Source organism: Burkholderia sp. Bp9031, assembly GCF_003857965.1.
Lineage (GTDB): Bacteria > Pseudomonadota > Gammaproteobacteria > Burkholderiales > Burkholderiaceae > Burkholderia > Burkholderia ambifaria_A.
In genome coordinates, this window is record NZ_QTPW01000046.1 from 1 (window position 1) to 42,632 (window position 42,632).

The window sequence follows — 42,632 nt, forward strand, 5'->3', positions numbered from 1 at the left end:
CCCGTCGATGATCTTGTTGCCGTCCGAGTCCCACAGGTAGACGCCGTCGGCCTTCACGATCACGCGGCTGCCCGCGCGATTGAGCGCCCCCATGTCCGAGAACGGATGGATGTGGTGCGCGGCGTCGAGCGCGCGGTATTCGGCAGTCGGCCGCGCGGCGACGGCTTCGTTGGGTTCGGTCATGTTGCCTCCGCTAGTCGATGCCGCACGCTCACACGTGCAGCAGAAGATGGCGACGTTCCCACGAACTGATCACGCGGAAGAACGCTTCGTATTCGGTTTCCTTCAGCGCCAGGTACGCCTTCACGAACTTGTCGCCGAGAATGCCGGCGAGCGGCGTGCATGCGGCCATCAGCGAGATGCCCTCCTCGAGGTTGCGCGGCAGTCCGTACGGCAGGTCGTAGCCGTCGCTGACGAGCGGCTCGGTCGGCTCGAGACTCTGCGTCATGCCGAGATAACCGGCCGCGAGCGTCGCCGCGAACGCGAGATACGGGTTGCAGTCGACGCCCGGGATGCGGTTCTCGATGCGCCGCGCAACCGGCGTCGACTGCGGGATGCGGAAGCCGACCGTGCGGTTGTCGTAGCCCCACTGCACGTTGATGGGCGCGGCCATGAAGCGCGACAGCCGGCGATACGAGTTGATGTACGGCGCGAAGATCGGCATCAGCGCGGGCGTGTATTTCTGCAGCCCCGCGAGATAGCTGTGGAACATCGGTGACACGACACCTCCTTCCTCGGCAAACAGGTTGTGACCGGTACGCGCATCGGCGAGACTCTGGTGGATGTGCATCGCGGAACCCGGCTCGCCTTCCATCGGCTTGGCCATGAACGTCGCGTACATGTTGTGGCGCAGCGCCGCCTCGCGCACCGTGCGCTTGAACAGGAACACCTGGTCGGCGAGCGACAGCGCGTCGCCGTGCACGAAGTTGATCTCCATCTGCGCGGCGCCGACCTCGTGGATCAGCGTCTCGATGTCGAGGCCCTGCATTTCGCAGTATTCGTAGATATCCTCGAACAGCGGATCGAACTCGTTGACGGCCTCGATCGAATACGACTGCCGGCCCGTCTCCGCACGGCCCGTGCGCCCGACCGGCGGACGCAGCGGCAGGTCGGGATCGGCATTCATGTCGACCAGATAGAACTCGAGCTCGGGTGCGACCACCGGCTTCCAGCCCTTCGCCTTGTAGAGATCGAGCACGCGACGCAGCACGTAGCGCGGCGAGATCTCGACCGGCGAGCCGTCGAAATGCACGCAGTCGTGGATCACCTGCGCGGTCGGATCGACGGCCCACGGAATCAGGCAGATCGTCGACGGGTCGGGCACGCACACCATGTCGGGATCGGTCACGCCGGTCAGCGTGCCGTCCTCCGGATAGTCGCCCGTGACGGTCTGCACCATCACGGCCTGAGGCAGGCGCATCGATTCGCCGGATTCGAATTTGTTGCGCGGAATGATCTTGCCGCGCGCGATGCCGGCCATGTCGGGAATGATCGCCTCGACTTCGGTGATGCGGTGCTGGCGCAGGAATTCGCTCAGTTCGGGTTGCATGATCGGCCTCGTTCAGTCGATGTCGGATGCGGCCGGCGACGGCATGGTGCCGCCGGCCGCATGAATGCGGTGTGTCATGCGCGCGCGGCACGCCGCGCCGAATGCCGCGAAGATGTCGCGCGACAGCGGCTGTTCCGCGAAACGCCATTCGGGATGCCACTGCACGCCGAGCGCGAACGCGCGCGCGCCGCGCACGCTCACGGCCTCGATCAGCCCGTCGGGCGCGCTCGCTTCGACCGCGAGCCCCGCGCCGAGCCGCGCGATGCCCTGGTCGTGCAGCGAATTGACCATCGCGTCGTGCGCGCCGCGCGCGACCCGCTGCAGCAGGCCGCCCGGCGCGAGCTGCACGCGGTGCGCGGGCCCGTACTGCCGCTCGAGCGGATCGCCGTCGCGCTCGCGATGATCGTGGAAGCCGGGGCTCGCGTGCAGCCGCTGATGCAGCGTGCCGCCATACGCGACGTTCAGCTCCTGCATGCCGCGGCAGATCGCGAGCACGGGCACGCCCGCATCGATCGCCGCGCGGATCAGCGGCAGCGCGGTCGCGTCGCGCGCGGGGTCGTGCAGCGTATCGGGCGTACTCGCCGGCCCGCCGTAGTGATGCGGCTCGACGTTCGAATAGCTGCCGGTCAGCAGCAACCCGTCGATCGACGCCACGATCGCGTCGGCCGGTTGCCGCGCGCCCAGCGCGGGCAGCACGAAGGCCAGCGCGCCGGCGCCGTCGACCAGCGCGACGAGATACTTCTCCCCGGCCGTGTGGTTCGGTTGGGCGCCGCGCAGCATGCGGTCAGCGGTGACGGCTACGATCGGGCGCGGTCGCATGAGCGCCTCCGCGATATGCGCGCGACGCGTGCGGACGCGCAGGACGATGGAAGCCCGTGCGGGCACGGTAAGCGTCCATGCGAGATCATGCCGCGCTGACGTTGCGGCAGCAGGCGGGGCAATCCGATGCGAGAGCGGAAAAGGACGCTAGGGCAACAATGAAGCGCTGCCGTCGCACTGCACCGCGCTGAACACGTGCGCGGTCACGAGGTTGAAGCGGCGCAGGCCGCTACGGGACACAGCGAAGAAACGAGGCTCGCGTATGAGGGCGGCGCGCGTGCCGCGATCAGCATGCCGGATTGGCCCGGCCTGAGGCGGCGCGCCCGCCGACGGACTTCGGGTCCGGCGTATCGATGGGCTGGCGGCTTTCACGATCGTACTCGACTGACTGATGAAGACAGGACACGTGTCGCGATGAAGCGAAGGCGGCAATGCCGCGCGGCGACACGTCGGCAAGGTGTCTCGCAACGGGTTCCGGCGCGGTGCGACGCTGATCGACGCCGTCGCGGCCGGCGCGCGCGTGACGACTTCCTGACATTCAGCTTATATCACCTAAAAATTGCGTCAAATTTTCAGGTGTCGATCCCGGCATCGATCAGACGAAAAAAAACGGCATCGACCAGCCGGGTCGATGCCGTTTTTGTGCGCCGCGGCGGCGTGCGCACCGCACGCCGGCAAGCCGTGGCGCGCGCGATCGCCGCGCCGCCGCACGCAGCGGACCGAACGATCAGCGGTGTGCGAGTGCGGTTTCGACGAGCGTCTGCAGCAGCGGCACGATTCGCGCGGCGCGCGCTTCGTCGTACGCGTACGGCCGCGTCTCTTCCATGTAGGTGATCTGCGACAGTTCGAGCTGCACGGCTTCGACGCCGGTGGCAGGCACGCCGTAGTGACGCGTGATGTAGCCGCCCTTGAAACGCCCGTTCGCGACGGCCGTATATCCGCCGTGCGCGGTCACGCATGCGGCGAGCGCCTCGGCGAGGCCGGGCGCCGCGCTCGCACCGCTCGACGTGCCGAAGTTGAAGTCGGGCAGCCGGCCTTCGAAGAAGCGCGGCACGTGCGAACGGATCGAATGCGCTTCCCACACGAGCACGCGGTCGTGCTCGCGCTTCAGGCGCGCGATCTCGCCTTGCAGCGCGTCGTGATACGGGCGCCAGTAACGGTCGCGGCGGCGCATGATCTCGTCGTTGCCGGGCTGCGCGTTCGCCGGATACAGCGGCGCCTTGTCGAACGTGTCGACCGGCACGAGCCCGGTCGTGTCCTGCCCCGGGTACAGGTTCTCGTTGTCGGGCGGACGGTTCAGGTCGACAACGTAGCGCGCGTGCGACGGCACGAGAATCGATGCGCCGAGCGTCGCGGCGAACCCGTACAGCCGTTCGAGGTGCCAGTCGCAATCGTCGACGAAGCGCGCGTCGAGGGTCATCGTCGCGGCGATGTCGTCGGGGATGTGGGTGCCTGCGTGCGGAATCGAGATCAGCAGCGGCAGCGTGCCCTGCTTCAGCGTGAATACAGCCGGTTGTTCAGTCATGTCGCATCACCGTAAGAGTCTTGCAGGCGCACGCGCGCGGCGTGCGCCGGGTGCCGCGCGTCAGCGCAGCAGTTGTGCCAGCGCGGCGCGATAGTCGGCATACGCAAGCGCTTCGTCGCGATGGCGGCGGCCGCTCACGACGCACTCGCCGCCGGTGTAGACGTCGAGCACCGGCGTGTCGCCGTGCTCGGCGAACACCGCGCCCGACAGCCAGGCTGCGCTGCCGTGTTCGGCGATCGCCGGATGATCGGGATCGAGCACGAGCCAGTCGGCGCGGCAGCCTTCGCGCAGCGCACCGATGCGCCGCCCGCTTGCCTGCGCGCCGCCCGCGAGCGATGCGTCGACGAGGCGATCGGCGACATGGGCCTGCGTGTCGCTCGCGAGCACGTTGCGCGCGCGATGCACGAGCCGCTGCCCGTATTCGAGCAGGCGCAGCTCCGAGCGCCAGTCGACCGATGCGTGGCTGTCCGAGCCGACGCCGATCACCCCGCCCTGCGCGAGATAGTCGACGGCCGGGAACACGCCGTCGCCGAGGTTCGCCTCGGTGGTCAGGCAGAGGCCTGCCACCGCGCGACGCTTCGCGAGCGCGGCCGTCTCGGCCGCATCCACGTGCGTCGCGTGCACGAGGCACCAGCGCGCATCGACGTCGAAGCGATCGAGCAGCCATTGCACGGGGCGTGCGCCGTAGGCACGCACGCAATCGTCGACTTCGGCCGTCTGCTCGGCGATGTGGATATGCACCGGCGCGTCGTTGGGCAGGCCTTCGAGCAGCACGCGCAACCCGCTTTCGGACACCGCGCGCAGCGAGTGCGGCGCAACGCCGTAGCGCAGCCCGCCGTGCTCGGGCGCGACGCGCCGCATCGAGTCGAGCAGTTCGAGCAGGCCGTCCGGCGTGTTGATGAAGCGGCGCTGGTCGTCGCGCGGCGGCTTGTTGCCGAAGCCGGCGAACTGGTACGACACGGGCAGCATCGTGATGCCGATGCCGGCCGAGCGCGCCGCGTCGATCACGCGCGTGCCGAGTTCCGCGATCTGCGGATAACGCGAGCCGTCCTGCGTGTGATGCACGTAGTGGAATTCGCACACCGATGTGTAGCCGCATTTCAGCATCTCGACGTACAGCCAGCGCGCGATCGCGGCGAGCGCGTCGGGCGTGATCTTCAGCGCGAAGCGGTACATCAGGTCGCGCCAGCTCCAGAAGCTGTCGGCGGGATTCGCGCGGTATTCGGTGAGCCCCGCCATCGCGCGCTGGAACGCGTGCGAATGCAGGTTCGGCATGCCGGGCAGCACGGGCCCGGCCGCGCGCGCGACGCCTGCCGGCGCGTCGGTGTCGGGCGTCACGTCGGTCAGCGTGCCGGCCGCGTCCCAGCGCAGCAGCACGTTGCGGCGCCAGCCATCGGGCAGATAGGCATGGTCCGCGAACAGCGTCATTTCGGTCATGGTGTGTCTCGTCTGTTGCAAGGCTAGCCGTTCATCCGGCGAAACACCGTCGCCCCGCCGCGCACGACCTGTTCGCACAGCGGCCGGCCGATCCAGTAAGCGAGCTCCGACAGCGAACCGACCGACCAGACCGCGAAGTCGGCTTGGCGCCCGATCTCGAGCGCGCCGTGACGATCTGCACGGCCGAGCGCCGCGGCCGCATGGCGCGTCACGCCCTGCAGCACCTCGGGCACCGTCATCCGGAACAGCGTGCAGCCCATGTTCAGCGTCAGCAGCAGCGATTCGAGCGGCGACGTGCCCGGGTTGTGATCGGTCGCGAGCGCGATCGGCACGCCGTGCTTGCGCAGGAGCTCGATGGGCGGCAACTGCGTTTCGCGAATGAAGTAGTACGCGCCGGGCAGCAGCACGGCGACCGTGCCGGCCGCCTTCATCGCCTCGATGCCGGCTTCGTCGAGAAATTCGAGGTGGTCGGCGGACAACGCGCGATACCGCGCGGCAAGCGCGGTGCCGCCCGCGTTCGACAACTGCTCCGCGTGCAGCTTCACCGGCAGGCCGCGCCGCGTCGCGGCCTCGAACACGCGCTCGGTCTGCGCGAGCGAAAAGCCGATGCGCTCGCAGAACACGTCGACCGCGTCGACGAGGCCTTCGTCGGCCAGCGCCGGCAGCATGCGTTCGCAGACTTCGTCGATGTATTCGTCCGCGCGGCCCGCATATTCCGGCGGCAGCGCGTGCGCGCCGAGGAACGTCGTGTAGACCGTGACCGGGAAGCGCTCGCCGAGTTGGCGCGCGACGCGCAGCATCTTGCGTTCGCTCGCGAGGTCGAGCCCGTAGCCCGACTTGATCTCGATCGCGCTCACGCCTTCGGCGAGCAGCGGCTGCAGGCGTGCGGCGGCCTGCACGAACAGCGTCGTCTCGTCGGCCGCGCGCGTCGCGCGCACCGTCGACACGATCCCGCCGCCCTGCCGCGCGATTTCCTCGTAGCTGACGCCGGCGAGGCGCTGCGCGAACTCGTCGGCGCGCGTGCCGCCGTACACGAGGTGCGTGTGGCAGTCGACGAGGCCCGGCGTCACCCACGCGCCGTGCAGGTCTTCCCGCTGCCAGTGGGCGTAACCGTCCGGTAGCGCGGAAAATGCGCCCAGCCACACGATCGTGCCGGTTTCGTCGACGGCGATCGCCGCGTCGTCGATCGTTTCGTCGGGATGGCCGTGCGGACACAGCCTCAGGTGATGCCAGACAGTCGGTTTCATGCGTTCAGTCTCGTTCGCCGACGGTGAGCGACACGGCGAGCAGCGCGCCGCCTCCGCTCACGACGACGTCAAACGCACGCTGCGGCCCGTCGAGCCGCAGCGTGTCCATTTCCTGCAGCGCGTAGTGCGCGCCGTCGATCTCGATGCCGACCGCGCCGGTCGCGCAGAACAGCAGCACGGTATCGGCGCGCTCGACGCGGTGCGTGCCTTCGGGCCACACGTCGACGGTCCCGCGCGCGGCCGAACGGCGCGTCATCAGGTTGAAGTCGCGCGTCGCGCCGTCATGCAGCGTCGCGTCGATCGCCGTCTCGCCAGCGAAATCCGCACGGGCGAGCGGCACGTCGAGCACGTGCTTCGCCCCGCCCGCTTCCGCGAGCGTCATGCCCGCGCCGGACAGCAGCACGAGCGTGCGGTCGATGCCGTCGAAACGCGAGAACGGCCCGGCCGCGCCGACGTCCGCGACGCTCACGCGCCATGCGAACGTATCGAGCGCGGCGCCCGGCGGGAACGCGCCGATTTCGCGCGTCACGCCGCCGCCGTTCTTCCACGGCGACGCGACGAGATCCGCCGAGCGGATCATCGCGGCGGCCAGCGTCGCGCTCACCGGCGCCTGGTCGAGCGCCGTCATGCTCAGCGGCCGAGCATCGGCAGCTTCAGGCCGGCTTCGCGGGCCGTCTGCTGCGCGAGTTCGTAGCCGGCATCCGCATGGCGCATCACGCCCGTCGCCGGATCGTTCAGCAGCACGCGGCCGAGACGCTCGTGCGCGTCGGCGGTGCCGTCGGCGACGATCACGACGCCCGAGTGCTGCGAGAAGCCCATGCCGACACCGCCGCCGTGGTGCAGCGACACCCACGATGCGCCGCCCGCGGTGTTCAGCAGCGCGTTCAGCAGCGGCCAGTCGCTCACGGCGTCCGAGCCGTCCTTCATCGATTCCGTCTCGCGGTTCGGGCTCGCGACCGAACCCGTGTCGAGGTGGTCGCGGCCGATCACGATCGGGGCCTTCAGTTCACCGTTCTTTACCATCTCGTTGAACGCCTGGCCGAGGCGATAGCGATCCTTCACGCCGACCCAGCAGATCCGTGCCGGCAGGCCCTGGAACGCGATGCGCTCACGTGCCATGTCGAGCCAGTTGTGCAGGTGCGGATCGTCGGGGATCAGCTCCTTCACCTTCTGGTCGGTCTTGTAGATGTCTTCCGGATCGCCCGACAGCGCGACCCAGCGGAACGGACCCTTGCCTTCGCAGAACAGCGGGCGGATGTACGCCGGCACGAAGCCCGGGAAGTCGAACGCGTTCTCGACGCCCATTTCCAGCGCCATCTGGCGGATGTTGTTGCCGTAGTCGAGCGTCGCCGCGCCACGTTCCTGCAGATCCAGCATCGCCTGCACCTGCACGGCCATCGACTGCTTCGCGACCTTCACGATGCTCTGCGGATCGACCTTCTGCGCCTCGCGCCATTGCGCGACGGTCCAGCCTTGCGGCAGGTAGCCGTTGATCGGGTCGTGCGCGCTCGTCTGGTCGGTCACGCAATCCGGCGTGATGCCGCGCTTGACGAGTTCCGGGAACACGTCGGCCGCGTTGCCGAGCAGGCCGATCGACACCGGCTTGCCGGTGCGCTTCGCTTCCTCGATCATGCCGAGCGCTTCGTCGAGCGTCGTCGCCTTCTTGTCGACGTAACGCGTCTTCAGGCGGAAGTCGATGCGCGTCTCGTCGCATTCGACCGCGATCATCGAGAAGCCGGCCATCGTCGCGGCCAGCGGCTGCGCGCCGCCCATGCCGCCCAGACCGCCCGTCAGGATCCAGCGGCCCGACGGATCGCCGTTGAAGTGCTGGTTCGCGACCGAGAAGAACGTTTCATAGGTGCCCTGCACGATGCCCTGGCTGCCGATGTAGATCCAGCTGCCGGCCGTCATCTGGCCGTACATCATCAGGCCCTTGCGGTCGAGCTCGTGGAAGTGGTCCCAGTTCGCCCAGTGCGGCACGAGGTTCGAGTTCGCGAGCAGCACGCGCGGCGCATCCTTGTGCGTGCGGAACACGCCGACCGGCTTGCCCGACTGGATCAGCAGCGTTTCGTTTTCCTCGAGATCCTTCAGCGACGCGAGGATCTGGTCGTAGCATTCCCAGTTGCGCGCCGCACGGCCGATGCCGCCGTACACGACGAGCGCATGCGGATGCTCGGCGACTTCCGGATCCAGGTTGTTCTGGATCATCCGGTAGGCCGCTTCGGCCAGCCAGGTCTTGCAGACCTTCTCGCTGCCGCGCGGTGCGCGGATCGTGCGCGTCGGATCGAGACGGGGATCGATGTGTTTCGGATGGTTCATGACGACAGCTCCCGAGGGAAAGTGAATATCAATAGGAATCAGAAATGCCCGGTGAAGCGATAACGGCTGCCGGGGTGCCACAGATTCGCCACCGAGGCGACGACGCCCTGCGACCAGGTGCGCCGATGTAAAACCAGACACGGCTCGACGTCGTCCATCCGCAGCTGCTCGCGCCGCTCGGGCGCCGGAGCCGCCGCTTCGATCCGGTACTCGACGCGCTGCAGCGGTGCCGCGCGCATCAGGTACAGGTTCGGCGTCGTGTTCGTGAAGTCCTGCTCCGCATAATCCGGCGCGACCGCCGGATTCACCCACCGTTCTTCGAGCTGGACGGGTTCGTCATTCTCGAAGTGCAACACCTGCGAATAAAACAGCTTCGCGCGCACGGCCATCTGCATCTCGTCGGCGAGCGCCTCGTCGGCGCGGATCGTCTCGAGGCCGAGCACGCTGGCGCGATACGCATGCCCGCGGGCGTCGACCTCTTCCGAGATGCTGCGGATCGCGACGAGCGTCGACTCGTACTTCGGCCGCGCGACGTAGGTGCCGGCGCCCTTCATGCGCGTCAGCACCTGCTCGGCCGTCAACTCGCGCAACGCGCGGTTGACGGTCATGCGCGCGACCTTGAACTCGCGGGCCAGTTCGTTCTCGGAGGGCACTTGGTCGCCCTCCGCCCACTCGCCGGCATGAATGCGGCCCAGGATGAAATCCTTGATCTCCTGGTAGACCGGCGCGCTCATGGGCTTACTGTTCCGATGCGAACGAGAACGGCGCGACCTTCGCGAACGCGCGCTCTCCGACGAGCTTCGCGATCACGGCGATGTCCGGCGCGAAGTAGTGGTCGAGCTCGTAGTGCGCAACCTTGCCGCGGATCGTTTCCATCACGGGCGCGAGCTTCGGGCTCGTGTGGTACGGCGCGCGCAGGTCGACGCCCTGTGCCGCGGCCAGCAGTTCGATCGCGAGGATGTGCTTCGTGTTGTCCGCGATGTCGGCGAGCTTGCGTGCGGCGAACGTCGCCATCGACACGTGGTCTTCCTGGTTCGCCGAAGTCGGCAGCGAGTCGACCGATGCCGGGTGCGCAAGCGTCTTGTTTTCCGACGCCAGTGCGGCAGCCGTCACGTGGGCGATCATGAAGCCCGAGTTCACGCCGCCGTCCTTCACGAGGAACGGGGGCAGGCCCGACAGCGTCGCGTCGATCAGCAGTGCGATGCGGCGTTCGGCCAGCGCGCCGATTTCCGCTGCGGCGAGCGCGAGGTTGTCGGCCGCGAATGCGACGGGTTCGGCGTGGAAGTTGCCGCCCGACAGCACTTCGCCGGTATCCGGGAAGATCAGCGGGTTGTCCGACACGGCGTTTGCTTCGACCAGCAGCACGGCGGCGGCATGGCGCATCTGGTCCAGGCACGCGCCCATCACCTGCGGCTGGCAGCGCAGGCTGTACGGATCCTGCACCTTGTCGCAGTCGCGGTGCGACTGGTTGATCGGCGAGCCTTCGAGCAGGTCGCGGTACGACGCGGCCGCGTCCATCTGGCCCTGATGGCCGCGCAGTTCATGGATGCGGGCGTCGAACGGCTTCACCGAGCCGGCTGCCGCATCGACCGACAGCGCACCCGCGACGAGCGCGGTGCGGTACAGGTCTTCGATCGCGAACATGTTGTCGAGCGCCAGCGCCGTCGATGCCTGCGTGCCGTTCAGCAGCGCCAGGCCTTCCTTCGCCTGCAGCGTGAGCGGCGCGAGGCCCGCGACGCGCAGACCGTCGAGCGCGCTCGCGCGCTCGCCGCGGATGAACACTTCACCGACGCCGAGCAGCACGGCCGACATGTGCGCGAGCGGCGCGAGGTCGCCCGATGCGCCGACCGAGCCCTTCACCGGGATCAGCGGCAGCACGTCCGCGTTGAACAGCGTGATCAGCGCATCCATCACCTCGCGGCGGATGCCCGAGTGGCCGCGGCCGAGGCTCGACAGCTTCAGTGCCATCAGCAGGCGCACCGACGAGCGCGCCATCGGCTCGCCGACGCCGACCGCATGCGACAGCACCAGGTTCTTCTGCAGCAGCTCAAGCTGGTCGTGCGGGATGTGCGTGCTGGCCAGGCGACCGAAGCCCGTGTTGATGCCGTAGGCCGGCTCGCCCTTTGCAGCGATGTCGGCGACGGCCTTCGCGCCGGCGTCGATCTTCGCGAAGCTCGCCGGGTCGAGCTTGAGCTGCACGGATTCGCGAGCGATCTGGCGCAGTTGCGGGAGGGTCAGGTGGCCGGGGGTCAACGTAATCATGTGAGCAATCCTGTCTAGACAAGTTCGGAATGGATTGCAGTGTAGCCATCCGAACTTGTCTAGACAACCCGTTTTTCATGATTTCGACTCGGGAGTTTCCCTGATGTCCGGCGCGGCCCGCCGGATCGGCCCGGCGGGTCGCGCAATTAACATATGTTTCAATTATTTTGTTTTAGGCAACATATGAATCAACGCACCCGGCGAGATCCATGCGCTGTACGACAAGTGGTTCATGAAGCCGGTGCCGACGAAGGGGCTTGCGTTCGACTTCCCGATGAGCGACGTGATCAAGGCGCGCTACGCGGCGCCGAACGACGCGCCGCTCGAGTGAGCGGCGCGCGCTGAAACACGCTCAGCGCGTCCACGCGACGCAGGCCGCGTAGCCGGGCGCCGCATCGAGCCAGCTCGCGTCGAACGCGGCCACGCCGGCGGCCGGCGCGGTCGGCTCGACGATCGTCGTCGCGGGCGTCGCCGCATCGCGCGGCGGCACGACCGCGAACGCGCGCAGCCCGCCGACGATGCCCGTGCCGAGCGCCTTCAGCAGCGCCTCCTTCGCGGACCACACGCGCATGAACGCGCCGGCACGCGCGGCGGGCGGCAGGCCGTCGAGATACGCGGCCTCGGTGGCCGCGCACACTTCGGCAGTCAGCGCACGCCAGTCGGTCGTGCGGTTGCAGCTTTCGATATCGACGCCGACGCGCCCTGCGCCCGCCCATGCGATGAGCGCGTGATCGCCCGCGTGCGACACGTTGAAATCGAGCGATGCGCGATGCGCGGGATCCAGCGACGGCCGCCCCGATGCGTCGACGACGATCTCGATGTCCCGCGGCGCAACACCGAGCGCCGCGCCGAGCACGTCGCGCAGCGCGACGCGCGTCGCGGCGCTGCGCACCGCATCCTCGTGTCGAAAATAGCGCGCGGCACGCGCACGCTCGGCGTCGCTCAGGGCCGCATAGGCGGGCGACGCGAGCGACACGCGCCAGTCGAAATCGATGCGCGCGACCTGCACGCCGGCACGCGACGCGGCAGGCGGCACATCGAGCAGGTGCACGTGCCACGCGCGGCACAGGTCGTCGGGAATCCCGGAATCGGGCGGAATGGACATCGGTACGCAGGAGCCAGTCGAATCAAACGTCCGATGTTAATCGATCGCGGCGAGCGCAGATCGAGGCGCCGCGACCGGGACCGTCAGCGGCGGCAGCCGGCGCGGCCGCTTCATGGCCGCTTCATGGCCGCTTCATCGAAGCAGCGGCCTGACCGCGCGTGCGGGCGCCGTCACCCGTGCGCAAGCGCACCCGGCACGCCGCTTCCGGCGAACCGCGCGCGCTGCGCCGGATGGCGCGCGTGGACGCGGCCCGGCGCATCGGCCGGCAGCGCGCCGTGCTGCAGCCAGTACAGCGCGACGGGCCACAGCGTGTCGGTGAAGCGGCTGTGGAAAAAAGCGAAATGGCCGATCTCGTCGACGCCAATGTCGCCCGGCGCGATCCTCAGGTGCGTGACGTCGCTGCCCGTGTAATAGCCGACCAGCCGTTCGATCGCGTCGACCGTGCCGAACCCGTCGTCGTCGAGCCCGATTGCGAGCATCGGCGCCGACAGCCGCGCGAAGCGGGCCGGCAACGCGGCGCGGCTCGCCGCGGTTTCGGCGAGCAGACCCTGCGTGTAGGCATCCTCGAAGCGCGGTTGCGAGCGCACCCACGACAGCGCGACGCCGCGCGGCGTGTCTTCCATCCAGCCGAGCCGTTTCGCGGGCACATAGCCGAACACGGCCGCGAGCGCCGGCATCGCGACGTGCCACTTCCACCACATGCGCCGCCGCTCGTCCGGCCGATAGTCGCGCCAGTATGCATACTGCGCGCCGACGGTCACCGCGTGACGCACGTAGGCGTTCGACGCCGCGAGCCCGAGCACGCACCCGCCGATGCTGTGCGCGACGACGTCGAGCGGCTGGCCCGGAAATGCGTCGCGCGCATACTGCAGCGCGGCCTCGCAATCGAGCCGCCCCCAGTCGAGCCAGTTCGCGCGCAGCTTCGCGAGTTGCGCGGGGCGCGACCCGCCAATCCCGCGATAGTCGTAGACGAGCACGTCGCGCCCTTGCGCGAAGAGCCACGCCGCGAAGCGGAAGTAATAGTCGCAGCGCACCGACGTCGCGCAATTGACGACCGTCACGGGCCGCAGAGCGCCGCCGCCGCGATGCCGCCACACGTATCCGCGCAGCACGTACCCGTCGGCCGCGGCCAGCGTCACGGATTCCGGCGGCAACGCATCCGCCGCTCGCTCGGCCGCGCGCGCTGCCCCGCCGGCTTCGTTCGAAATCGTCATCCTGTCTCCTGTGCGGCGCCACATGACCCCGCAGACCCGTCGCCCGCCCGATCGCGCCAGCCTCCATTGAACTTGACGCGCCCGGCGTTCTCAACCAATCTTGCTGCTCCGTTCGCATGAGCCCTACGCATGTCAACGCCGCTCGTCCGTCTCCCGTCGCTGGACCTCGTGCGCGGCTTCGTCGCCGTCGGCCGCCGCATGAGCATCACGCTCGCCGCGCAGGACCTGTGCGTCACGCAGTCGGCGGTCAGCCGCCAGGTGCATGCCCTCGAAGCCCATCTCGGCGTCGCATTGCTGCAGCGCGGCTATCGGAAGATCGCGTTCACGCCGGCGGGCGAGCGGCTGTTTCGCGCCGCGGATGCGGCGCTGCTCAGCCTGCAGGACACCGTCGCGTCGCTCGCCGCCGCGCGCGAGCGCCAGCCCGTCACGATCACGGCGAGCATCGGCGTCACCGCGCTGTGGCTGCTGCCGCGCCTCGGGCGCCTGCAGGCGCGCCTGCCCGACATCGACTTGCGCGTGGCCGCGAACGACAAGGTACTCGATTTGCGCGCCGAAGGCATCGACCTCGGGATCCGCTATTGCCCGCGCGAGCGCGCGCCGGCCGGCGCGGTGCGCCTGTTCGACGAGATCGTGGTGCCGGTCGCGCACCCCGCGCTGGCCACCCGGCCCGTCACCGACGCGGCCGCGATCGCGAACCACGTGCTGCTCGAATTCGACGGGCCGCCGCAACCGCAGCTGCAGTGGCGTGCGCACCTGCATGCGGCCGGGCTCGGCGACGCGCACCCGAAGGGCATGCTGCGCTTCAACCAGTACGACCAGGTGATCCACGCCGCGATCGCCGGCCGGGGCGTCGCGCTCGGACGGCTCGCGCTCGTCGCGCCAATGCTCGCCGACGGCCGGCTCGCGGTGCTCGGCCCGCACTCCCAGGCATTGTCGGATGCGTACGGCTACTGGCTGTTCCGGCACGATCCGGCACCGCGCCGCGAAGTCGCCGACGTGCGCGACTGGATTCTCGCGGAAGCGGCCGAGTGCGATGCGGCAATGCACGCTTACGACGCGACGCAACGCTAGCCGCGAGCGGGTTTCCGCGTCGAACCGATGGCGGCGCAGTCGCAGCATTGCACAACGGATCGCCCCGCCACGGGCGATGCACTGACGCGCCGGGGCTCCGTCGCATCGTCGCGTGCCACGCCGGCTGCATGCGCCGCAAGGCTTCACGTGCCCCGCCCGCACCGCGCCCCTCCCCCGCCTCGCATCCGAATCGCCTCGCATTCCCCGCACGCATGCGAACCCGACCGAATGATCGCTTGAGCGACACCGGCACCGGATCGTCTAATCGAATCGAAAGCGGCCGTCGCGCCGCACGCATTCATCCGGAGACACGCATGACCCCGATCGAACAAGACGCCCGGCGCCGCTGGCTGCCGGTGCTCGCAGGCGGCCTGATCATGGGCGTCGCGCTCGGCATCCGCCACGTGCAGGGGTTGTTCCTCGCGCCCGTCACGCTCGACCACGGCTGGTCGCGCGAAGCGTTCGGCCTCGCGCTCGCGCTGCAGAACCTGATCTGGGGCATCGCGCAGCCGTTCACCGGGATGATCGCCGACCGCTTCGGGTCGGTGCGCGTGATCGTCGCCGGCATGCTGCTGTATGCGGCCGGTCTCGTCACGATGGCGCTGGCGGGGTCGGCCGGTGTGTTCACGGTCGGCGCGGGACTCGTGATCGGCATCGCGTTGTCGGGGTCGGCCTTCGCGTCGATCTACGGCGCGCTGAGCCGCCTGTTTCCGCCCGACCGGCGCGGCTGGGCGCTCGGCGTCGCGGGCGCGATCGGCGGGCTCGGCCAGTTCTGCATGGTGCCGGTCGCGCAGGTCCTGATCGGCGGCATCGGCTGGCAGCATGCATTCGTCGCGCTCGCCCTCGTCGCCGCGCTGCTCGCGCCGCTCGCCATGCTGGTGCGCGACCGGCCCGCGCAGGCCGCGAGCCGTGCGGACGGCCCCGACCAGTCGATCGGCGCGGCGGTGCGCGAAGCGTTTGCGCACCGTGGCTTCTGGCTGCTGAACGCGGGGTTCTTCGCATGCGGGTTCCAGCTCGCGTTCATCGCGACCCACCTGCCCGCCTACCTGGTCGATCACGGCCTGCCGGCGCGCCACGCCAGCGTCGCGCTCGCGCTGATCGCGCTGACCAACGTGGCCGGCACCTACGCGTGCGGCCATCTCGGCGGCCTGCTGCGGCGCAAGTACGTACTGTCCGTGCTGTATCTCGTGCGCGCGCTGGCGATGGCCGCATTCGTTGCGGCACCGTTGTCGCCCGCGAGCGTCTACGTGTTCGCGGCCGTGATGGGCTTCACGTGGCTCGGCACCGTGCCGCTGACCAACGGCGTGATCTCGCAGGTGTTCGGCGTGCGCTACATCGCGACGCTGTTCGGCTTCGTGTTCTTCGGGCACCAGCTCGGCAGCTTCTTCGGCGTGTGGCTCGGTGCGCTCGTATACGACGCGACGCATTCGTACCAGCCGCTGTGGATCGGCTCGATCGCGCTCGGCGTGCTGGCCGCGCTGCTGCACCTGCCGATCGACGACGCGCGCATCGCGCGTCCGGCGTCGGGCAAGGCCGCATGGGCGTGATCCGTGCCGCACTGGCCGCCGGCGTGCTCGCGTTCGTCGCGTGGTGCGGCGCGGCCTACTTCGATTCGGGCATCGCGCTCGCGCTGCTCGAACATGCGGCGTTCTGCGACTGACGCGGCAAGCCGCGCCGCACGCGAATGGCCGACGGCGCCGAGCGACGCCTAGTGACGCTTCGGCAGCGTGGCCAGCGCATCGAGCGCACGACGGCGCGCGCCGTCGTGATCGACGATCGGCGCCGGATAATCGACGTCGAGCCGCACGCCGGCCGCCGCAAGTTCCACCGGCGACGCTTCCCAGGGTGCATGGATCGCGGCCGCGTCGAGGCCCGCGAGTTCCGGCACCCAGCGGCGCACGTACGCGCCCTGCGGGTCGAACTTCCGGCCCTGCGTCACCGGATTGAAGATGCGGAAATACGGCGCGGCGTCGGCACCGCAGCCGGCCACCCATTGCCAGTTCGCCGGGTTGTTCGCGGCGTCCGCATCGACGAGCGTGTCGTAGAACCAGCGCTCGCCCGCCCGCCAGTCGATCAGCAGATGCTTGACGAGGAATGACGCAACGACCATCCGCACGCGGTTGTGCATCCAGCCGGTCGCCCACAGCTCGCGCATTCCCGCATCGACGAGCGGATAGCCGGTCAGCCCGCGCTGCCACGCGCGCAGCGCGGCGGGATCGTCGCGCCACGGCATCGCGTCGAACTGCGCGCGGAAGTTGTCGGTCGCGAGCGCCGGGAAGTGATACAGCAGCACGTGGCTGAATTCGCGCCAGCCGAGCTCGCTCAGGTATTTCTCGGCGCCGGCCGCGCAGGCCGCCCCGCCCGCCTGTGCGGCACCCTGCACCGCATGCCACACCTGTCGCGGCGACACGTTGCCGAAGTGCAGGAACGCCGACAGCCGGCTCGTCGCGAGCTGGTCGGGTCGATCGCGCATGTCGGCGTAGTCCGCCAGCGACTCGACCGGGAACGCGTCGAGCCGCGCGTGCGCGCCGGCTTCGTCGGGTGCCGGCCACGCATCGCGCAGACCGCCCGCCCAGTCCGGCGCGAGCGGGCGCAGCGCGAGCGCGTCGAGCGCCAGCGCGCGTTCGCGCACACCGGCCGGCCACGGATGAAACGCGATCCGAGCCGGCTCCGGCAGCGGCGCGGCCACCGTGCGATCGCGCCGCACCGCGCGCCAGTACGCGGTGAACACCTGGAACGGCGTGCCGGCGCCCGTCAGCACTTCCCACGGTTCGTTCAGCAGGCTGCCGTTGCTGCTGTCGACCTCGAGGCCACGCGCCTTCAGCGACGCCTTCAACGCCGCATCGGCATCGCGCTGCGGCTGCGCATAGCGGCGGTTCCAGTAGACGGCCGCCGCGCCCGTGTCGTGCACGATGCGGTCGATCTCGCGCCGCGCGTCACCGCGCAACAGCAGCAGGCGGCCGCCATGACGCGCAAGCGCGGCGTCGAGTGCCACGAGCGATCCGTGCAGCCACCAGCGCGCGGCACCACCGAGCGCGCGCCCCGCACCCTCACCCGTGTCGTCGACATACACGCATACGAGCGGCCGGCCCGATGCGACCGCGCGCGTCAGCGCGGGCTGGTCGGTCACGCGCAGATCGTCGCGGAACCACACGACGGCGGGAGCAACTGACGACTGGGCTGGCACGGGCACCTCGGGGCAGGAAACTGAACAGTAACCCGTATTGTCGCGGCCGGGTCGCGGGATGTCGATCGCTCGAATCGCATGCGCCGCCGGCTCGTGCGCGGTGCATCGGCAGCACCGCCGGAGTGCCGGACCGGTGAAACGCCTTAGTCCATTCCGACGATTCTTCGCCGCATGTGCCGGCCTACGCTCGATGTCGGGTTCGCCGCGCCGCGCTGTGCGGAATGCACCGGCCGCTAACCGGCCTCGCGTGTCGCACCCGCAGCGCCCGGCTGCGACCGTGCGGGACCGTTCCGTCCACCGCGGCACGCGCCCGGACGGACGTGCCCGCGCGCCCGTCCTCATCCTCAATCTCACCCGATACTCGCCATGACCAAACCAGCCAATCTCGTCACCTCGATCACCGTCGCAATCGACGCCCCCGCTGCCGTCGTCTGGGACGTGCTGACCGACTTCCCGCGCTACGGCGAATGGAACACGTTCTGCGTCGGCCTCGAAACGACCGGCCGGATCGGCGACTTCGTGCACATGCAGGTGCGTATTCCGGGCACGGAGATGGTGATTCCCGTCAACGAAATCCTCGTCGCGCGCGAGCCCGAGCGCCTGCTGTCATGGGAACAGCGCCCGACCGACGACAACAAGGACGCCGCGCGCCGCGACCAGTACGTCGAAGCCGACGGCGCCGAGCATTGCCGCTACTTCACGACCGACCAGTTTCTTGGCATCAGCGCGGAAACGATCATGCGCGAGCACGGCGGCTGGGTGAAACAGGGGTTTGACCAATGCGCGCGCGACGTGAAGCAGCGCGCGGAAGCGCTACATGCGGCACGCCGCCGCGAAAGCGCATGACGGAGCACCGCCGATGCCCGATCTGCAGACCCTCTCCGACCATCATGACATCCGCGAGCTGATCGTCGCGTATTCGAGCGCGATCGATGCGCGCGACTTCGACGCGCTCGATGCGGTGTTCACGCGCGACGCGGCGATCGACTATCGCGCGATGGGCGGCATCGCCGGCACTTATGCCGATGTGAAGGCGTGGCTGCGCACCGTGCTGCCGCAGTTTCCGCAGTACCAGCACATGGTCGGCAACCTGTCGATCACGCTCGACGGCGACACCGCGCGCGGCCGCACGATCTGCTTCAATCCGATGGAAGTCGTGCTGCCGGACGGCGGCACGCAGATGATGTTCCTCGGCCTGTGGTACGTCGACCGGTTCGTGCGTACCGCGCAGGGCTGGCGCATCGCGGAGCGCGTCGAGGAACGCTGCTACGACCACAACGTGCCGGCCGTGCTCGCGAACGCGACCGGCTGAAGCGGTGCGCCGCGCGCGCCGCGGCATCGCTGCACGGTGCGCGCGGCGCTGGCCCTCGGGTCAGTCGAGACGAAACGCCGCTTCGAAACGCTCGACGAACGTGTCGAACTCGGCTTCCGGCAGATGGTTGATGCCGCCCGCGCGCTTGCGCCCGCCGCCGGTCGGGAAGCCGCGGCAGAACTCGTCGGCGCCGAGCGGCCGGCCGTCGGGCACGCGCACGCTGACCACGAGCCCGCCCTGCGCACGCGGCGACAGCACCGCGAGCGCCGCATGCGGCGCATTGCGCATCCGCTCGTTCGCGAGCATCCCCGTCGCGCGTCGCGCCCACGGATGATCCGGCATCCTGATCAGCGTCGCGCCCGGCACGTCGCGCAGCGGCGCAAGCGCGCATGCCCGCGCCATGTCGTCGCGATAGCCGTCGCGCAGCGCGGCGAACACCGGCGTGCCGCGCACGAAGTCGAGCGGATCGACGCACGGCAGCATCGCATCGGCCAGCACCGCCGGATCGAAATGCAGGTCGCCGACGCAGTCGCCGTATGCGTTGTAGTTCAGGTAGAGCCCGAGTTCGGCCAGCGTGCAGCGTTCGACTTCGCCGATCCCCTGTTCGCGCGCGAGCGCGGCGCCGAGCGCCGGCAGCTCGTCGCCGAACGCCGCGACGATCGCCCAGCGCACATGGCGGCCGCCGAGATAGCGGTTCACCAGCGCGCTCGTGCAAACGTCGGCGCCCGTGTCGATATACGCATCGAAACGCGGAGCGCCGGGCAGCTCGCCGGCGAAGTGATGATCGAAGTAGCGAACCGCCGCGCCGTCGCGCAACAGCCGCGCGCATGCGTCGCGGTTCTGGTCGTGCGACACGTCGAGCACGGTCACGCGCTCGCCGGAGCGCGCATCGATCCGCTCGAGCAGCTTGATGTCGCGCTTCACGCCGGTCACGAGCGTGCCGCATTCGCCTTCCGCGAGCCGCAGCTGCTGCAGCGCGCACAGGCCGTCCGCATCGCCGTTGAACGCGAAAAAATGCCGTCCCTGTTGGTTTGCCTGCATGATTCGTTGCTCCATCCTCAGGGCATGAAATCGCCGCCGTTCGCATCCAGCGTCGCGCCGGTCACCGCATTCGCATAATCCGACGCGAGAAACAGTGCCGCGCGTGCGCAATCGTCGTCGGTCGGCAGCTTCGCGAGCGCGATGTTCGATGCGATCGGCGCGACGATCTCCTCCTCCGTCATCCCGTACTCGGCTGCCGCCTGCCGGAAATACGTCTGCGTCGGCACGCCCCACATCCACCCCATGTGGATGCTGTTCGCGCGGATTCCGTGCACGCCGAGCTCGCGCGCCAGGTATTTTGCCGCAACCGCGAGCGCGCCCTTCGATACAGCGTAGCCCGATTCCCCTGCAAACGGCTTGCGGGTTGCCTGCGTGTTGATCATCACGATCGCGCCGCGCTTGTGCCGCTTCATGTGCGGCACGATTTCCTGCGTGAGCGTCATCGTGCCGAACACATTGGTGTCGAACACCGCGCGCCAGCCGTCGAGATCGGCTTCCTCGACCGCCTCCGGAAACGTGCCGTGCACGAATGCGCTGTTCACGAGCGCGTCGATCCGGCCGAAGCGCTCGACCGCCTGCGTCGCAAGCCGGCGGCACTGCGCGCGCTCGGCGATGTCGGTGCGCACCTTCAGCACGTCGCACGCCACACCGAGTTCGCGGATCCGTGCCTCCGCATCGTCGAGCTTCTCCATCGTGCGTGCCGCGACGACGACGCCGCACGCACCCTCGCGCGCCGCCTCGACGGCAAGCTTCACACCGAGCCCCGGCCCGATCCCGGAAATCACGACGATCTTGTCCTTCAGCAACATGGTTTGTCTCCTGGTTGTCGTTGGTCCCACGCGTGCGCCGTCAGCCGGCCGCCTGCAGGTGCCGCGCGCGATACGCGGCGAAGTCGCGCGCCAGTTGCGCATCGGTGAAGCCGAAGCGCGCGATCGAATAGTCGTGCGCGGCGCGCTTGTCGCGGCCATTGCGCGCCATCCAGTCCGTCATCGCCGCGCGCTGCCGTGCATCGAGCGGCATGCCGGCAAAGCGGTACACGGCTTGCGCGACGCCGAGCGGATTCGATACGGTGTCCTCGAAACGCACGTCGAGAAACCGCTCGGCCGGCAGCGCGTCGCGCGCCGCCATCGCCGCGCCGATCGCGCGCGCCATCCCCGCGTTCCACTGCGCGCCGACCGTGCGCGGATCCGGGTCGTCCGCATACATCTGCCACAGCGTGTGCGCCATGCTCGCCATCGACGGAATCGTCTTCGCCGGGTCGCGGTGCGTGAGCACCACCTGCGCGCGCGGGAACACGCGGCACAGCACGTCGAGCGCATGCAGGTGCTGCGGCGTCTTCAGCAGCCAGCGCTCGGCCGGCGCTACGCCGCGCTGCACCTTCTGCCATTGCAGGAACTGCAGCATCCGCTTCAGGTACACATAGACCGGCGTCAGGTCCTGCTTCGCGAGCCATGCCGTGTAGGTCGGCACGTTCGCGTACGAATCCATCGCGCACACGAACGAATGCTCCATCAGCATGAACTCTTCGTCGGCAAGCATCGCATCGAGCGGATGAATTGTCAGGATCTGCGGAATGCAGTCGATCATCGTCGCCACCTCGGCCTGCGCGCGCGCGATGCGCACGGTCGGCGCGTCGAGCGTCTCGCCGGCGAGCGGCGCCGGATAGCGCGTCTCCCACCACGCGGCCGAATGAAAGCGCGGATCGACGGCGAGCAGCCGCTGCAGCAGTGTCGTGCCGGTGCGCGGCAGCCCGACGATCACGAGCGGATCGTCGATCTCGATGTCGGCGATCTCCGGATGGCGACGGAAGTAATCCTCGACGACGAGCCTGTTCACGAGCTGGCCGACGAGCTTCTCGCGCATCATCTCCACGCCGCGCGCGGACAGGTTCGCATCGTCGACCAGCGATGCGCACATCACGTCGAGCGCGTCGCGATACGGCCCGTCGCCGATCGCGGTGAGCCCGCTGGTGCGCGACACGGCCTCGGCGATCAGCCCGTCGGCGTCGAACTGCGGGCGGATCGGGTCGAGCGGCGCGTTCATGCGGCCTCCTTCAGCGTGGCGAGCTTGACGACGCGCGTGCGCGGATGCACCGGCTGCGCGGCGCCGACCCAGCGCCAGCAGATCGTGCCGGTACGATGCCCGGCCGTATCGAGCCAGTTCGCGTCGCCCGGCCGCGACGCGGCGACCACCACCGTCACGCCGCCGTCGGCATTCCGCCGCGCGCCGTGCTTGTTCACGCAGATGTCGAAGTGCCGGTAGTCGAGCGACTCCATCCAGTAGTTGTTGAGCTGCACGTTCCAGAAATCGCAGTCGGGCACCGTGTCGACGTCGATCACGAGCGCCTCGTCGTCGGCCAGCGACCAGCGCGAGTGGTAGTAGTAGATGTTCGGATCGCCGCCGACCGCCTGGCACAGCGCCTGGTCCGCGGGCGGCAGCGCGTTCACGTGCGCCCCGTAGCTCGCGGCCCAGTCGGCGAACAGCTTCGACGTCTGCTCGACGAACTGCGCGGCGCGCGCGAGGCCGCCCTGCAGCGCGAGCGCATCGAGCGGCGCCGGGCGATCGTCGGCACCGATGCGCGCGATCTTCAGTTGCGCCGGCGTCTCCGCGCGCCGGTCGAGGAAAGTCTGGCGCACCAGCAGCGCGTTCGTGCCCGGCTCCATGCGAACCCAGTTGCCCGCGCGCGGCGTCTCGCTCAGCCCGATCTCGAAGCTGCCGTCCGGTGCGATCTCGAGCTGCTTCGCATCGAGAAAGCCTGTCTGCAGCATCTTGCCGTCCGTCTCGTAGCCGCCCTTCTGCGTGCCGAAGCTCAGGTATGCGACCGTGCCGCGCTGCCCCGTCACGCGATATTCGCAGCGGCCGTCGAGGCGCGCGTACTGGTACAGGTTGTCGGGATTGTCGGCACCGATCTTCGCGGTCTCGTGCGACGGCGAGAAGAAGCCGGGCCACGCGCCGTCCGCGAACTCGACGTGCATTTCGAGCGCGATGCGCATCAGCCGGCTCAGATAGCGGAAACCTTCCGCACGCGTAAGCGGATCGTCCGGCGCCTCGGCGCGCAGGATCTGCTGTCCGCTGCGTTTCAGGGTGTCGCAGAAATCGGCCCAGGTCTGGCCCGAAAGCAATTGCGTGGCACGTGTGTCGTCCGTCATGTGTCGTCTCCGCCGATGGTCGAGCGCTCACCTTAAGCGAGCGCCGCGCGCGCCACTTCGTCCGGGTGGACTAAGGAAAGATCCGCTGCACGGCCGCGCCGGGGCAGCGCCTGTTCCGGCCAATGACGGACTTGAGAACGTGCGTTGCCGGACGCAGTGCAAGGAGCGCGGAGTGCCGTTTGGCCGAGCCAAACCAGCGACGCGCGACGCCCCAATGCGGCCGGCAACGCACGTTCCCCTGATCGAAAAAATGACTTGTAGGGCTGGCCGGAACAGGCCCTAGTCCACCCGGACGAAGAGCGGCATCACCCTCGCTCGATACCTTGGCGTCATGCACGAAACGCCGCACATGTCGCGCGGCGCCGGCATGAAACAAGGAGACGAACGATGTTGACCCACTTGGAGCGACTGGAGGCCGAAAGCATCCACATCATGCGCGAGGTGGTCGCGGAAAGCGAAAACCCGGTGATGCTCTATTCGATCGGCAAGGACAGCTCGGTCATGCTGCATCTGGCGATGAAGGCGTTCTACCCGGCCAGGCCGCCCTTTCCGCTGCTGCACGTCGATACGACGTGGAAGTTCCGCGAGATGATCGCGTTTCGCGACGAGACGGCCGAGCGCCTCGGCCTCGACCTGCGCGTGCACGTGAACCCGGATGGCGTGTCGAACGACATCAATCCGTTCACGCATGGCTCGGCCGTGCACACCGACGTGTGGAAGACCCAAGGGCTCAAGCAGGCGCTCGACCACTACGGCTTCGACGCCGCGTTCGGCGGTGCACGCCGCGACGAGGAGAAATCGCGCGCGAAGGAGCGCATCGTATCGCTGCGCTCGGAGCAGCATCGCTGGGATCCGAAGCGCCAGCGTCCCGAACTCTGGTCGCTGTACAACGCGCGCAAGCGCAAGGGCGAAAGCCTGCGCGTGTTCCCGATTTCCAACTGGACCGAACTCGACATCTGGCAGTACATCCGGCTGCACGATATTCCGATCGTGCCGCTCTATTACGCGAAGGAACGGCCGGTGGTCGAGCGCGACGGCGCACTGATCATGGTCGACGACGAACGCCTGCCGCTGCGCGAAGGCGAAGTGCCGCAGATGCGCAAGGTGCGCTTTCGCACGCTCGGCTGCTATCCGCTGACGGGCGCGATCGACAGTGACGCGACATCGCTCGACGACATCCTGCAGGAGATGCGCGACACGCGCACGTCCGAGCGCCAGGGACGGCTGATCGACAGCGATTCGGCCGGTTCGATGGAAAAGAAGAAACAGGAGGGATATTTCTGATGGCACACGTTCTCACCGCGCCCGACACGCGCACGCACGCGACGCCCGACATGCACGCCGACGATGCGCAGATGAAGGACCTGCTGCGTTTCATCACCTGCGGCAGCGTCGACGACGGTAAGAGCACGCTGATCGGCCGCCTGCTCTACGAATCGAACATGCTGTTCGACGATCAGCTCACCCAGCTCGAGGCCGATTCGAAGAAGGTCGGCACGCAAGGCGGCGAGCTCGATTTCGCGCTGCTCGTCGACGGCCTGTCGGCCGAGCGCGAACAAGGGATCACGATCGACGTCGCATACCGCTTCTTCGCGACCGAGCGGCGCAAGTTCATCGTCGCCGATACGCCCGGCCACGAACAGTACACGCGCAACATGATCACCGGCGCGTCGACCGCCGATCTGGCAGTGATCCTGATCGACGCGCGCAAGGGCGTGCTCACGCAAACGCGCCGCCACAGCCACCTCGTCGCGCTGATCGGCATCAAGCGCGTCGTGCTCGCGATCAACAAGATGGACCTGGTCGACTACAACCGCACGGTGTTCGAGCGCATCGACGCCGAGTATCGCGCGTTCGCGGCCGAGCTCGGTCTCGCGGATATCGTCAGCATTCCGATGTCCGCGCTGCGCGGCGACAACGTGATCGCGCCAGGTGCGCGGATGCCGTGGTACGCGGGCCCGACGTTGATGCAGCATCTCGACACGCTGCCGCTCGTCGAGCGCGTGACGCGCGACGAGCCGTTCCGGTTGCCAGTGCAATGGGTCAACCGTCCGCACCTGAACTTCCGCGGCTATGCCGGCAGCATCGTGTCGGGCGAAGTCCGCGTCGGCGAACGCGTGCGCGTGCTGCCGGCCGGCAAGGAAAGCCGCGTCGCGTCGGTGATCACGCCGGCCGGCGAAGCCGACGTCGCGCGCGCCGGCGAAGCGGTGACGCTCACGCTCGCCGACGAAATCGACATCAGCCGCGGCGACATGATCGCGCGTGCCGACGCGCCGCCGGAGGTGGCCGACCAGTTCGAGGCGACGCTCGTGTGGATGCACGACGAACCGCTGCTGCCGGGCCGGCCGTATCTCGTGAAGCTCGGCACGCAGACGGTCGGCGCGACCTGCGCGACGCCGAAGTACAAGATCGACGTGAACACGCGCGAGCATCTCGCCGCGCGCACGCTCGCACTGAACGAGATCGGCGTGTGCAACCTGAGCTTCGACCGGCCGGTCGCGTTCGATCCGTACGACCGGAACCGCCACACCGGCGGCTTCATCGTGATCGACCGCTTCACCAACGACACGGTCGGCGCCGGGATGCTGCACTTCGCGCTGCGCCGCGCGCACAACGTGCACTGGCAGGCCGTCGACGTCGACCGCGACGCGCGCGCGGTGCAGAAGGCGCAGACGCCGCGCATCGTGTGGCTGACCGGGCTGTCGGGCGCGGGCAAGTCGACGATCGCGAACCTCGTCGAACAGCGGCTGCATGCGCTCGGCAAGCACACCTACCTGCTCGACGGCGACAACGTGCGGCACGGACTCAACCGCGATCTCGGCTTCACCGAGGCCGATCGCGTGGAGAACATCCGGCGCGTGGCCGAAGTCGCGCGGCTGATGCTCGATGCCGGGCTCATCGCGCTCGTGTCGTTCATCTCGCCGTTCCGCGCCGAACGCGAGATGGCACGCGCGCTGGTCGGCCCAGACGAGTTCGTCGAGGTGTTCGTCGATACGCCGCTCGCGGTCGCCGAGGAGCGCGATCCGAAGGGCCTGTACAAGAAGGCGCGCAAGGGCGAGCTGAAGCACTTCACGGGCATCGACTCGCCGTACGAGCCGCCCGCGCAGCCCGAACTGCGCGTCGATACGGTGACGGAGTCGCCGGAAGCCGCGGCGGACCGCATCGTCGCGTACCTGCTGCGCGAACGCGCGGTATCAGCGGTATCGGCGACATAAGGCAGCACAAGCACCGCCGCACGGCCACGGCCCGCGCCGTCTACTCCGTTCGGATGACGCGGGCCGCTGGCCGGTCGGTATGCTGGGCCGGAAGCATTCACCTCGACCCAGGAGAACACGAGCATGCGGATCGCGCTGGCGCCCGATGACACGGCCGCACACGACGGTTTCGACGACGCGGCATGGACGGCCCGCGAACTCAGCGCGTGGCTCGGGCTCATCTATCAGGGCCCGTCCGAAACGACGCCGTGGGCGGGCTTCCTGGAAGCGATGCGCGCGCGGCTCGACGCGAGCTTCACGACGCTCGTGCTGCGCAACCCCGGCGGCTCGCGGCGCGGGCTCATCATCAACGCATCGGCCCATGGCCCGCTGCTGCCCGGCGAGCCATCGTACAGCGAGCAGTTCTACGCACTGTGCCCGTTTCTCGACCAGCCGCCCGGCCAGGTGTTCACGGCCGACGGGCTGTTCGGCGCCACCCGGTGGTGCTCGCACGATTTCTACCGGCAGTACCTGCAGCCGCTCGACCTGCGCTTCATCCTGGGCGCGAACCTGCGCGGCGAGCGCGGTGTCGAGTGCGCGTTCTTCGTGAGCCGCGCGCATCGCGGCCGCGATTTCGACGCGGCCGAACGCGCGCAGGTCGCGACGCTGCTGCCGCACCTGCAGCGCGCGGTCGAACTGCACGCGGCGCTCGATGTGCTCGACGCCGAGCGCGCGCTGTACGCGGGCACGGTCGACAGGCTCGACGTCGGCACCGCGATCCTCGACGAGGACGGCCGAGTGATCAAGCACAACCGCATCGCCGAGCGGCTGATCGAGCAGCAGGACGGCCTGTGCCTGCGCCAGGAACGGCTTCATGCGTCGTGCCCGCTCGACGAGCGCCGGCTGCAGAAGGCGCTGCAGGCCGCGCTCGAGCATTTCCGCGCGGGCGCGCTCGGTCGCATCGAGGCCACCACGCTGTCGCGCCCCGGCGGCGCGATGCCGTTGAACGTGCTGCTGCGCCCGCTCGCGCCGTATCGCGGCGCGGAGGACCGCCAGCACCGGCCGGCCGTCGCGGTGTTCGTGCGCGATCCGGCGTCGTCGCCGCAGACCTCGCGCGACATGCTGCACCGGCTGTTCCGGCTCACGCCGATGGAAACCGAGATCGCGCTGCTGCTCGTCGACGGCCTGACGCTCGACGAAGCGGCCGCCGCGACCGGCATCACGAAGAACACCGCCCGCGCGCACCTGCGCGGCATCTTCGCGAAGACGGGCGCGACGCGGCAGGCCGTACTCGTGAAGACGCTGCTGAACAGCGTCGTGTCGATGGCGTAGCGCTCGCCGCGGGAAGCCGGCCGAATGCCTTGGGGGCGAATCCCTTCAGAGCACTGAGCAACACCCTGCGCCGGCGGACTGCCAACCGACGTCATACGTCATCAGATGTGATTGACTCCGATACCATCCTCATGATATTCCCCATTATTTGGGCATATTTCGGGTAAACCCGCGACGTCAGGCCGTCATCTCAGGCGTACCATGTCATACGACGACATACTACTTAAATCCCCCCGATGCCGACGCGGGCCACCGCCCCGTTCGCCGTCCGACCGGAGACTCCCTTGACCTCGCCCGCCCTGTCCGGCCGCGACCCGCTCGCGTCCGCCATCTCGAAAGTGAAATGGCACGTGCTGCCGCTCGTGCTGATCATGTTCATCGCGAACTACATCGACCGCGTGAACGTCGGCTTCGTCGATCGCCACCTCGAAGCGTCGATCGGCATCGGCGCGGCCGCGTACGGGCTCGGCGCCGGCCTGTTCTTCGTCGGCTACGCGCTGTTCGAAGTGCCGTCGAACCTGCTGATGCAGCGCTACGGCGCACGCATCTGGCTCGCGCGGATCATGGCGACGTGGGGGATCGTCGCGGCCGCGATGGCGTTCGTGTGGAACGACACGTCGTTCTATGTGTTGCGCTTCCTGCTCGGCGCGGCCGAGGCCGGCTTCTTCCCCGGCGTCGTGCTGTACCTGTCGCAATGGCTGCCGCCGCAGGAACGCGGCAAGGCGATGGCGATCTTCCTCGGCGGTTCCGCGTTCGCGTCGGTGCTGTCCGGGCCCGTCACCGGCGCGCTACTGTCGATCCACGGCTTCGGCCTGCAGGGCTGGCAATGGATGTTCCTGATCGAAGGAATGTTCTCGGTCGCGCTGTGCGGCGCAAGCTGGCTGCTGCTGAAATCACATATTCGCGACGCGACGTGGCTCAGCGCCGACGAACGCGCGGCACTCCAGAACGCGCTCGACGCGGAGCGCGCGACACGCGATGTGCGCTCGAAGGTGCAGGTATCGGCCGCCACGCTGCTGCGCGACCCGCAGATCATGCTGTTCTGCTTCCTGTATTTCGCGATCCAGCTGACGATCTACGCGGCCACCTTCTGGCTGCCGACGATCATCCGCAAGATGGGCGGCCTCACCGACTTCCAGGTCGGCCTCTACAACACGATTCCGTGGATGATCGCGATCGGCGCGATGTATGGTTTCGCGGTGCTGTCCGCGAAGTGGAAGCATCCGCAGCGCTGGCTGTCGTTCGCGCTCGTGCTCGCCGCGTGCGGGCTGTTCGCGTCGACCTCGCACGATCCCGTCTGGTCGTTCGCGTCGATCTGCTTCGCCGCGCTCGGCTTCAAGGCCGCGTCGTCGCTGTTCTGGCCGATCCCGCAGGGCTATCTCGACACGCGCGTGGCCGCGGCCGTGATCGCGCTGATCAACTCGATCGGCAACCTCGGCGGCTTCGTCGCGCCGACGGCATTCGGCTATCTGAAGCAACATACGGGTTCGATCACGGGCGGCCTGTATGCGCTCGCGATCGCATCCCTCGTCGCCGCGGTCGCCGCGCTGTTCGCTCGCACGCACCGGCGCAGCGATCCGCCGCGCGGCCTGCCGGCCGACGAGTCCTTCACGAACACCGCGATGCTCCGCCATGCCGAACACTGACCGCCTGACCGTCGTCGTCTCGAATGCCGCCGACGGCGACCTCGCCACGTTCTCGCTCGCGCCCGACGGCGCGCTCGCGCCGCTCACCCGCTACCCGGCCGGCGACGTCGCGATGCCCATCGCCGTGCAGCCCGATCGCGCGCGGCTGTACGTCGCGACGCGCGGCGAGCAGCCGACGATCGTCGCGTTCCGCGTCGCGACGAGTACCGGCGCGCTTGCACGCATCGGTGCAACCGCGATCGACGCGAGCCACGCGTACCTGTCGCTCGACCGCAGCGGCCGCTGGCTGCTCGGCGCGTCGTACGGCGGCAATTCGCTGAGCCTCTACGACGCCGCCCGCATGCGCGACGGCGACGGTGCGCCGCTGCAGGTCGCGCACGGCATCGCGAACGCGCACGCGGTCGTCGTGTCGCCGGACAACCGGTTCGCGTATGTCAGCTCGCTCGGCTCCGACCGGATCTTCACGTTCGCGCTCGTCGAGGATGCCGGCGGCCTGCGTGCGCTCGAACACGGCGAAACGCGCGTGCCGGGCGGCTTCGGGCCGCGCCACCTGCGCTTCGCGCGCGACGGCCGTGCGCTCGTCGCGGTCAGCGAGTTCCAGGCCACGCTCGCGACCTTCGCGCGCGACGCCGAAAGCGGCCGCCTCGGCGACGCACAGATCAGCGCGCGCCACCCGGCCATCGCCGATCTCGCGCAAGGCCATGCGCGCCCGCCCGCGCCGACCGAGCCCGCCGTGTGGGCCGCCGATCTCCACCTGACGCCCGACGAGCGCTTCGCGTATGTCGGCGAACGCACGTCGAGTCAGTTGCTCTGCTATCGCCGCGATGCGCACGGCTGCTTCGAACCCGCGCACGCGACGGCCACCGAAACGCAACCGCGCGGCTTCGCGATCGATCCGTCGGGACGCTGGCTCGTCGCGTGCGGCGAACAGTCAGAACATGTGTCGGTCTACGCGATCGCGCAGCACGACGGCACGCTGGCATTGCGCGCGCGCGTGCCGGGCGGCCGCGGGGCGAACTGGGTTGCGATCGTCTGATCTGATCGGTCGCATGGCCGCTGGATCGATGGATTGACGTCGCGGCACACGGCCGGCACCTGCCCGCGCCGCCCGGCGCGCAATCAGCGCCGCTCGCTCGGCGCGACGCCGGTCCAGCGCTTGAACGCCCGCGTGAAATTCGCGCGATCGGTATAGCCGACCCGCGCCGCGATCTCGTCGACCGGCAGGCGCGTGCCCTCGAGCAAGCGGAGCGCATCGCGCAGCCGGATCTCGTCGAGCAGCGCCGAATAGGTCGCGCCGAATTCCGCGAGCTTGCGTTTCAGCGTACGCGCCGATACGTGAAGTTCGCGCGCGACCGCGTCGACCGATGGATAGCCGGCCTCGCCGCAGATCAGCAGGTTGCGCACGCGCTCGACGATGCTTTCCGCATAACCGAGCCGCGCGAGCTCGGCCTCGCATTGCTGGACGATCATCTGCGCCGTCTGCGCGTTCGCGGTGCCGATCGGCTCGTCGAGCAGCGCGGCGTCGCAGCGGATACGGTTCGCACGCGCGTCGAAATGACAGCGCGGCAGCCGCGCCCGATAGCGCTCGAACCACGGCGGCTCGGGCCATTCGAAATGCAGCTCCGCACGCGATTGCAACGTGCGGCCTGGCGCGGGATCGAGCAGCGAGTTGAACAGGATCGCCGTCTCGACCAGGAAGTTCTCCACCGCGAACTGGCGCAGCCGCCCGAGCGGAAACGCCTCGAGCACGTCGATGTCGACGATCCCGTCGAGTTGCGCGAGCCTCACCGAAAAGAACGGTACGCGCGTCGGCAAATAACGGATGCCGAGCGCGATCGCCTCGCCGAGCGTTGCGCAACTCATCAGCCCGAAGCCGATCAGCCCGGATTTCGTCAGACTGCTGCGCAGGCCGATCTCGATTGCGATCGACGGATCGTTGGTCGCATCGAGCAGGTTGAACACGATCGCGGCCTGCTGCAGCGGCGTGATGCGCGCATCGGGCTGGGCGAGCCGGTCGCGCTCGACGCCCGAGCCGGCGAGAATGCGGCCGCCATCGATGCCGCGCTCCTCGGCGAGCATCAGCATGAACAGTGCATACGCGGACGATACCGTCGCCTTGTTCAGCTGGCGCGCGGCATCCGGAACGGACAGGGCCATGCGGCGGACTCCGGAGCGGTTTCGGCGGATTGTAGCGTCGCTGGCCCGCAATGACACCACGGCGGCACTCTAGCCGCACGAGGCTGCATCGGGCGCTCGTGCACCAGCCATCGCGGCCCGAAATGACACCATCATTGGCACCGGCGGCCCTCGCGTGCGCAACGGGGCACGCCTATGCTTGTCACATCGGCATTGCACCCCACTCTTTCCGCACGGATTCCGGTCGATGAGCCAACCCGCACGAACCGTCTTTCTCCACGACGCCGACAAGGTCGCGTATGTCCGTCGAGAGGTCAACGCCGCGAGCGACTCGATCCGCGCGCGCTTTCCGCTGCTCGACAACCAGAACCTCGTCGGCGCGACCGTGATGGCCGTGTCGGTGAGCGCGATGCTCGCGATCGCGTGGCTGTATGCGCGCGGCGCGATCGCATGGTACGTCGCGCTGCCGGTCGCCGCGTTCGTCGCGTCGCTGATCCACGAACTCGAGCACGACCTGATCCATCTGATGTACTTCAGGAAGACGCCGTGGGCCTATCACCTGATGATGGCGCTGTGCTGGCTCACGCGGCCGGGCACGATCAACCCGTGGACACGCCGGCGCATGCACCTGCATCACCACAAGGTGTCGGGCGGCGAATCGGATCTCGAGGAATTCGGCATCACCAACGGCGAGCGCTGGGGTGTGAAGCGGATGCTGATGATCGCGGACGGAATGCTCGCCGTCGTGCTGCGGCCGGATGCGATGCGCCGCAAGGTCAAGCAGTATGTCGCCGCGCAGCCGGTGCGGGATGCGTCCGAACGCGTGCAATTGCGCGTCGAGCAGGTGTCGTCCTACATGCCGATCGGTCACGCGTACTACGCGCTGTGGCACGCATTCATCGTCTATCACGCCGGCCTGTTCGCGCTGCATGCGTTCGGCTATGCGGTGACCGTGCCGGCCGTCGTCGAGCGCGTGATGCACGTCGTCGATTTCCTTGCGGTCGTGTGGCTCGGGCCGAACTTCGTGCGCAGCTTCTGCATCAATTTCGTCAGCTCGAACATGCATTACTTCGGCGACATCGACTCGCGCAACGTGATCCAGCAGACCCAGGTACTCAACCCGTGGTGGATGCTGCCGTTCCAGCTGTTCTGCTTCAACTTCGGCAGCACGCACGCGATCCATCACTTCGTCGTGCGCGATCCGTTCTACATCCGGCAGCTGACCGCGCGCACCGCGCATGCGGCACTGCGTGAGGTCGGCGTGCGGTTCAACGACGTCGGCACGTTCAAGCGGGCGAATCGCTGGGGCGCGTATCGTCCGGCTCGCAGCACGCACGGCGGGCAGCGGGCCGACGCGTAATAGCGGCGCCGGCGCTGTCGATCCATCAGTCGCCGATCGGCGGCATCGGCCCCTGCCCGCGAATCCACGCCCAGTTCGCGAGCTCGGCCATTTCCTTGTCGCCGCGGCTGTCACCGTACGCGAACAGTTTCCCGGGCGCCTGATTGCCCCACCAGCCGCGCAAGCGCACGACCTTCTGCGGGCCCCAGCAGTTCTCGCCGTTCAGCCGCCCGGTGAACGTGCCGCGCTCGAATGCGAGGCGCGTCGCGAGCACCGTGTCGATGCCCGCCGTCCTCGCCCACTTCTCCAGATACAGCGACGGCGACGCGCTGACCAGCACGACTTCGTGTCCGCGCGCGCGATGCTCGCGCACCCGTTCCAGCATGTCCGGACGCACGAGGTTCGGCAGATAGCTGTCGACGAACCGCAGCGCCACTGCATCGAGCGCGTCCTCGCGGATCGCCCCGAACGCAAACCACGCGAACTTCGCCTTCGCGTCGCCGCGCGACAGCAGCCCGGCCTTCATCGCGGCGATCCACGGCAGCGCACGCAGCCCGGCCCACGCGAAGCGCGGCGTGCCGACCGCGTAGCGGACGAAATGGCGGAAGCTGTCGGTGGTCGTGATGGTGCCGTCGAAATCGAATGCGGCGACGATGCGGTCAGTCATGGAGAATCGGCGGGAAAGCAATGAGATGCCCGGGAAGATAACAGACTCGGGCCGCGCGCCACGCGACGCCAGACCGGGGAACCCCGCTACCCCGCTCGCGGGGTCGGCATTCGAGGCGAGGCGGGCGCGCCGCTGCGGCCGCTGTAAGGAGTTCCTGACCGATTTCGGTGGATCGTCGAAGGGAGTGGCGGGCGGCCGCCAGAGTTTGCTATACTCTTGGTCTTCCGGAGAGATGGATGAGTGGTTTAAGTCGCACGCCTGGAAAGCGTGTATAGGTTAATCGCCTATCGGGGGTTCGAATCCCCCTCTCTCCGCCAGGACACTAGCAAAGACGGGCCTCTCGGCCCGTTTTTCGTTTGCCCCCCGCCAAAGAGCCCGCCAATCGTCGGCGGGGCTGTCCTTGCTCAAACCACACTCGTCGAGAGCAAGCACCTTCCTCGCGATTTCCTTTCGCCCCGTCAGAATGATGGACGTCAATGCGCCGCGATAGCGTGCGCAGGCGTGGCGGGTTCGGCCTCGCACCAAAGAATGTCGTTTTCAAGTCGCTTCTAAGCCACCCCACCGCCTCTGACCCGGGAAACGACGCGTGAGGTTCGCGAGACTAACAAATGGCCATTCAGCGGCTCGACGTCGACGGGTTCGCAGACGCCCTGGCCTTGACGTACGAACTAAACAGAAACTATATGTCTCCCGTAGACGAACCGCGGTGGAATAAACCTACTCCCCCGCGATTGCTCCAGTACGCAGAAATTTCGTCTCTTTCGCTATTACGTTGATCTCCTCGATTCATCCGTGGCGGTCAGTACCCCCGCGACCTCCTTCAATTGCTGTCGAGAAATCAAAGCATCGACCGCCTGTTCAAGCACGCCTCGTACCTGACTGCTCGTATTGCGGATGCCAAATCCACGCGACACGGCCTGAATAACCTGATCTCGCGTCGCACCAAAACTCCTTTCAATCAGTTGAAGAGCAGCAGCTTCGATCTCCGCTGGCGGCAGCATATCGGCTCGACGGAGGGCGATGGCATTGACCCCTGAACGATCGCGAGGCACGGGCACACTGTTAGGCGTAGACAGAAACTCCCCCGATCGCGTGATACGGCCCGTCTTCGTTGCAATGTCAATGGATCGGCCGACCACGTCTTCAATTCGGCCGCCGGTTCGCTTCAATCCCCACGCCTCCCGCATCCGAGTGACGATGTGGTCCCGATGCACCGGCCCCTCGACTTGGACAGCTTGGACCACCAATTCCGTCAACGCTCCCTGCGGCGCCTCATGCAGTTCTTCGACGAGATGGCTCGGGCGCACCAACGTCACTTCTTCATATGGCGCAAAACCAGCGGCATCCTCTGCGTCGGTCACCGCCTCCCGCTCCACATAGGGTGCCTCAGCATCCAACTGCTCCGTTAGCGCGACGTCTTCCTGCAGTTCGTCGAAATCAACCTTGAGAGCCTCAATACGACGAATCAACACGTCTAATTGCTCCGTCGGGCGCTGAAACCAATCCGTACTCCAAATCCGATGGATGGTCCAACCATGCTCCTCCAAGATTGATTGTCGCAGTCGATCTCGATCTCGAGCTGAGCGTGCCCTGTGGTAAGCAGCACCATCACATTCGATACCCAACAAGAATCGTCCCGGTCGCTCAGCGTCGACGACAGCCAGATCAATGAAGAAACCAGCCAGGCCCACTTGCGCCTGAACTTCATACCCCCTCGTTCGGAGCGCATTGGCCACCTGCGCTTCGAAAATGCTGTCATGGTCGCGCCCCGTAACCTCCGCCATCGGCAAGCGCCCCGTGCGGGCATATTGGAGGAATATACGAAACGCGTTGACCCCCGCCCGCTCCGCTGCATAGGCCGGGTCAATATCCTCATCCGTCATGGACGCAAACACGTCGCATCGCTGCTTGGCGCGACTAATCAAAACATTCAACCGCCGCTCACCGCCCGCTGTACCCAACGGACCAAAACGCATCGGTACTCGACCGTTAGGCAAAGATCGACCATAGCCGACAGAGATAAAGATGACGTCACGCTCATCACCCTGGACGTTTTCCAGGTTTTTGACGAAGAACGGTTCCGAACGATGCGCCTTAAAGAAATCCTCAACCTCCGGCGACAACCCGCGGCGCAGAAGTTCAAGTTCATCAATGATCGCGCGCCGCTGAGCGGCGGAGAAAGCTGCCACGCCCAGGGAGAGCTTCGGATATGTGCGCGCATGGGCAACGATCGCCTGTGCCACTGCCTTCGCTTCAATCAAGTTATTACGCTTGTTGCCCGCGTCGAACAAACCTTCGTGTATATGATGAAACCGCAGCCCCCTCCCACCCTGCGCCGTATATGGACTCGGCACGATATAAAGCTTGTTCTCATAGAACTGACGATTGCTGACCGCAATCAATGACTGATGGCGGCTGCGATAGTGCCAACGCAACATCCTAGTAGGTAGACCACGAGCCGTGAACAAACCAAGGATGCTCTCGATATCGGCAACCGCAGTCGCTCCTTCGTCATCCTCGTCTTCGTTGCTCGAGGTCATCTTGGCAAAGAAGGCGGTAGGCGGGAGCTGCTTTGGATCACCAACTACAACGACCTGTCTTGAACGCGCGATCGCACCCAAGGCGTCAACAGGCTGAATCTGGCTGGCCTCATCCATCACCAGCAAATCGAACTCCATCGAGCCCGGCACAAGAAACTGCGCTACAGACAGCGGACTCATCATGAATACAGGCTTGAGCGCCCGTAGTGCTGGACCGGCCCTCTCCACGAGCTTGCGCAGCGATATATGACCTTTCTTTTTTTGAATCTCGCCCCGGAGTACGCCGAGCGGACCCAGAGCACCGCCATCCCGAGGTGGAACGTTCTGGTAATGCGCTCGCACTACTTCAGCGCTCGCGGTAACTATTCGCTGCCTGTCCAGGGTGACAAACTCCTGCACAATGCGCCCATGGGTAGCCCCATCAAATCGAGCAAGATCGGGCTCGAGGTGAACCATGCGCGCATAAGTGGCCTCGAAATAGGCCATCTCGAACGCACGAGCCAGCGCGTCCGGTGCAAGTCGGCCATCATCCAGGCGCGCCACCAAATCGCTGCACCCTTGAGCCCGAGCCCGCGCCGAGCGATCCCGGTAGTTCACCCAGCGGAAGAGCTGCTCATGCTCTTCGCTCCAACGTTGCAGCCGCCAGACCAGTACATCGAGTCTTGCATCCAGGATCGTGCCGCCAATGGAGGCCTCCAAATCCAATTGCAGTTCGTCAGCCAAAGCCTTAAAACCGATCCGGATGATCGCCTGTGATGCTGACAACGCGTCGGCACGAAACGCTAGATGCTCTCGCTCGCCGATCCGACCAGCTAAAGCCCGGATGTCTAGGTTCTGTCCAATCCAGTCCGCGGCAGACTTCAGCGCCGCCCAGTTAGACTGCTCCCCTTGCCATTCACCATCAAAAGCCGCCTGCCCTCGCATTAAGCCGTCGCGCACAGCTTGGCGATCGCGTTGTCCGGCAGCCAGAGCCTCCAAGACGACACGGGTTTCACCAACGTTGGAGACTCCATCAGGAACTAGTGTGCCAGCTGCCGAATACGCACGTGTATATCGCACCGCGAGCTGCAACAGCGAACGTAAATCGGCACGCTCCACCGCTGCTACTTCGCCAAATACCTGATCCCGGGCCGCCAGAAGATCCTCCCATACTTCTTTTAATCCACGCTCTATCTGCTGACAGACAGACCAGAGTTGCTTGGATCGCGCCGCCACCTCAGCCTTTTCCGGGCTGCGTGCGGCGATCAATCGCGGCTCGGCGCCCAGTCCTTTCAAGGACCGCATCCACTCGACCAATGCCAAAAGCGGCGCCGACTGCGATCTCGCCCCACGCCAATCATCGCCAAACGCGCTACGTCCCAAAGCGTCTTCTGTTTCGATAATCTTCTTCGCGTCCTGCCCCTTAGCCAGCGTATCCAATAGTTCCAATACGACGAGAAGCGGCTGATTAGGTGTCGCAAGAACGGACCCGATCAATCGATTGGCCGCACGCCATTCACCGCTCAAAAAGCGAAAAATGCTCGTGCCATGCGATGCCAATGTCGCGCGTGCAGGCGCCAAGCTGAGGGACCATGCCGCCTCGGTCAGTTGAGTTCCAATGGCAGCCTTGGCGACCTCAAAGTCGGCAACGGCTTGAGCGACCTCTCCGGCACGCTCGATCCCGCCATCCCACAGATCCGACGCGAATGTTTCCGGGCTGGCAGGTGGCGCGGACGCCACTCGCTCACCGATACGGGCCAGCGTCTGGAAGTCTCCAAACGTGGACCCCGGCTCTCGCCCTAGTTGACGAGCGAGCGCCGCCGCCTCGGTCAGCAATCGTGGCAACTCTTCGGATACCCGGGCAAGGCGTTGGAACTGCTCCGCACCGAAAGTCTCAGGAAGTTCCGTAAAGGCACCGAGAGTATCATCGAGGTTTGTGTCCCATGCGTCCTCGACAACTCGGCCGGTCAAAGCCTCTCGTTGTACCGCATACCGTTGACCTAGTTCGAGCAAATGCAAGATGGGATCTGGGGTATTCCAACCGTCGTGTCCCAAGGCAGACGCGGATAGCTTGGGTGCCGCCGCAACGCGCTGGAACAGCTCCACCATCGGCGGAACGTCGGACAAACGAAGCGGCGGTTCGAGTTCCAGGAGCCCCGCGGCAGCGTCGAACTTCGGCTGCTCCACCAAGACCTGTTCGAGTAGCCGCTGCACACGCGCGACCAAACGCTCCGCGTCCATTGGTGAGATCGCCGCCAATCCCACACCTACCCAAGCATGATCGGCCGGCCGCCCAATCTCCATGACACGGCTCGCCAAATCTGCCAGCAAATCCTGGCGAGCAGCGAAACCGTCCTTACCCCACTGCTCCGGACTTTCCAGTTGAATGTCATTAGGCCGTTCACCTTGCTCACGTAAGCGAACCAAATGCCCAATTACCTGAAACGGAGATAGCTCCGATTTCGAATCGATGGTGTGCAGCTTCTGTGCGTGGGCGTTGAGGTTATCGCGCGCCTCGGTCAAACGCGTGAACAGACTTCCTGGGTCCGCAACCTTGGGTGCTCCCAATTCCCACGTGCGCCGCAGCTCATCCAATACCGCGCGCTTGTTCGCTTTGTTACTGTGCAATTCCAAGCAAGCATCGCCGACGCCTTTGTCGTCGAGGCGGCGTTTTACCACATCCAACGCGGCCATCTTTTCGGCCACAAAAAGCACGCTCTTCTCGTCCTTGACGGCTGCAGCGATGATGTTGGCAATGGTCTGGCTCTTACCTGTACCGGGTGGACCTTGAATGACTAGATTCTTGCCTCGCCGCACTTCGTGAATCGCCAGCGCCTGCGAGCTATCGCAATCCAAAATATGGAGCATTTCAGACGGAGGGACCAACGCATCGATGTTGGCATCCTCATGTGCGAGGTCCTCGCCGCCGGAAAAACCCTCCGCCAGCAGCGAGCGGACCAGAGGGTGGTCACCTATCGCGGCACCCTTCGGCCAAACAGCTGGATCCAGATCCCGATACATCAAGAATTTCGCGAAGGAGAAAAATCCCACGGACATCTGATCGGGGAATACCTCCCACCCTTCCTTTGTCTCGACGCTCTGCCGAACCAGCTCCATGTAGTCAAGCGGATCGAACATGTCACTCGCATCAAAAGCTGGCATACGGAGCGCATGCACTCGATCGAGATAAGCTTCGAGCGAAAGGTTTGACGCAAAGTCCTCCTGCCTTGCCTTTAGGTTGAAACGTTCACCAGCATTACCCCGATCAAGCTGAACGGGGACCAGCAGAAGCGGCGCGTAACGAATGTTCTCTGCATTATTGGGATCGACCCACTTCAGTGCCCCCATCGCCAAGAAGAGTACGTTGACACCCTGCTCTTCCTCCAACGTGCGTGCATCCAGATAAAGTTCCAGGAGACGCTTCTGGAGACCCTTGCTGGTCAAACGGGTTTGCAGGCGTGTATCGGCGTGTCGTCGCAAAACACCTCGCTCGTCCGTACTGTCATCTTCTGGCTGGGCTAGTTCCTCGATTTCATCGGGTTCGACAAGTAGTTGTTTCGACGCTCCCTCTGCGACAAGCTCGTTAGCCGCGACAGATTCAAGATTCTTGGTATCTGCGGCACGCCCCGCCAAAAAAGTGAAAGTTTTCCCCTCTCGGACCAGCAACCGAAATATCTCGCCAACCTTCTCATCGATGACTTCGATGAAGCGCCCTCCTCGCGCGCCCCGTGGCACATTGAGCAGGCGGTTACGTGCAGACAAATCGAGTAACTCGACCCGCGCTCGCTCCAGTTTTTCGGAGAGCGGCAAGTTACTCTGGAAAATGGATTGATCTTCACTCGCCGCAGACGCGACTTGCCCCTGCACTGGTTCCATGACTTCCCCCGTTTCTTCATTGCCTTGCTATTCGAAGACCTTCAATTCATTACGGAGCACTATAACTCTCTACGAAACAAACAGTAGCGAGCAGAAACGTTTGCGAACAGAATAGGACGCCACGTGCACGATTACATTCCCTCACGGATGCCGAATGTAATCCACCAACGCCCGCGTATATTCATCCGGCTGCCGATCAACCAGACTGACCACGATCGCCACCGCAAACCCCGCCGGCACGCCGAACACGCCTGAACTGATCGGTTCGATCCCGAACCACGTCCGCCCCACGAAGCCCGTCAGCTGCGTGAAATACGGATACGTCGACACGATGTAGTACACGCACACCGCAAGCCCCGTCACCATCCCGGCGATCGCACCGCGCGTCGTCGTGCGTTTCCAGAACACCCCAAGCACGAGCACCGGAAAGAAGCTGGACGCCGCCAGCGAAAACGCCGCACCGACAAGAAACAGGATCTTCCCCGTATTGAGCGACGCGACATACGACGCGAACAATGCGACACCAAGCAGCAGCACCTTCGAGATGGTCACGCGCCGCTGGCTCGACGCATCCGGCGCGACCATGCAGTAATAGACGTCGTGCGACAACGCGTTCGCGATCGTCAGCAGCAATCCGTCCGCGGTCGACAGCGCGGCAGCCAGCGCACCGGCCGCGATCAGCCCCGACACGACATACGGCAGCCCCGCGATCTCCGGCGCGGCCAGCACGACCATGTCCGGCTGCATCTGGATCTCCGACCAGTGAACGATGCCGTCCCGAATCACCTCGACGATGCTGATCAGGTCGGGTTCGAAGTGATGCCACTGCGTGACCCATGCGGGCAGTTCGGCGATCGGTCGCCCGACGAGGCCGGTGAGAATCTCATACTTGATCATCACCGCGAGCACCGGCACGCTCAAGTAGAAGAGCGCGATGAAGAACAGCGTCCACCCGACCGAGCGCCGCGCGGACGCCACCGACGTCGTCGTGTTGTAGCGCGTGAGGATGTGCGGCAGGCTCGCGGTGCCGAGCGACAGGCACAACAGCAGCGCAAGGAAATTCCGCTCGCGCGGCTTGCGCTCGTCGTCGTTCGCGGCGGGAAACGGCTCGTGCATCGGCACGGGCGGCTCGGCGCGTGCCAGCAGGTCGTCGCGCGCCTGGCTCCAGGTCACGCGCGCCGCCGTCGGGTCGCGCGGGAAGTCGGCCAGCTCACGCTCGCGCTGGTTGATCTCGCGCAGCGGCCCATTGTGGCGCCGCAGGTCCGCAAGCTGGTCGACGAGTTGCCGGCGTGCGTCCGCATACGAGCCTGGCAAGCGATCGAGTTGCGCCTGGACGACTGCGGCCTGCCGGCGATACGCGTCACGCACCTGCTGCTCCTCGGCTGCATCGCGCACCTGCGCCTCGCGCGCCGCCACGCGCTCCATCAGCTTGCCGTAATTGAACTGCGGCACCGGCCCGAGCCCGTTCTTCATCGCGATCAGCGACACGGGAATCAGGATCGCGCTGATCAGGATGATGTACTGCGCGACCTGCGTCCACGTGACCGCGCGCATGCCACCGAGAAACGAGCACACGAGAATCCCGGCGAGCCCGCAGAAGATGCCGATCGCAAAGTCGACCCCGATGAAGCGCGTCGCGATCAGCCCGATCCCCTGGATCTGCGCGACCAGATAAACGAACGAGCACAGGATCGCCGCGCCGGCCGCAAGCGCGCGCACGGCGGTGCTCGAAAAGCGTGTACCGAGAAAATCGGGAATCGTGTAGCGTGCGAGCTTGCGCACGTACGGCGCAAGCAGGAACGCCACGAGGCAGAACCCGCCCGTCCACCCCATCACGTATGCGAGCGCATCGTAGCCGGTCGCGTAAAGCGAGCCGGCGAGACCGATGAACGACGCCGCCGACAGCCAGTCGGCCGCCGTCGCCATCCCGTTGAACGCGGACGGCACGCGCCGCCCGGCCACGTAGTATTCGACGAGATCGGACGTGCGCGACAGCAGCCCGATCACCGCATACACGGCGATCGGCACGAACAGGAAGACGTAACCGATCCACACGCCCGACCCGGTCGCGCGCTCGATGCGCCACAGCAGCAGCACGAACCCGAGAAAGCCGAGCGTGTAGAGCGCGTACGCGCGAATCAGTCGATGCGTCAGCATGGATCAGCGGGCATGATCTGCATTGCCCGCGTGCGCGGCATACTCGTCGTACGCGCGCCGCAGCGTGCGGTCCGCGCGCTGCATCAGGCCGATGTACACGACGATCAGCACCAGATACACGAGAATCGCGCCCTGTGCGCCGACATAGAACGGCAGGCTGAAACCGGCGAAGCGGATACCCGCGAGCGCGGGCGCGAAGAACGGCACGACGAACGACACGGTGAAGCCGATCGCCATCAGCACCAGGATCAGCACGACGTTGAAGCGCCAATAGCGCGCATGGGCACGCGCGAGCGGCTCGGGAACGGGCGGCGGCGCGGCAGGCGCCGGACGGGACGGAACGGTCATGCCGTTATTTAGCAAAAAGCCCCTGCGCGGACAATCGGGATTGCCGCGCAGGGGCTCGTACGCACAACGTGCGCAACAGGCGCGATCAGCGCACTTCGGCGAGTTGCTCGAGGATCGCCGGGTTCTCGAGGGTGGAGGTGTCCTGCGTGATCGCCTCGCCCTTCGCGAGCGAGCGCAACAG

Annotated in this window: 32 protein-coding genes, 1 tRNA gene and 2 pseudogenes; 13 read left to right on the forward strand and 22 right to left on the reverse strand. The window is 66.9% G+C overall.

What is annotated here, in order from left to right; genetic code table 11:
• The 10 genes and pseudogenes from DIE15_RS33910 to hutH all read right to left on the reverse strand — a co-directional run.
• A pseudogene (locus DIE15_RS33910) lies at window positions 1–183 on the reverse strand (aspartate aminotransferase family protein); the annotation flags it as partial.
• A gap of 28 nt (window positions 184–211) precedes the next feature.
• Complete coding sequence (locus tag DIE15_RS33915) at window positions 212–1,549, reverse strand: glutamine synthetase family protein (protein WP_124835593.1); 1,338 nt, start codon at window positions 1,547–1,549, stop codon at window positions 212–214.
• Window positions 1,550–1,561: 12 nt separating this feature from the next.
• Window positions 1,562–2,368 carry a gamma-glutamyl-gamma-aminobutyrate hydrolase family protein gene (locus DIE15_RS33920; protein WP_124835594.1) on the reverse strand — a complete coding sequence of 269 codons (807 nt, stop codon included), beginning with the start codon at window positions 2,366–2,368 and terminating at the stop codon, window positions 1,562–1,564.
• A 727-nt stretch (window positions 2,369–3,095) separates the two neighbouring features.
• Window positions 3,096–3,893, reverse strand: coding sequence for an N-formylglutamate deformylase (gene hutG, locus DIE15_RS33930; protein ID WP_124835595.1), 798 nt, complete (start codon window positions 3,891–3,893; stop codon window positions 3,096–3,098).
• A 60-nt stretch (window positions 3,894–3,953) separates the two neighbouring features.
• Window positions 3,954–5,330 carry a formimidoylglutamate deiminase gene (locus DIE15_RS33935; RefSeq protein WP_124835596.1) on the reverse strand — a complete coding sequence of 459 codons (1,377 nt, stop codon included), beginning with the start codon at window positions 5,328–5,330 and terminating at the stop codon, window positions 3,954–3,956.
• Window positions 5,331–5,353: 23 nt separating this feature from the next.
• Complete coding sequence (hutI, locus tag DIE15_RS33940; RefSeq protein WP_057929156.1) at window positions 5,354–6,577, reverse strand: imidazolonepropionase; 1,224 nt, start codon at window positions 6,575–6,577, stop codon at window positions 5,354–5,356.
• A gap of 4 nt (window positions 6,578–6,581) precedes the next feature.
• Window positions 6,582–7,205, reverse strand: coding sequence for a HutD family protein (locus DIE15_RS33945; RefSeq protein WP_124835597.1), 624 nt, complete (start codon window positions 7,203–7,205; stop codon window positions 6,582–6,584).
• Between the two features lie 2 nt (window positions 7,206–7,207).
• The gene (gene hutU, locus DIE15_RS33950; RefSeq protein WP_057929154.1) at window positions 7,208–8,896 is read right to left on the reverse strand and encodes a urocanate hydratase; all 1,689 of its coding nucleotides are present in this window, start codon (window positions 8,894–8,896) and stop codon (window positions 7,208–7,210) included.
• A gap of 38 nt (window positions 8,897–8,934) precedes the next feature.
• The gene (gene hutC / locus DIE15_RS33955; RefSeq protein ID WP_044847652.1) at window positions 8,935–9,630 is read right to left on the reverse strand and encodes a histidine utilization repressor; all 696 of its coding nucleotides are present in this window, start codon (window positions 9,628–9,630) and stop codon (window positions 8,935–8,937) included.
• 4 nt (window positions 9,631–9,634) lie between these two features.
• A complete protein-coding gene (gene hutH, locus DIE15_RS33960) occupies window positions 9,635–11,158 on the reverse strand; it encodes a histidine ammonia-lyase (RefSeq protein WP_057929153.1) in 1,524 nt (507 codons plus the stop codon).
• A 199-nt stretch (window positions 11,159–11,357) separates the two neighbouring features.
• Here hutH and DIE15_RS33965 point away from each other — a divergent pair.
• A pseudogene (locus DIE15_RS33965) lies at window positions 11,358–11,489 on the forward strand (amino acid ABC transporter substrate-binding protein); the annotation flags it as partial.
• Between the two features lie 21 nt (window positions 11,490–11,510).
• Here DIE15_RS33965 and DIE15_RS33970 read toward each other — a convergent pair.
• A complete protein-coding gene (locus DIE15_RS33970) occupies window positions 11,511–12,263 on the reverse strand; it encodes a 4'-phosphopantetheinyl transferase superfamily protein (protein WP_124835598.1) in 753 nt (250 codons plus the stop codon).
• A gap of 170 nt (window positions 12,264–12,433) precedes the next feature.
• Complete coding sequence (locus DIE15_RS33975) at window positions 12,434–13,477, reverse strand: alpha/beta fold hydrolase (RefSeq protein WP_124835599.1); 1,044 nt, start codon at window positions 13,475–13,477, stop codon at window positions 12,434–12,436.
• 129 nt (window positions 13,478–13,606) lie between these two features.
• Between DIE15_RS33975 and DIE15_RS33980 the strand changes: the two genes are divergently transcribed.
• The 3 genes from DIE15_RS33980 (at window position 13,607) to DIE15_RS37915 (ending at window position 16,208) form a co-directional block, all read left to right on the forward strand.
• Window positions 13,607–14,548, forward strand: a complete 942-nt coding sequence (locus tag DIE15_RS33980; RefSeq protein ID WP_124835600.1) for a LysR substrate-binding domain-containing protein — start codon at window positions 13,607–13,609, stop codon at window positions 14,546–14,548.
• A 314-nt stretch (window positions 14,549–14,862) separates the two neighbouring features.
• Window positions 14,863–16,095 carry an MFS transporter gene (locus tag DIE15_RS33985; RefSeq protein WP_124835601.1) on the forward strand — a complete coding sequence of 411 codons (1,233 nt, stop codon included), beginning with the start codon at window positions 14,863–14,865 and terminating at the stop codon, window positions 16,093–16,095.
• The gene (locus DIE15_RS37915) at window positions 16,086–16,208 is read left to right on the forward strand and encodes a hypothetical protein (protein ID WP_057929148.1); all 123 of its coding nucleotides are present in this window, start codon (window positions 16,086–16,088) and stop codon (window positions 16,206–16,208) included. The genes DIE15_RS33985 and DIE15_RS37915 overlap by 10 nt, the downstream gene beginning before the upstream one ends.
• Window positions 16,209–16,256: 48 nt before the next feature.
• Here DIE15_RS37915 and DIE15_RS33990 read toward each other — a convergent pair whose 3' ends face one another.
• Window positions 16,257–17,735 carry a deoxyribodipyrimidine photo-lyase gene (locus tag DIE15_RS33990; RefSeq protein WP_124835602.1) on the reverse strand — a complete coding sequence of 493 codons (1,479 nt, stop codon included), beginning with the start codon at window positions 17,733–17,735 and terminating at the stop codon, window positions 16,257–16,259.
• Window positions 17,736–18,101: 366 nt separating this feature from the next.
• Between DIE15_RS33990 and DIE15_RS33995 the strand changes: the two genes are divergently transcribed.
• Together DIE15_RS33995 and DIE15_RS34000 are read left to right on the forward strand one after the other, a co-directional pair.
• The gene (locus tag DIE15_RS33995) at window positions 18,102–18,581 is read left to right on the forward strand and encodes an SRPBCC domain-containing protein (protein ID WP_124835603.1); all 480 of its coding nucleotides are present in this window, start codon (window positions 18,102–18,104) and stop codon (window positions 18,579–18,581) included.
• A 13-nt stretch (window positions 18,582–18,594) separates the two neighbouring features.
• Window positions 18,595–19,047, forward strand: coding sequence for a nuclear transport factor 2 family protein (locus tag DIE15_RS34000; RefSeq protein WP_124835604.1), 453 nt, complete (start codon window positions 18,595–18,597; stop codon window positions 19,045–19,047).
• Between the two features lie 60 nt (window positions 19,048–19,107).
• Here DIE15_RS34000 and DIE15_RS34005 read toward each other — a convergent pair whose 3' ends face one another.
• From DIE15_RS34005 to DIE15_RS34020, 4 genes are read right to left on the reverse strand one after another with little or no spacing between them, the layout of a single operon-like run.
• A complete protein-coding gene (locus tag DIE15_RS34005) occupies window positions 19,108–20,088 on the reverse strand; it encodes an acetyltransferase (RefSeq protein ID WP_124835605.1) in 981 nt (326 codons plus the stop codon).
• 17 nt (window positions 20,089–20,105) lie between these two features.
• Window positions 20,106–20,897 (reverse strand): SDR family oxidoreductase, encoded by a 792-nt coding sequence (locus tag DIE15_RS34010; protein WP_057929145.1) that lies wholly within the window; start codon window positions 20,895–20,897, stop codon window positions 20,106–20,108.
• 40 nt (window positions 20,898–20,937) lie between these two features.
• On the reverse strand, window positions 20,938–22,131 hold the full coding sequence (locus DIE15_RS34015) for a sulfotransferase (protein WP_124835606.1): 1,194 nt from the start codon (window positions 22,129–22,131) through the stop codon (window positions 20,938–20,940).
• Entirely contained in the window at window positions 22,128–23,237 is a 1,110-nt protein-coding gene (locus DIE15_RS34020) for a DUF1214 domain-containing protein (protein ID WP_124835607.1), read from the reverse strand. Before DIE15_RS34020 ends, DIE15_RS34015 begins: the two co-directional genes overlap by 4 nt.
• Before the next feature lie 318 nt (window positions 23,238–23,555).
• On the opposite strand from DIE15_RS34020, the gene cysD reads away from it, so the two are divergent.
• From cysD to DIE15_RS34050, 5 genes are all read left to right on the forward strand, one after another.
• On the forward strand, window positions 23,556–24,521 hold the full coding sequence (gene cysD, locus DIE15_RS34030; protein ID WP_260428420.1) for a sulfate adenylyltransferase subunit CysD: 966 nt from the start codon (window positions 23,556–23,558) through the stop codon (window positions 24,519–24,521).
• Window positions 24,521–26,452: a sulfate adenylyltransferase subunit CysN gene (cysN, locus tag DIE15_RS34035; protein WP_124835609.1), complete on the forward strand. Its 1,932-nt coding sequence runs from the start codon at window positions 24,521–24,523 to the stop codon at window positions 26,450–26,452. Before cysD ends, cysN begins: the two co-directional genes overlap by 1 nt.
• A 123-nt stretch (window positions 26,453–26,575) precedes the next feature.
• Window positions 26,576–27,763 carry a helix-turn-helix transcriptional regulator gene (locus DIE15_RS34040; protein WP_124835610.1) on the forward strand — a complete coding sequence of 396 codons (1,188 nt, stop codon included), beginning with the start codon at window positions 26,576–26,578 and terminating at the stop codon, window positions 27,761–27,763.
• A 236-nt stretch (window positions 27,764–27,999) separates the two neighbouring features.
• On the forward strand, window positions 28,000–29,409 hold the full coding sequence (locus DIE15_RS34045) for an MFS transporter (protein ID WP_409364327.1): 1,410 nt from the start codon (window positions 28,000–28,002) through the stop codon (window positions 29,407–29,409).
• A complete protein-coding gene (locus DIE15_RS34050; RefSeq protein ID WP_124835612.1) occupies window positions 29,396–30,445 on the forward strand; it encodes a beta-propeller fold lactonase family protein in 1,050 nt (349 codons plus the stop codon). Before DIE15_RS34045 ends, DIE15_RS34050 begins: the two co-directional genes overlap by 14 nt.
• Window positions 30,446–30,528: 83 nt before the next feature.
• Here the strand turns inward: DIE15_RS34050 and DIE15_RS34055 are convergent, their stop codons facing one another.
• On the reverse strand, window positions 30,529–31,566 hold the full coding sequence (locus DIE15_RS34055) for an AraC family transcriptional regulator (protein ID WP_057929137.1): 1,038 nt from the start codon (window positions 31,564–31,566) through the stop codon (window positions 30,529–30,531).
• Between the two features lie 226 nt (window positions 31,567–31,792).
• Here DIE15_RS34055 and DIE15_RS34060 point away from each other — a divergent pair, with 226 nt between their 5' ends.
• Window positions 31,793–32,905 (forward strand): fatty acid desaturase, encoded by a 1,113-nt coding sequence (locus DIE15_RS34060; protein ID WP_124835613.1) that lies wholly within the window; start codon window positions 31,793–31,795, stop codon window positions 32,903–32,905.
• 25 nt (window positions 32,906–32,930) lie between these two features.
• Here DIE15_RS34060 and DIE15_RS34065 read toward each other — a convergent pair whose 3' ends face one another.
• The gene (locus DIE15_RS34065) at window positions 32,931–33,551 is read right to left on the reverse strand and encodes an HAD family hydrolase (protein WP_057929136.1); all 621 of its coding nucleotides are present in this window, start codon (window positions 33,549–33,551) and stop codon (window positions 32,931–32,933) included.
• 226 nt (window positions 33,552–33,777) lie between these two features.
• On the opposite strand from DIE15_RS34065, the gene DIE15_RS34070 reads away from it, so the two are divergent.
• Window positions 33,778–33,868: transfer RNA gene (locus DIE15_RS34070), tRNA-Ser, on the forward strand.
• A 450-nt stretch (window positions 33,869–34,318) separates the two neighbouring features.
• Here the strand turns inward: DIE15_RS34070 and DIE15_RS34075 are convergent.
• The 3 genes from DIE15_RS34075 to DIE15_RS34085 all read right to left on the reverse strand — a co-directional run bounded on the left by DIE15_RS34075 (window position 34,319) and on the right by DIE15_RS34085 (window position 42,451).
• Window positions 34,319–39,946 (reverse strand): DUF3320 domain-containing protein, encoded by a 5,628-nt coding sequence (locus tag DIE15_RS34075; protein ID WP_124835614.1) that lies wholly within the window; start codon window positions 39,944–39,946, stop codon window positions 34,319–34,321.
• A gap of 141 nt (window positions 39,947–40,087) precedes the next feature.
• Window positions 40,088–42,103, reverse strand: a complete 2,016-nt coding sequence (locus DIE15_RS34080; protein ID WP_057929131.1) for a sodium:solute symporter family protein — start codon at window positions 42,101–42,103, stop codon at window positions 40,088–40,090.
• A 3-nt stretch (window positions 42,104–42,106) separates the two neighbouring features.
• On the reverse strand, window positions 42,107–42,451 hold the full coding sequence (locus DIE15_RS34085) for a DUF4212 domain-containing protein (protein WP_057929130.1): 345 nt from the start codon (window positions 42,449–42,451) through the stop codon (window positions 42,107–42,109).
• Window positions 42,452–42,632: the final 181 nt, after the last annotated feature.

What these genes read in the sequence shown, in the direction of transcription:
- DIE15_RS33915 (WP_124835593.1), bottom strand. Translation starts at nt 1,549, where the DNA reads ATGCAACCCGAACTGAGCGAATTCCTGCGCCAGCACCGCATCACCGAA.
- DIE15_RS33920 (WP_124835594.1), bottom strand. Translation starts at nt 2,368, where the DNA reads ATGCGACCGCGCCCGATCGTAGCCGTCACCGCTGACCGCATGCTGCGC.
- hutG (WP_124835595.1), bottom strand. Translation starts at nt 3,893, where the DNA reads ATGACTGAACAACCGGCTGTATTCACGCTGAAGCAGGGCACGCTGCCG.
- DIE15_RS33935 (WP_124835596.1), bottom strand. Translation starts at nt 5,330, where the DNA reads ATGACCGAAATGACGCTGTTCGCGGACCATGCCTATCTGCCCGATGGC.
- hutI (WP_057929156.1), bottom strand. Translation starts at nt 6,577, where the DNA reads ATGAAACCGACTGTCTGGCATCACCTGAGGCTGTGTCCGCACGGCCAT.
- DIE15_RS33945 (WP_124835597.1), bottom strand. Translation starts at nt 7,205, where the DNA reads ATGACGGCGCTCGACCAGGCGCCGGTGAGCGCGACGCTGGCCGCCGCG.
- hutU (WP_057929154.1), bottom strand. Translation starts at nt 8,896, where the DNA reads ATGAACCATCCGAAACACATCGATCCCCGTCTCGATCCGACGCGCACG.
- hutC (WP_044847652.1), bottom strand. Translation starts at nt 9,630, where the DNA reads ATGAGCGCGCCGGTCTACCAGGAGATCAAGGATTTCATCCTGGGCCGC.
- hutH (WP_057929153.1), bottom strand. Translation starts at nt 11,158, where the DNA reads ATGATTACGTTGACCCCCGGCCACCTGACCCTCCCGCAACTGCGCCAG.
- DIE15_RS33970 (WP_124835598.1), bottom strand. Translation starts at nt 12,263, where the DNA reads ATGTCCATTCCGCCCGATTCCGGGATTCCCGACGACCTGTGCCGCGCG.
- DIE15_RS33975 (WP_124835599.1), bottom strand. Translation starts at nt 13,477, where the DNA reads ATGACGATTTCGAACGAAGCCGGCGGGGCAGCGCGCGCGGCCGAGCGA.
- DIE15_RS33980 (WP_124835600.1), top strand. Translation starts at nt 13,607, where the DNA reads ATGTCAACGCCGCTCGTCCGTCTCCCGTCGCTGGACCTCGTGCGCGGC.
- DIE15_RS33985 (WP_124835601.1), top strand. Translation starts at nt 14,863, where the DNA reads ATGACCCCGATCGAACAAGACGCCCGGCGCCGCTGGCTGCCGGTGCTC.
- DIE15_RS37915 (WP_057929148.1), top strand. Translation starts at nt 16,086, where the DNA reads ATGGGCGTGATCCGTGCCGCACTGGCCGCCGGCGTGCTCGCGTTCGTC.
- DIE15_RS33995 (WP_124835603.1), top strand. Translation starts at nt 18,102, where the DNA reads ATGACCAAACCAGCCAATCTCGTCACCTCGATCACCGTCGCAATCGAC.
- DIE15_RS34000 (WP_124835604.1), top strand. Translation starts at nt 18,595, where the DNA reads ATGCCCGATCTGCAGACCCTCTCCGACCATCATGACATCCGCGAGCTG.
- DIE15_RS34005 (WP_124835605.1), bottom strand. Translation starts at nt 20,088, where the DNA reads ATGCAGGCAAACCAACAGGGACGGCATTTTTTCGCGTTCAACGGCGAT.
- DIE15_RS34010 (WP_057929145.1), bottom strand. Translation starts at nt 20,897, where the DNA reads ATGTTGCTGAAGGACAAGATCGTCGTGATTTCCGGGATCGGGCCGGGG.
- DIE15_RS34015 (WP_124835606.1), bottom strand. Translation starts at nt 22,131, where the DNA reads ATGAACGCGCCGCTCGACCCGATCCGCCCGCAGTTCGACGCCGACGGG.
- DIE15_RS34020 (WP_124835607.1), bottom strand. Translation starts at nt 23,237, where the DNA reads ATGACGGACGACACACGTGCCACGCAATTGCTTTCGGGCCAGACCTGG.
- cysN (WP_124835609.1), top strand. Translation starts at nt 24,521, where the DNA reads ATGGCACACGTTCTCACCGCGCCCGACACGCGCACGCACGCGACGCCC.
- DIE15_RS34040 (WP_124835610.1), top strand. Translation starts at nt 26,576, where the DNA reads ATGCGGATCGCGCTGGCGCCCGATGACACGGCCGCACACGACGGTTTC.
- DIE15_RS34045 (WP_409364327.1), top strand. Translation starts at nt 28,000, where the DNA reads ATGCCGACGCGGGCCACCGCCCCGTTCGCCGTCCGACCGGAGACTCCC.
- DIE15_RS34050 (WP_124835612.1), top strand. Translation starts at nt 29,396, where the DNA reads ATGCCGAACACTGACCGCCTGACCGTCGTCGTCTCGAATGCCGCCGAC.
- DIE15_RS34055 (WP_057929137.1), bottom strand. Translation starts at nt 31,566, where the DNA reads ATGGCCCTGTCCGTTCCGGATGCCGCGCGCCAGCTGAACAAGGCGACG.
- DIE15_RS34060 (WP_124835613.1), top strand. Translation starts at nt 31,793, where the DNA reads ATGAGCCAACCCGCACGAACCGTCTTTCTCCACGACGCCGACAAGGTC.
- DIE15_RS34065 (WP_057929136.1), bottom strand. Translation starts at nt 33,551, where the DNA reads ATGACTGACCGCATCGTCGCCGCATTCGATTTCGACGGCACCATCACG.
- DIE15_RS34075 (WP_124835614.1), bottom strand. Translation starts at nt 39,946, where the DNA reads ATGGAACCAGTGCAGGGGCAAGTCGCGTCTGCGGCGAGTGAAGATCAA.
- DIE15_RS34080 (WP_057929131.1), bottom strand. Translation starts at nt 42,103, where the DNA reads ATGCTGACGCATCGACTGATTCGCGCGTACGCGCTCTACACGCTCGGC.
- DIE15_RS34085 (WP_057929130.1), bottom strand. Translation starts at nt 42,451, where the DNA reads ATGACCGTTCCGTCCCGTCCGGCGCCTGCCGCGCCGCCGCCCGTTCCC.